53 protein-coding genes (2 of these 53 cut by a window edge) are annotated in these 57,671 nt (G+C 35.1%); 16 read left to right on the top strand and 37 right to left on the bottom strand.

Annotated features, from left to right (window positions below; translation table 11 throughout):
- Both gldC and gldB read right to left on the bottom strand, forming a co-directional pair.
- On the bottom strand, positions 1 to 151 hold the beginning of the coding sequence (gene gldC / locus LBU54_RS11925; protein ID WP_224529962.1) for a gliding motility protein GldC. The gene continues 188 nt to the left of window position 1, outside the view; 151 of the gene's 339 nt are visible here — the first part of the coding sequence; its start codon is at positions 149 to 151; its stop codon lies beyond the left edge, outside the window.
- Positions 151 to 1,125: a gliding motility lipoprotein GldB gene (gldB, locus tag LBU54_RS11930; RefSeq protein WP_224529963.1), complete on the bottom strand. Its 975-nt coding sequence runs from the start codon at positions 1,123 to 1,125 to the stop codon at positions 151 to 153. The genes gldC and gldB overlap by 1 nt, the downstream gene beginning before the upstream one ends.
- A 75-nt stretch (positions 1,126 to 1,200) precedes the next feature.
- On the opposite strand from gldB, the gene nadE reads away from it, so the two are divergent.
- Positions 1,201 to 1,989, top strand: a complete 789-nt coding sequence (gene nadE, locus LBU54_RS11935; RefSeq protein ID WP_224529964.1) for an NAD(+) synthase — start codon at positions 1,201 to 1,203, stop codon at positions 1,987 to 1,989.
- 140 nt (positions 1,990 to 2,129) lie between these two features.
- Complete coding sequence (locus LBU54_RS11940) at positions 2,130 to 2,762, top strand: response regulator (protein ID WP_224529965.1); 633 nt, start codon at positions 2,130 to 2,132, stop codon at positions 2,760 to 2,762.
- Here the strand turns inward: LBU54_RS11940 and dnaG are convergent.
- On the bottom strand, positions 2,752 to 4,731 hold the full coding sequence (gene dnaG, locus LBU54_RS11945) for a DNA primase (RefSeq protein WP_224529966.1): 1,980 nt from the start codon (positions 4,729 to 4,731) through the stop codon (positions 2,752 to 2,754). The two genes, LBU54_RS11940 and dnaG, sit on opposite strands and share 11 nt — an antisense overlap.
- A gap of 131 nt (positions 4,732 to 4,862) precedes the next feature.
- Between dnaG and LBU54_RS11950 the strand changes: the two genes are divergently transcribed.
- Positions 4,863 to 5,687 (top strand): cyclase family protein, encoded by an 825-nt coding sequence (locus tag LBU54_RS11950; protein WP_224529968.1) that lies wholly within the window; start codon positions 4,863 to 4,865, stop codon positions 5,685 to 5,687.
- Between the two features lie 53 nt (positions 5,688 to 5,740).
- Here the strand turns inward: LBU54_RS11950 and LBU54_RS11955 are convergent, their stop codons facing one another.
- From LBU54_RS11955 to LBU54_RS11970, 4 genes are all read right to left on the bottom strand, one after another.
- Positions 5,741 to 6,874, bottom strand: coding sequence for a hypothetical protein (locus LBU54_RS11955; protein ID WP_224529970.1), 1,134 nt, complete (start codon positions 6,872 to 6,874; stop codon positions 5,741 to 5,743).
- 49 nt (positions 6,875 to 6,923) lie between these two features.
- Complete coding sequence (locus LBU54_RS11960) at positions 6,924 to 7,703, bottom strand: hypothetical protein (protein ID WP_224529975.1); 780 nt, start codon at positions 7,701 to 7,703, stop codon at positions 6,924 to 6,926.
- Positions 7,690 to 8,253 carry an RNA polymerase sigma factor gene (locus tag LBU54_RS11965; protein ID WP_224529976.1) on the bottom strand — a complete coding sequence of 188 codons (564 nt, stop codon included), beginning with the start codon at positions 8,251 to 8,253 and terminating at the stop codon, positions 7,690 to 7,692. Before LBU54_RS11965 ends, LBU54_RS11960 begins: the two co-directional genes overlap by 14 nt.
- A 117-nt stretch (positions 8,254 to 8,370) precedes the next feature.
- Positions 8,371 to 9,348: a polyprenyl synthetase family protein gene (locus tag LBU54_RS11970; RefSeq protein WP_224529979.1), complete on the bottom strand. Its 978-nt coding sequence runs from the start codon at positions 9,346 to 9,348 to the stop codon at positions 8,371 to 8,373.
- Positions 9,349 to 9,522: 174 nt separating this feature from the next.
- On the opposite strand from LBU54_RS11970, the gene LBU54_RS11975 reads away from it, so the two are divergent.
- Positions 9,523 to 10,686, top strand: a complete 1,164-nt coding sequence (locus LBU54_RS11975) for a T9SS type A sorting domain-containing protein (protein WP_224529981.1) — start codon at positions 9,523 to 9,525, stop codon at positions 10,684 to 10,686.
- Between the two features lie 65 nt (positions 10,687 to 10,751).
- On the opposite strand, the gene rlmN is transcribed toward LBU54_RS11975, so the two are convergent.
- The 6 genes from rlmN to rsgA form a co-directional block, all read right to left on the bottom strand.
- A complete protein-coding gene (rlmN, locus tag LBU54_RS11980) occupies positions 10,752 to 11,792 on the bottom strand; it encodes a 23S rRNA (adenine(2503)-C(2))-methyltransferase RlmN (RefSeq protein WP_224530334.1) in 1,041 nt (346 codons plus the stop codon).
- Between the two features lie 83 nt (positions 11,793 to 11,875).
- The gene (queA, locus tag LBU54_RS11985; RefSeq protein ID WP_224529984.1) at positions 11,876 to 12,925 is read right to left on the bottom strand and encodes a tRNA preQ1(34) S-adenosylmethionine ribosyltransferase-isomerase QueA; all 1,050 of its coding nucleotides are present in this window, start codon (positions 12,923 to 12,925) and stop codon (positions 11,876 to 11,878) included.
- A 71-nt stretch (positions 12,926 to 12,996) separates the two neighbouring features.
- On the bottom strand, positions 12,997 to 14,226 hold the full coding sequence (locus LBU54_RS11990) for a 3-phosphoshikimate 1-carboxyvinyltransferase (RefSeq protein WP_224529986.1): 1,230 nt from the start codon (positions 14,224 to 14,226) through the stop codon (positions 12,997 to 12,999).
- A gap of 31 nt (positions 14,227 to 14,257) precedes the next feature.
- Positions 14,258 to 14,584, bottom strand: a complete 327-nt coding sequence (locus tag LBU54_RS11995) for a nucleotide pyrophosphohydrolase (protein ID WP_224529988.1) — start codon at positions 14,582 to 14,584, stop codon at positions 14,258 to 14,260.
- Positions 14,585 to 14,587: 3 nt separating this feature from the next.
- On the bottom strand, positions 14,588 to 15,040 hold the full coding sequence (gene dtd, locus LBU54_RS12000; RefSeq protein WP_224529991.1) for a D-aminoacyl-tRNA deacylase: 453 nt from the start codon (positions 15,038 to 15,040) through the stop codon (positions 14,588 to 14,590).
- Positions 15,037 to 15,987, bottom strand: coding sequence for a ribosome small subunit-dependent GTPase A (gene rsgA, locus LBU54_RS12005; RefSeq protein ID WP_224529999.1), 951 nt, complete (start codon positions 15,985 to 15,987; stop codon positions 15,037 to 15,039). Before rsgA ends, dtd begins: the two co-directional genes overlap by 4 nt.
- A 332-nt stretch (positions 15,988 to 16,319) precedes the next feature.
- Between rsgA and cls the strand changes: the two genes are divergently transcribed.
- Both cls and LBU54_RS12015 read left to right on the top strand, forming a co-directional pair.
- Entirely contained in the window at positions 16,320 to 17,765 is a 1,446-nt protein-coding gene (cls, locus tag LBU54_RS12010; RefSeq protein WP_224530001.1) for a cardiolipin synthase, read from the top strand.
- Positions 17,766 to 17,845: 80 nt separating this feature from the next.
- The gene (locus tag LBU54_RS12015) at positions 17,846 to 19,627 is read left to right on the top strand and encodes a mechanosensitive ion channel family protein (protein ID WP_224530003.1); all 1,782 of its coding nucleotides are present in this window, start codon (positions 17,846 to 17,848) and stop codon (positions 19,625 to 19,627) included.
- A 12-nt stretch (positions 19,628 to 19,639) separates the two neighbouring features.
- On the opposite strand, the gene LBU54_RS12020 is transcribed toward LBU54_RS12015, so the two are convergent.
- The 11 genes from LBU54_RS12020 to LBU54_RS12070 form a co-directional block, all read right to left on the bottom strand.
- Positions 19,640 to 20,668 (bottom strand): DUF481 domain-containing protein, encoded by a 1,029-nt coding sequence (locus tag LBU54_RS12020; RefSeq protein ID WP_224530005.1) that lies wholly within the window; start codon positions 20,666 to 20,668, stop codon positions 19,640 to 19,642.
- Positions 20,665 to 22,380, bottom strand: coding sequence for an amidohydrolase (locus tag LBU54_RS12025; RefSeq protein ID WP_224530007.1), 1,716 nt, complete (start codon positions 22,378 to 22,380; stop codon positions 20,665 to 20,667). The genes LBU54_RS12020 and LBU54_RS12025 overlap by 4 nt, the downstream gene beginning before the upstream one ends.
- A gap of 40 nt (positions 22,381 to 22,420) precedes the next feature.
- On the bottom strand, positions 22,421 to 23,296 hold the full coding sequence (locus LBU54_RS12030; protein WP_224530010.1) for a mechanosensitive ion channel family protein: 876 nt from the start codon (positions 23,294 to 23,296) through the stop codon (positions 22,421 to 22,423).
- A gap of 22 nt (positions 23,297 to 23,318) precedes the next feature.
- Positions 23,319 to 24,743, bottom strand: coding sequence for an alginate export family protein (locus tag LBU54_RS12035; protein WP_224530013.1), 1,425 nt, complete (start codon positions 24,741 to 24,743; stop codon positions 23,319 to 23,321).
- A gap of 35 nt (positions 24,744 to 24,778) precedes the next feature.
- Positions 24,779 to 25,546, bottom strand: a complete 768-nt coding sequence (locus tag LBU54_RS12040; protein WP_224530016.1) for an META domain-containing protein — start codon at positions 25,544 to 25,546, stop codon at positions 24,779 to 24,781.
- Between the two features lie 3 nt (positions 25,547 to 25,549).
- Entirely contained in the window at positions 25,550 to 26,665 is a 1,116-nt protein-coding gene (locus LBU54_RS12045) for a hypothetical protein (protein ID WP_224530018.1), read from the bottom strand.
- A gap of 77 nt (positions 26,666 to 26,742) precedes the next feature.
- Positions 26,743 to 27,231, bottom strand: a complete 489-nt coding sequence (locus LBU54_RS12050) for a phosphate-starvation-inducible PsiE family protein (protein WP_224530022.1) — start codon at positions 27,229 to 27,231, stop codon at positions 26,743 to 26,745.
- 18 nt (positions 27,232 to 27,249) lie between these two features.
- A complete protein-coding gene (locus tag LBU54_RS12055; protein ID WP_224530025.1) occupies positions 27,250 to 28,311 on the bottom strand; it encodes a PCMD domain-containing protein in 1,062 nt (353 codons plus the stop codon).
- A gap of 34 nt (positions 28,312 to 28,345) precedes the next feature.
- Complete coding sequence (locus LBU54_RS12060) at positions 28,346 to 29,062, bottom strand: outer membrane beta-barrel protein (RefSeq protein WP_224530028.1); 717 nt, start codon at positions 29,060 to 29,062, stop codon at positions 28,346 to 28,348.
- A 15-nt stretch (positions 29,063 to 29,077) separates the two neighbouring features.
- Positions 29,078 to 30,373 (bottom strand): serine hydrolase domain-containing protein, encoded by a 1,296-nt coding sequence (locus LBU54_RS12065; protein ID WP_224530031.1) that lies wholly within the window; start codon positions 30,371 to 30,373, stop codon positions 29,078 to 29,080.
- 3 nt (positions 30,374 to 30,376) lie between these two features.
- A complete protein-coding gene (locus tag LBU54_RS12070; protein WP_224530033.1) occupies positions 30,377 to 31,153 on the bottom strand; it encodes a hypothetical protein in 777 nt (258 codons plus the stop codon).
- 188 nt (positions 31,154 to 31,341) lie between these two features.
- Between LBU54_RS12070 and LBU54_RS12075 the strand changes: the two genes are divergently transcribed.
- The 3 genes from LBU54_RS12075 to LBU54_RS12085 all read left to right on the top strand — a co-directional run bounded on the left by LBU54_RS12075 (position 31,342) and on the right by LBU54_RS12085 (position 33,158).
- Entirely contained in the window at positions 31,342 to 31,980 is a 639-nt protein-coding gene (locus tag LBU54_RS12075; protein WP_224530036.1) for a TetR/AcrR family transcriptional regulator, read from the top strand.
- A gap of 147 nt (positions 31,981 to 32,127) precedes the next feature.
- On the top strand, positions 32,128 to 32,658 hold the full coding sequence (locus tag LBU54_RS12080) for a DUF4136 domain-containing protein (protein ID WP_224530039.1): 531 nt from the start codon (positions 32,128 to 32,130) through the stop codon (positions 32,656 to 32,658).
- Positions 32,659 to 32,699: 41 nt separating this feature from the next.
- Entirely contained in the window at positions 32,700 to 33,158 is a 459-nt protein-coding gene (locus tag LBU54_RS12085) for a hypothetical protein (RefSeq protein ID WP_224530041.1), read from the top strand.
- 36 nt (positions 33,159 to 33,194) lie between these two features.
- On the opposite strand, the gene LBU54_RS12090 is transcribed toward LBU54_RS12085, so the two are convergent.
- The 4 genes from LBU54_RS12090 to LBU54_RS12105 are packed head-to-tail and all read right to left on the bottom strand — an operon-like array spanning position 33,195 to position 37,128.
- On the bottom strand, positions 33,195 to 34,277 hold the full coding sequence (locus LBU54_RS12090; protein ID WP_224530044.1) for a bifunctional 3-deoxy-7-phosphoheptulonate synthase/chorismate mutase type II: 1,083 nt from the start codon (positions 34,275 to 34,277) through the stop codon (positions 33,195 to 33,197).
- A gap of 27 nt (positions 34,278 to 34,304) precedes the next feature.
- Complete coding sequence (locus LBU54_RS12095; RefSeq protein WP_224530045.1) at positions 34,305 to 35,156, bottom strand: prephenate dehydrogenase; 852 nt, start codon at positions 35,154 to 35,156, stop codon at positions 34,305 to 34,307.
- 5 nt (positions 35,157 to 35,161) lie between these two features.
- Positions 35,162 to 36,304, bottom strand: a complete 1,143-nt coding sequence (locus LBU54_RS12100) for a pyridoxal phosphate-dependent aminotransferase (protein ID WP_224530048.1) — start codon at positions 36,302 to 36,304, stop codon at positions 35,162 to 35,164.
- On the bottom strand, positions 36,301 to 37,128 hold the full coding sequence (locus LBU54_RS12105; protein WP_224530050.1) for a prephenate dehydratase: 828 nt from the start codon (positions 37,126 to 37,128) through the stop codon (positions 36,301 to 36,303). The genes LBU54_RS12100 and LBU54_RS12105 overlap by 4 nt, the downstream gene beginning before the upstream one ends.
- A gap of 273 nt (positions 37,129 to 37,401) precedes the next feature.
- On the opposite strand from LBU54_RS12105, the gene gldA reads away from it, so the two are divergent.
- The gene (gldA, locus tag LBU54_RS12110) at positions 37,402 to 38,295 is read left to right on the top strand and encodes a gliding motility-associated ABC transporter ATP-binding subunit GldA (protein WP_224530052.1); all 894 of its coding nucleotides are present in this window, start codon (positions 37,402 to 37,404) and stop codon (positions 38,293 to 38,295) included.
- On the opposite strand, the gene LBU54_RS12115 is transcribed toward gldA, so the two are convergent.
- Together LBU54_RS12115 and LBU54_RS12120 are read right to left on the bottom strand one after the other, a co-directional pair.
- Positions 38,288 to 39,031 (bottom strand): head GIN domain-containing protein, encoded by a 744-nt coding sequence (locus LBU54_RS12115; protein ID WP_224530054.1) that lies wholly within the window; start codon positions 39,029 to 39,031, stop codon positions 38,288 to 38,290. The two genes, gldA and LBU54_RS12115, sit on opposite strands and share 8 nt — an antisense overlap.
- Positions 39,028 to 40,128, bottom strand: a complete 1,101-nt coding sequence (locus LBU54_RS12120) for an acyloxyacyl hydrolase (RefSeq protein WP_394370860.1) — start codon at positions 40,126 to 40,128, stop codon at positions 39,028 to 39,030. Before LBU54_RS12120 ends, LBU54_RS12115 begins: the two co-directional genes overlap by 4 nt.
- Positions 40,129 to 40,330: 202 nt before the next feature.
- Between LBU54_RS12120 and metK the strand changes: the two genes are divergently transcribed.
- The gene (metK, locus tag LBU54_RS12125; RefSeq protein ID WP_224530060.1) at positions 40,331 to 41,584 is read left to right on the top strand and encodes a methionine adenosyltransferase; all 1,254 of its coding nucleotides are present in this window, start codon (positions 40,331 to 40,333) and stop codon (positions 41,582 to 41,584) included.
- Positions 41,585 to 41,675: 91 nt separating this feature from the next.
- Here the strand turns inward: metK and LBU54_RS12130 are convergent, their stop codons facing one another.
- From LBU54_RS12130 to LBU54_RS12150, 5 genes are all read right to left on the bottom strand, one after another.
- Positions 41,676 to 44,468, bottom strand: coding sequence for a TonB-dependent receptor (locus LBU54_RS12130; RefSeq protein WP_224530063.1), 2,793 nt, complete (start codon positions 44,466 to 44,468; stop codon positions 41,676 to 41,678).
- A gap of 77 nt (positions 44,469 to 44,545) precedes the next feature.
- Positions 44,546 to 45,433 (bottom strand): GLPGLI family protein, encoded by an 888-nt coding sequence (locus tag LBU54_RS12135; protein WP_224530066.1) that lies wholly within the window; start codon positions 45,431 to 45,433, stop codon positions 44,546 to 44,548.
- Positions 45,434 to 45,594: 161 nt separating this feature from the next.
- Positions 45,595 to 46,437 (bottom strand): GLPGLI family protein, encoded by an 843-nt coding sequence (locus LBU54_RS12140; protein WP_224530069.1) that lies wholly within the window; start codon positions 46,435 to 46,437, stop codon positions 45,595 to 45,597.
- A 144-nt stretch (positions 46,438 to 46,581) separates the two neighbouring features.
- Positions 46,582 to 47,436: a GLPGLI family protein gene (locus tag LBU54_RS12145; protein WP_224530072.1), complete on the bottom strand. Its 855-nt coding sequence runs from the start codon at positions 47,434 to 47,436 to the stop codon at positions 46,582 to 46,584.
- 19 nt (positions 47,437 to 47,455) lie between these two features.
- Positions 47,456 to 47,827, bottom strand: coding sequence for a hypothetical protein (locus tag LBU54_RS12150; protein ID WP_224530079.1), 372 nt, complete (start codon positions 47,825 to 47,827; stop codon positions 47,456 to 47,458).
- Positions 47,828 to 47,955: 128 nt separating this feature from the next.
- Here LBU54_RS12150 and LBU54_RS12155 point away from each other — a divergent pair, with 128 nt between their 5' ends.
- From LBU54_RS12155 to LBU54_RS12170, 4 genes are all read left to right on the top strand, one after another.
- Positions 47,956 to 49,494: a sensor histidine kinase gene (locus tag LBU54_RS12155; RefSeq protein ID WP_224530081.1), complete on the top strand. Its 1,539-nt coding sequence runs from the start codon at positions 47,956 to 47,958 to the stop codon at positions 49,492 to 49,494.
- On the top strand, positions 49,484 to 50,167 hold the full coding sequence (locus LBU54_RS12160; protein ID WP_224530083.1) for a response regulator transcription factor: 684 nt from the start codon (positions 49,484 to 49,486) through the stop codon (positions 50,165 to 50,167). Before LBU54_RS12155 ends, LBU54_RS12160 begins: the two co-directional genes overlap by 11 nt.
- Positions 50,168 to 50,233: 66 nt before the next feature.
- Positions 50,234 to 51,016, top strand: a complete 783-nt coding sequence (locus LBU54_RS12165) for a hypothetical protein (protein WP_224530085.1) — start codon at positions 50,234 to 50,236, stop codon at positions 51,014 to 51,016.
- Positions 51,017 to 51,019: 3 nt separating this feature from the next.
- Complete coding sequence (locus LBU54_RS12170) at positions 51,020 to 51,634, top strand: deoxynucleoside kinase (protein WP_224530086.1); 615 nt, start codon at positions 51,020 to 51,022, stop codon at positions 51,632 to 51,634.
- Here LBU54_RS12170 and LBU54_RS12175 read toward each other — a convergent pair.
- Positions 51,631 to 52,635: an App1 family protein gene (locus tag LBU54_RS12175; RefSeq protein WP_224530088.1), complete on the bottom strand. Its 1,005-nt coding sequence runs from the start codon at positions 52,633 to 52,635 to the stop codon at positions 51,631 to 51,633. The two genes, LBU54_RS12170 and LBU54_RS12175, sit on opposite strands and share 4 nt — an antisense overlap.
- A gap of 155 nt (positions 52,636 to 52,790) precedes the next feature.
- Between LBU54_RS12175 and LBU54_RS12180 the strand changes: the two genes are divergently transcribed.
- Entirely contained in the window at positions 52,791 to 55,310 is a 2,520-nt protein-coding gene (locus LBU54_RS12180; RefSeq protein WP_224530090.1) for a S9 family peptidase, read from the top strand.
- A gap of 48 nt (positions 55,311 to 55,358) precedes the next feature.
- Here the strand turns inward: LBU54_RS12180 and LBU54_RS12185 are convergent, their stop codons facing one another.
- Positions 55,359 to 57,671: the 3' portion of a sodium-translocating pyrophosphatase gene (locus LBU54_RS12185; protein WP_224530092.1), read on the bottom strand. 57 nt of this gene lie beyond the right edge of the window; the window shows 2,313 of its 2,370 coding nt (coding positions 58–2,370); its start codon lies off the right edge, out of view — the gene reads right to left on this strand; the stop codon is at positions 55,359 to 55,361.

A 57,671-nucleotide genomic window follows, 5' to 3' on the forward strand; every position in this document is an offset into this window, starting at 1 on the left:
GCGCTTTACTGTCCCAAACAGAAAGCATTATAGCCTTTGCCTCTTCATTACTTATACCACCATCTTCGGCAGACCAATTTAACTTTTCTGGTATGCGATTCTCATCTAGTTCAACATTGAGCTCTATTTTACTTGTTATGGTTTTTGACATTATTTCTTCGGTTTAAATTTTGATTCCCTAAATATTTCTTCAGGATCCTGTTGCATTATACTAAGTATAGGTTCGTTAGTTCGCTCTGCATAAGCTCTTACAATTTGCCAACCTATATATTGTCCCAATCGTCCTGGTGACTCTCGATCTAATTCAAGATAAAATTTTGAAAAAGGGGCATCCATTATAAATCTAGAAGGCAATTTGCTATCCGTACTATACAACAACTCTTTTTCAACAAAATAGCTCCAAATTTGGCTTTCGTTAGCTTCTGCCCAACTTATCTGCTCCTCAGTGTAACCAATTTTTTCCGCATCAGTTTTAAACGGAATCATTTTGTCTTTGAAGTGTAGCAATTTACCATGATAAATCATTTCATCTAAAAACGTTTTTCTTGCAGACTGGTAAACATAATTTTTTCCGTATCCTCTTGCAACGTCAACACTTATTTGAGATTTATTTAAATTTGAAGCTATGTACCTTGGAATATTCTGGTAAAACTCATGTTCCTCACCCAAAAAATTATCTAAAGCAATTAAAACTATAGAATCTGTTACAATGGTTTTATCCCTATAAGCTACATCATTTGTTAATGTAATTACACGAGGGGTACTAAATGTTTTATCATAATATTTTAAATGTTGAAATAGGTTTGTCAATTCTCCCTTAATATTCTTAAGATCTTGAAATGTTTTACTTACTTCCTCAGCAAGTTGCAATTGAAGTGTATCTTCTAGTCTTCTACTCCAAATTGAGTCAGGTATTTGGTTTGAAAATAAAAACGGAAATGCCTCCTTGAGTTTTGGCAAGTCTTTTGCTGAGGCATTACGCACAGCCTTATCAAAGCGTTCAATTGTAAAATCTATGTCAATTTTTGAAATCTCTTTTTCAAATGAACTATCCTTAGCACAGGACAGAATAAAAAGCATCAAAATTGAAGAAGAATAAATTCGTATTTCTCTTGTATAAAACATTTTTAATCTAACACGTTTCCGCTATTTTTGTTGTGCAAAGGTACATTACTTTTATATTATAAAACTCTAAAAATTATGCAGACAGATAAGGTTGTTAAACACATTGTAAATTGGCTTACAGATTATGCTAACGATGCAAACGTAAATGGTTTTGTAATCGGTGTTTCTGGAGGTATTGACTCTGCGCTCACTTCAACATTGTGCGCAATGACTGGCTTGGATGTTCTTTGTTTGGAAATGCCAATTCATCAATCAGAAAATCAAGTATCGAGAGCAATGAATCACATTAAATGGTTGCAGGATAAATTTCCTAATGTCAAGATGACGCAAGTAAATCTTACACCTGTATTTGACGGTCTGGTCGATGCACTTCCTGATGTTGAAAATGAAGAAAGTCGTTTCATGTCATTAGCAAATACAAGAGCTAGATTAAGAATGACCTCTCTGTATTATTTTGCCGCTCTTGATAAACTACTTGTTGCTGGCACAGGAAATAAAGTCGAAGATTTTGGGGTTGGGTTTTATACCAAGTATGGTGATGGTGGCGTAGATTTAAGTCCAATTGCAGATCTACTAAAATCTGACGTTTATCGTCTCGCAAAACATTTAGGAATAAATCAAGAAATCATTGATGCACCTCCAACAGACGGTCTTTGGGGTGATGACAGAACAGATGAAGATCAAATTGGCGCATCGTACCCAGAATTAGAATGGGCTATGGCTATGGACGATGCTGGTAAAACTGCAGGTGATTTTGAAGGTAGGCAAAAGGAAGTTTTTAAAATCTTTAAAAGGTTCAACACAATGAACAAACACAAGATGATTCCAATACCAATTTGTGAAATCCCTAGTGATTTAAGATAATTTTTGCGTTTTAACGATTAAATTCCTATAACTGCTATATTTTTCGTATCTTTTGTTTAACCAAACGGACTGCAGATTAGGCCTTAATTAGCTTATTGTATTGACATTATAATCCCTAACCAATCCTAAAATCAAGTGTCATGATAAACATATTGATAGTAGACAGTCATCCTATTGTAAGAGCAGGTCTAGACTTATATCTAAGTAGTAAACCCGATTTGAATGTCGTTGGGAAATTAAACAGCGGCATCGAGATTTTTGAATTTCTAAGACGCAACGACGTTGATGTAATCATTTCTGAAATTGACTTACCCGAACTTAATGGAATAACGGCATTAAGAGCCATTAAAAAAGAAAATAAGGATATAAACGTTCTTATTTTTAGCCATCAGCCAGAAGAAATATATGCTGTAAGCACTGTAAAGGCAGGTGCTTCAGGCTATTTAAGTAAATCTGCAAGTGTAGAAGAAATAGAAATGGCTATTCGAAAAGTGAAGGGAGGCGAAATTTCATTAAGTGAGAAAATGGATAAGCATTTACGCTATGAAGATACGCGTAAAAGTAGAACCCGTTTGTTTAAAAAACTCTCTACACGCGAGGTGGAGGTCTTAAAACTTCTTTCCATAGGTCGAAAAAATAAAGAGATTGCAGAAGAGTTGGATATTAATGAAAAAACTGTAAGTACCTACAAGGCGCGTTTGTTCAAAAAGCTAAACGTTAACAACATTGTAGATTTAGTACATCAGGCAAAACACCACAATCTTACTTCGTAACGTAACTACCAATTACTTTACCTAATTTTTTGGAAAGTAAAGACTTTAAGTCATTATAGTCTTTAACATCTTCCATTATGGTTTTTGTGTCAACATTATCTTTTAGTATATTATTTTTCAATTCTTCAACCTTATTCTCAATTAAAAAACATCTTAAACTTAAAACAGTTTGTGACACTAACTGGTCTAAAGTATCGGTCTTTTTTTTAGGTAATATTTGATAACGTTCCCAATCATCAATTCCATACTTCTCGTCCTCCATTAAAATTCCAGTAATAGTGGATGCAGCATCCTGATCAAGTTGATTAATAAAATCTCTTGTCGAAAATTCTTCCTCTTGATTCAATTTATCAATGATTGAATAATACAGTTCTCTAAATTTTTCATTGGAAAACATCATCTCATCTTCTTGAAGGTCTAAATAAATCTTTTCAAAAACACGAGCCTTTTGTATGGTTGGCTCCATGATTAAATCGCCCGAAACCTCATCTTCTTTCAACACCAAATCCTCGAACTGTTCAGTTCGGTCTCCATAAAGCATTAGTATCTCAATTATTTTGCGCTCCAATTCATACTGAACATCTACTTTAGGTTTTGCATATTCTTCATTCTTTACAACCTCAAAGGCTTTTTGTTCTTGCCTGTATTTTTTATTTGCGTCTTGATAATCCTTTTTATGTATTTGCGCCAAGGTGCTAAAAAGTACCTCCTCACTAATATCCATAATTTTAGAGCATTCCTGGATATAAACTTCGCGTTTAATCTGATCTGGAATTTTAGAAATACTATTTACAATATCCCTGATAGTTTCGGCTTTTTTAATAGGATCGTTCTTGGATTCCCTTGCTAATAAAGAGGCTTTAAATTGAATAAAATCCTTTGCATGCTCAGTAAGGTAATCTGAAAGATCCGTCAATGTATTAGACTTGGCAAAACTATCAGGATCTTCACCATCAGGAAACATACAAACCTTGACGTTCATACCCTGCTCCAAGATTAAGTCAATACCTCGTAAGGACGCTCTGATGCCGGCTTCATCACCATCAAATAATACTGTAATGTTATTTGTTAGTCTATTGATTAATCGTATTTGCTCTGGTGTTAAAGCGGTTCCTGATGACGATACTACGTTTTTAATTCCTGTTTGATAAAATTGTATTACATCAGTGTAACCTTCCACCAAATAACAGTTGTCTTGTTTTGCAATAGTTTGCTTTGCAAAGTAGAGCCCGTATAGTACTTTGCTCTTATGGTAAATATCGCTTTCTGGCGAGTTTAAATACTTGGCTGCTTTTTTGTCGTTACCCAGAATACGCCCACCGAAACCAAGGATACGACCGCTCATACTGTGAATAGGAAACATCACTCTTCCTTTAAACCTATCGAAGCGTTTATTTTCCTTAACAATAGTAAGCCCTGTTTTTTCTAAGAACTCAATATTGTAACCCTTTTTCAAGGCTTCATCTGTAAAAGCTTGCCACTCATCTAAAGCATAACCTAACTGAAACTTTTTAATAGTATCTTCAGTGAAGCCACGCTCCTTAAAATAACTTAATCCAATAGCCTTTCCTTGATCGGTTTTGTGTAGTACATTCTGAAAATAGGTATTGGCAAATTCACTAACTAAATAAAGACTTTCTCTTTCGTCCGCTCTTGCTTTTTCCTCGTCTGTTCGCTGGGTCTCCTCTACCTCAATATTATATTTCTTAGCAAGGTATTTTATAGCCTCAGGATATGTAAAATGCTCGTGTTCCATTAAAAAGGTTACTGCATTACCGCCTTTTCCAGTTGAAAAATCTTTCCAAATCTGTTTTACAGGAGAGACCATAAAACTTGGTGTACGCTCATCGCTAAACGGACTGAGGCCTTTAAAATTACTTCCAGCTTTTTTTAACTGTACAAAATCGCCAATTACCTCCTCGACACGAGCAGTTTCAAAAACTTGAGATATGGTATTCTGAGAAATCAAAGCTTCAACAATTAGTAAGTCTGTAAAGTTAAAAAACTATATGGTTATCCGATTTAATGTTAAAAAGTAATTTGCCTAATACAGGAAAAACAACGAACTTAGTTTATCTCAGGCATTAATATATCAAAATAATGAAAACAAGAATAGTTTTTATTCTGCTATTGTTGTCGTTTACATGCAACCAAGAAAAGGCTGGATCTAATGATTCGAAGGAATCATATAATTTGAAAAAAATATCTGACAGAAGAATAGTTGACCTTTCGCATTCTTATTCGCGTGAAACTGTCTATTGGGTTACCGCTAAAGAGTTTGAATTAGATACCGTATTTGAAGGCGAGACCGATAAAGGGTATTATTATTCTGCCTTTAATTTTAGTACCGCAGAACATGGTGGCACTCATTTAGATGCACCAATTCATTTCGCAAAAAAAGGCCAAACCGTTGATGAAATACCTCTCGAAAAACTGATAGGACATGCCATAAAAATAGATGTGTCATCAAATGCCTTAAATAATCCCGATTATTTAATAACTATTGATGATATAATAGCCTGGGAAAAACAGGAAAAAACTAAAATTTCGGATGGTAGTATTGTTTTATTACAAACAGGATTTTCAAAATTCTATCCAAATAGAGTCAAATATTTGGGAACTGACGAAAAAGGAGAAGCCGCAGTTAAAAAGCTTCATTTTCCAGGACTATCTCCAGAAGCAGCCAAATGGCTTGTTGAACAACGGAATATTAATGCCATAGGAATTGACACTCCTAGTATTGATTATGGCCAATCAGAATATTTCCAAAGTCATGTTATTTTATTATCAGAAAATATCCCGGCATTCGAAAATCTTACCAATTTAGACCAACTCCCTAATAGTGGGTTTGAAATAGTTGCTTTGCCAATGAAAATTAAAGGTGGCAGTGGAGCTCCTTTGCGAATAATTGCACTACTAAAGTAAAAAGCCTCAATCGAAAATTAGATTAAGGCTTATTAACGATTTTTTTGATTGATTTAGTCCATATCAAATCGAAGACCAACAGAAATCGATTTTTGATCTATTGCCTGATCTTTAAATAATGGATTAAGATCGTACTTAACATATAATGCGGCACCTCCCCAAGCTAAATAACCGCTTAGCCCATAAACGAATTCGCTTACTTCAAAGCCACTTCTTTGCTTGTCTTTAACGCGCTCACCATTATCTTTATATTTAAGCTTCTGCATACTTCCGATATTGAAACCAGCATAACCACCAAGACCAATTTTTAATTTATTTCGCGTTGAATATCTGAAATAATCATCACGTTCTATCTTTTTTGATGGTCCAAATTCTAAGTGTACGGGGAAAACTAAATTGGTGGTTCTAAATTTTGCCTTATCTAAATCTAAGGCAAACTCTTGAAGTTCAATTTGATCGTTATTGTTTACCAGGAACATGTTGTCTTTAATATCAAATTTGTTCCATTGAAAGGAGAATCCATACTTTAATCTCCAGAAATTCGTATTATCAAATAACCTCGTCTTCCAGGCATAACCCAATTCTACAAAACCAGAACCTCCAAGTTTATATGGTGAATCATCTAAACCTTGCCCATCAATAAGCGCATTATTAAAGCCTATGGCAAAAACAAAATCTTCAACAGTTCTTTTATCATAGCGTCTTGGTTTGTCGTATTCTCTTTTTCCAATATAGATGAAACTTTCGCTAGTATCTTCATCTCCTCCAATTCTAATAATTGTCTGATCGTCATCAGAACGTGGCATACCTACTTGATATGCTTTGTCGGTTCTTTCATAAAGTGCAATTTGCTTATCAATTATTGCCAATTTATCTGCAATGTTCGCCGCTCTTTTTTCGGCTGCTTCTTTCTTTAATTGCTCTGCTTTCTCTGCTGTTATCTCACCATTGTCTAATTGAACATTAATTCTCTCAATGTCTTCCTTTAAGTATTCACGTTCTTGTTTTTCAACATTTTCTTTCTGTTTTTTAAGTTTTTCAATTTGCTCATTTTTATAAATCTCTTGCGTTGATTTTAGTTGTAGCGAATCTATGTTAACGCTATCCATCTTTTTGGTTTGACCATAAGATAAGGTACATAAAAATGATACTAATAATGGGACTACGATTCTTGTAAATGTGTTCATAACTGTTCGTTTTTTGATGATTATTATTTAATTTAAAATTGATTCTCTTTTAATCATTTCTCTGGGCTACAGCAGTTTTAACGGTTTTGTAGCTGTCCTTAAGCATTTCATATACTTTACTTCTAAAGGACTGGCCCATTTCGTCCTGTACCTGCTCTAGCAAGGCGTTTGCGCCTACCATTTTACTGGTATCTTTCATGAGTTTACTTTTCGTAAGTTCTTTACTCGCAAGTTTTAGCAATGAATCTACTTCTCTATTAAGTTCCGCCTCATTTTTATTATCTATAGTTTCAAGTGCCTCAGCAATTGCTGTCTTATTAATTTCAGGTTGCTTTATGATCTCTTCTTTAAGCTTTATTGGATTGTTTTCTTCCAATTTCTCCACAAGTCCATTTGTATTGGATACCAATTGGGATTCTGGTTCAGCTTTAGTTACAGGTAATCTTTTGATATTGTTTACTGAAGGTCGTTTAGTCTGTGACGCTTTAACCTCTTGCATCTCTTCAATAATGTTGCTTTCGTTTGCTAACTGTGTATTATCGGACTCAATTACAACAGCATTTTTATTGGTTTTAACTTCATTTGGTTGTTCGTTAACTACTTGTGGAGCAACCGATGTACTTTCTTCTTTATTAAAAAACTGCACTGAAATTGCAATCATTACTACTAACATAGCGGCAATACTCAACCACCAGTAGATTGGTCTTTTAGTCTTTTTGTCTTCAGCATCCAATCTGTCAGACAGTTTGGCCCATCCCTCTGCAGATGGCGACAAAGTGCGCTTCTCTAGCTTTTCCTTTAGTTGTTCTTCAAATTTAATTGGTGCCATAACTGTTGTTATTTAATTCTTTAATTTTCTGTTGTAGTATTTGTCTTGCTTTGAACAATTGCGATTTTGATGTCCCTTCCGAAATGTTAAGCAACTCTGCTATTTCATAATGTTTATAACCTTCAATAGCATACATAACAAATACCATCTTATAGCCCTCTGGTAAACTATCAATCACCTGCTGTATTTCAGCAACCTCAATAGTTGTATTAATATTATTTGAGTAATCTTTTTCCAAGTAACCATCTTCTGCAACAAACTCTATATTCTTTTGATTGCGCAAAAACGAAATAGCTTCCCTGACCATAATTCGTCTTATCCAACCTTCAAAACTGCCATTATTTTTAAATGACTTAAGGTGCTTAAAAACCTTAAAAAAACCATTAAGCATAACCTCTTCTGCTTGGTGTACATCCTTTATGTAGTATCTGCAGACACTGAGCATTTTTGGTGCATGCAACTCATAAAGTATATGCTGTGCTTCTCGATTATTCTTTGAAGCCTTCTGTATGAGTTTTGTTTCGTTTTTATGAAGTTGTATAACTTTCATGTTGGTTTACGATTGCTCTTCTACTATTAAAGACGCAAATATCGTGTAAATGGTTGCCTGAAAATTAAAAAAAAGTTGAAATATATTTCTTATACCTTGATTATCAGCATTATAAAATCACTTTTTTCTATCAATAACATACTCAACCATAAGCTCAAGTGAAGCCTTGTATGGTGAATCAGGATAATCTTGAAGTAGTTGGATGGCCTCTTCCTGAAAACTTTTCATTTTTTTAATCGCATAGTCCAGTCCACCCTTTTCCTTAACGAAGGCAATAACTTCCTTAACCCTTTTTTTATCCTTGTTGTAGTTCTTTACCGAATTGATGAGCCAAGCTTTCTCCTTCCTTGAGCTATTGTTAAGAACATAAATTAAGGGCAAGGTCATTTTTTGTTCCTTTATATCAATACCTGTGGGTTTGCCAATTTTTTCTTCTCCGTAATCAAAAAGGTCATCTTTTATTTGAAAGGCCATGCCAATGAGTTCACCAAATTTTCGCATGGTATCAATTTGAGGTGTGTTTGGCTTTACGGATGCCGCTCCCAAACTGCAACATGCCGCAATTAGTGTGGCAGTTTTTTGTCTTATGATATCATAGTACACCGCTTCTGTAATATCCAGTTGACGTGCTTTTTCAATTTGAAGTAGTTCGCCCTCACTCATTTCCTTAACCGCAATGGATATTATTTTTAGAAGATCAAAATCATTGTTATCTATTGAGAGCAGCAACCCTTTTGATAACAGATAATCACCTATTAGAACGGCAATTTTATTTTTCCACAATGCATTTATTGAGAAAAACCCACGTCTTCGATTACTATCGTCTACAACATCATCGTGAACTAAAGTGGCTGTATGAATAAGCTCTATTACTGATGCACCTCTGTAAGTACGCTCACTAACCTCGCCATTATTAAGCATTTTAGCCACAAGAAAAACAAACATCGGTCGCATTTGTTTTCCTTTTCTATTAACTATGTAGTGCGTAATTCTATTTAAAAGAGCAACCTTACTAGCCATGGAAAGTTGAAATTTCTGCTCAAAAAGCTCCATTTCATAGGCAATAGGTTGTTTAATCTGTTCTGTAATTTTCATTTATACTTCTGAAAACTTGTGATTTTATGAATCAAGTGGGCAAACCATTACTGAAAAATGTAAAATTACGAATTACAATGCGCTTTAACGTTAAAATTATCAATATTAAGGATTTAACATTTCTAACAGTTAATTATTTGTAACTTAGAATCAATTAATTAATCCTTATTAAATATGAAAAAAATTACTTTACTCTTTACATTATTATTTTCAACTAGTATCATTTTCTCGCAAGTCGTATTGACTGAAGATTTTGAAGGCGGTCTAAGTTTACCAGCTGGTTGGGCCAATACGGACACACCAGGTAATGGAGAAATCTGGACTTTTGAAACTGGTGGCGAAGCACCATTTTTTGGAGCTGGCAATACAGTTTTTTATGATCCAGCTGGTATGGCCGGAAATTATGCAATATTCAATAGTGATGCATACGGCAACAATGGAACTGCGGAAGAATCAGCACTAGAAAGCCCTATTTTTGACTGTGGGTCTTTAACAAATGTTACATTACGATTTAATCATTTATTTTTAAGTGGCTTCGGCGGTGAAGGTTATGTTGAAGTTTTTGATGGTACTACCTGGCAAACCGTAATAGATTATATGGAACCTCCTATAGCATCTGGTACACCTGAATTTGGTTTGGTTGAATTAGATGTATCTGCTGAATTAGCAGGCGTGACAAATGCGCAGGTAAGGTTTAGATGGGTAGGAAACTGGTCTTATTACTGGGCCTTTGACAATGTTGAAGTATTCCAGTGTACTGTGAGTGCTCCTGCTCCTGTAGTTTCACCTATGCCAATGGACGCGGCAACAAATGTAGCCTTAGATCAGACTGACGCTACTAACTTCCCAAACAGAGTATTTTTCTCATGGGTAGATGGACCTGGTGATCCCGGAAATTCCTACACACTAAATTTAGGCGTGCAGAATCCACCAACAGATAATACTTTTACCGGATTCCCTAATGGCGATTTTATTTTCAATTTAGCCTACGATACTACATATTTTTGGTCAGTTGAAAGTATTAATTGTGCAGGTTCTTCTACATCTGCCGTTTGGAGTTTTACAACGGAACAAGATCCTGCCTTATCTATTGATGAAGTCGATTTAAATGTAGTTAGTGTTTCTCCTAATCCTACAAAAGACATTCTCAACATTAGAACTAATTTAGATTTGGATAGTGTACAAGTATATAATTTACTTGGTCAATCTGTGGCTCAATTCAGTGGTAATAGTTTGGCTAATAAGTCAATTAACTTATCAAATCTTGAAGATGGGTTATATATGGTTGAGGTCATTGCTGGAAATAAGCGCCAAACTTTTAAGGTGAATAAAAACTAAATAATTATTATTTAATCAAAAAAAAGCGACCGCACTTCGAGAACCTCAGTGACCGGTCGCTTTTTTTATGTTTTATTGGCCAATTGACCACATGCTGCGTCAATATCCTTACCTCTACTTCGCCTTACCGTTACCGTAATATTATTGGCCTCTAAAATATTTATATACATGTCTAAGGCTTTGTTGTCTGCTTGTTGAAACTCACCATCATCAATAGGATTATACTCAATTAAGTTTACCTTGCTTGGGGCAAACTTGCAAAACGCTACTAGTGCATCTACATCTTTTCTTTTATCATTTATTCCTTCCCAAACTACATATTCATATGTTATTCTATTCTTAGTTTTGGCATACCAATATTGAAGTGCCTCCCTTAAATCTTTCAATGGAAAAGTCGCGTTGAAAGGCATAATCGATGTACGCACTTCATCTAATGCAGAATGCAAGGATACGGCAAGCTTAAACTTAACCTCGTCATCTGCCAATTTCTTAATCATTTTTGGAACACCAGAGGTTGATACTACAATCCTTTTTGGAGACATGCCTAAACCTTCTGGCGATGTAATTTTATCTATGGCCTTTAAAACATTATTATAATTCATTAGCGGTTCTCCCATTCCCATAAAAACAATATTGCTCAAAGGCCTGTTAAAATACAATCTGCTTTCATTATCTATTGCTACGACCTGATCATAGATCTCATCGGGATTGAGATTACGCATGCGCTTTAAGCGCGCTGTGGCACAAAACCTGCAATCTAAACTACATCCTACTTGTGAAGAAACACAAGCTGTTGTGCGGTTTGGTGTTGGAATTAACACCGATTCAACAATTAAATCGTCATGTAGTCTAACCGCGTTTTTTATTGTGCCATCTGCACTGCGCTGCATTTGATCTACCTTTATGTGGTTAATAACAAAATGCGCCTTCAACATTTCCCTTGTATCTAGAGAGATGTTGGTCATGTCTTCAAAACTATGCGCAGACTTTTGCCACAACCATTCATATACTTGATTACCACGAAAGGCCTTGTCCCCTTGTTTTATAAAGAAATTTCTTAATTGCGCTTTAGTTAAAGCACGTATATCTTTTTTCTTGACCTCCATCATTGCAAAAGTACTTAATTGTATGGTAATGGTACTACATAAAAAAAGCCTCTTAACGAGGCTTATCTTTGGTTATTTCTATCTTAAATAATAAGCATTGCATCACCATATGAATAGAATCTGTATTTTTCTTTCACAGCTTCTTCGTATGCATGTTTTACGAAGTCGTGACCTGCAAACGCCGAAATCATCATTAATAAGGTTGATTTAGGTGTATGGAAGTTTGTAATCATACTATTGGCGATGCTGAACTCATATGGTGGAAAAATAAACTTATTGGTCCAACCTTCGTATGGATTCAATCTGCCACTGGATGATACAGAACTCTCAATTGTTCGCATTGAAGTTGTACCTACTGCACAAACACGTTTCTTTTTTTCAATGCCACGGTTTACAATGGCTGCTGCTCTTTCGTCAATGAAGATTTCTTCACTGTCCATTTTATGCTTAGACAAATCTTCTACTTCAACTGGGTTAAAAGTACCTAAGCCAACATGCAGGGTTACTTCAGCCATTTCTACACCTTTAATTTCTAGTCGCTTCAATAAATGCTTAGAAAAGTGCAGTCCAGCAGTTGGTGCCGCAACAGCACCTTCATTTTTTGCAAAAATGGTTTGGTAGCGCTCTTCATCTTCTGGCTCTACATCTCTTTTAATATACTTTGGAAGCGGTGTTTCCCCTAGTTCGCGTAATTTACTTCTAAAATCCCTGTAGGAACCATCATATAGAAAACGAAGTGTTCTTCCCCTTGAGGTTGTATTGTCAATAACCTCAGCCACTAAACTTTCGTCTTCACCAAAATAAAGCTTATTACCTATTCTAATTTTACGTGCTGGATCTACCAATACATCCCATAACCTTTGATCTTGATTTAACTCACGTAACAAGAATACTTCAATGCGAGCACCGGTTTTTTCCTTATTACCGTATAAACGCGCTGGAAAAACTTTCGTGTTGTTTAGGATCATAACATCACCTTCATCAAAATAATCAATCACATCCTTAAAGTGTTTATGCTCAATGGTTTGATTTTGCCTGTCTAAAACCATTAAGCGCGATTCGTCTCTGTGCTCTGCAGGATGTTCAGCTAATAATTCTTCTGGAAGGTTAAAGTTAAAGTGTGATAGTTTCATAAGCGAATTCGAATTTTTTTGAAGTTGCAAATATACAACCTCCACATAGGCGTTGTCAAGTAATTGAAGGTTTATTTTAATTCGAAGCCTATATGGCCTAAATCCTCCCAAAACCCTGGATACGACTTGCTAACTACATGAGCATCTTTAATTGTCAAGGTAGTTTTAAGTCCCAAAGGTGCAAATGCCATTGCCATACGATGGTCATTATAAGTTGCAACGTTAACATTTTCCCCTATTTCATTGGATGCCTTGAGATGTAATGAATTTTCTGTAATACTAACCTCAGCGCCAAATTTTTCAAGTTCAGTTTTAAGTGCAACAAGCCTATCTGTTTCTTTAATTTTTAAAGTATGTAATCCTGTTAAACTACAAGTCCTTCCACTTCCAAAAGCCGTGACCACAATAGTCTGCGCTATGTCTGGAGCATCACTTAAATCCAATTCTATTGGATTTTCGGAATCATATTGATTCGTTTTCTTTAGTATAATCGAATCATTATTATAGGTTGTTTGTACACCAAACATCTTGTAAATCTCGGCTAAGACAGCGTCACCTTGTAAGGAATTTTTCTTGTATGATGAAAGCTCTATTTCAGTATTTATATTACTCAACGCAACCACACTATAGAAATAGGATGCCGAAGACCAGTCGGACTCAACAACTAATTTTTTCCTCTTTGGTTTACCATAAAGTGGATTTACACTAATTGTATTTCCTATAAACTGAGTTTCAATTCCTATTTCATTTAATAAAGAAAGGGTCATTTTGATATAAGGAACCGATGTAATTTCACCGTCTAATTTTAGAGTAATACCATTTTTTAGTGTTGATGCTATTAACAATAACGCGGAAATATACTGACTGCTCACGTTTGCTTGAAGTGACACTTTATCTTTTGATAATGGTTTACCAACAATCTTAAGAGGTGGATAACCTTCCTTTTCCAAGTAGAAGATTTCCGCCCCTAATTCCCTCAACGCATCAACAAGAATTTTTATTGGTCGTTCTTTCATACGTTTTGATCCTGTAAGCACAATTTCTCTTTCTACTTGGGTCGAAAAATAAGCGGTTAAAAAACGCATTGCTGTACCTGCGTGATGAATATCAATGACGGTATCAGTAGATTTTAATGCCTTTTGCATCAACACAGAGTCATCAGAATTTGAAAGGTTGAAAACTTGAATTTCTGGATAAAGTGCCTGAAGTAAGAGTAAGCGGTTAGACTCGCTCTTAGAACCCGTTATTTCAATCTTTGATTTTGGATGAATTTTAGATGTTTTGAGTAGTTGTATATCCATAAAAAAATTCCCGCATTTTGCGGGAATAAAATTACTTTAATTTCTCATTATTATGATGCCTATTGTGGTCGCGTTTTGTTTTTTTATCCATTTTTCTGTCAAAAGCCTCTTGCAGGTCAATCCCTGTTTGATTGGCAAGGCAGAGCACAACAAAAACAACATCTGCTAATTCTTCTCCAAGGTCTTTGTCCTTATCACTTTCTTTCTCGCTCTGTTCGCCATAGCGCCTAGCAATAATTCGCGCTACCTCACCTACCTCTTCTGTTAGTTGAGCCATATTGGTTAGCTCATTAAAATAGCGCACACCGTGCTCTTTTATCCAATGGTCTACTACTTCTTGTGCGTTTTTGATCTCCATGATTTATTCTCTGTTTTTTGAATCTATAATTATGGTAACCGGCCCATCGTTTACCAAGTTCACTTTCATATCGGCACCAAACTCACCGGTTTGTATAGGCTTACCCAATGTGTATTGAAGTTCTTCAACAAACTTCTCATACAACGGTATAGCAACATCTGGTTTGGCAGCTTTGATATAACTAGGCCTATTACCTTTTTTGGTACTTGCATGCAATGTAAACTGGCTTACTGCGATAATCTCTCCACCTAAGTCTAATATCGATTTATTCATTACATTGTTCTCATCAGGGAAAATCCTAAGATTTACAATTTTATTGCACAACCAATTAATATCTTCATGATTATCCTCATTAACAACTCCCAAAAGCACTAAAAGACCATTGCCTATTGACGCCACTTCCTTATCACCAATTATTACCGAAGCTTCTGAAACTCTTTGAATCACAACCCTCATAAGTTATCCCAATTATCAGTTCTATAACTTTCTTCCTCACCTTCTAATATTTGCAGATAACTTCTGTATCTTGAATAGGAAATGTCATCGTTTTCCAATGCCTCCTTCACAGCACATTTAGGTTCTTTTAAATGCAAGCAATTATTGAATTTACAGTCTTGTTTTAAAGCAAAAAATTCCGGAAAATAATCGCCTACTTCCTCCTGTTCCATATCCACAACGCCAAAACCTTTTATACCTGGAGTATCAATAATCTTTGCATCAAAACTAAGATCAAACATTTCAGCAAATGTTGTGGTATGTTGACCTTGCATATGCTGTTCTGAAATTTCTTTGGTCTTTAAATCAAGAGAAGGTTCTATTGCATTTACCAAAGTAGATTTACCGACACCCGAATGCCCACTAAACATACTTACTTTATTCTCCATCAATGCTTTCACCTTATCCACATTTTCACCTGTTACTGCAGAAATTTCAATACACTCATAACCAATTTTTCGATACAGACTGGCCAAATATTTTACCTCAAGTAATTCATCCTCATTATAGGTGTCTATTTTATTGAAAAGCAGTATGGTTTTGATTGAGTAAGCTTCTGCTGTTACTAAAAACCGATCAATAAAACTTGTAAAGGTCTGGGGATTATTAATAGTAATTAAAAGAAAGACCTGGTCTATATTTGAAGCAATAATATGTGTTTGCTTAGATAGCTTAACGGATTTACGGACGATGTAGTTCTTGCGTTCCTCAATGCGATTAATTACACCTGTCTCCTCATTATTTTTGGTCTCCAACTCGAATTGTACAATATCACCAACGGCTATAGGATTGGTACTCTTAATGTCGTCAATTCTAAAACGACCTTTAATTCTACATTGGTAAAACTTACCATTCATGGTTTTAACTGAGTACCAGCTCCCTGTAGATTTATAAACCGTTCCGACCATTGTTAACATTAATCATAACAAAGAAACAATAATTAAGAATAAACCAATAATAATAATTCAATTTGAATTACTATTTCCTGCATCAGGACAAACCTTTTGTAATCTTGTTTCATTTTTGCAGATACAAAATAGTATAGAAATACCTTCCTTTACATATACAATATCAATCAAAGACGATAAGCTTGAACAATTTAAATGAACTTATGAAATTCAATTTTAAAATTCAGGAAAAATATTTGACCAAAAATTTCTAAATATTGAAATGATCTGATTTTTATCTCTATTCGAAAAAAAGTAGTATTTTTTGTTTTATTGCCTAAAATTATTACAAAATGGAATTTAGTAATGTTATCCTTATTATCTATGTTATTATACTGATAATCATTTGCTTAAGAATAATTCTTAATACCACAACACCAAGTAAGGGTTTAGCTTATTTACTATTAATATTTTCATTGCCTATTGTTGGAATTATATTTTATTTAAGCGTTGGATTAAACTACAGAAAGCGCAAACTGTATCAAAAAAAAATAGATATTGATAGTAAAGCATTGCCCCAATTAAAGGAAAAAAGCCTTTACTACACTGAGAGTTTATTACGTAGACATAAGGCTAAACTTGCCATTTTCTACCCTCTTGCTCAATTTCTTAGTAATAAGCATATCATATCAGACAATAATGATGTTAAACTTCTGTTCAATGGGGAAAAGACTTTTCCGGAAATATTAAAAAGTTTAAAGTTAGCAAAGCATCATATTCATTTTGAATACTATATCTATGAGAATGATATTATAGGAAATGAAATTGCTCAAATTCTCATTTCTAAAGCAAGGGAAGGTGTTGAAGTTCGGTTTATATACGATGACTTTGGGAGTAAAAATATCCGATCAAATATTGTAAAAAAGCTTCAAAAAAATGGTGTTGAGGCTTATGCATTCAACAAAATTAATTTTGTTCAACTAGCAAATAGGCTCAACTACAGAAACCATAGAAAGATAATCGTTATTGATGGCGTAATTGGCTATGTTGGTGGTATTAACATCTCTGACAAATATATAAATCCAACCAAAACAAATGTCTATTGGAGAGACACGCATTTAAAGATTCAAGGCAATGCGGTTTTTAATCTCCAATACACATTTTTAACAGACTGGAATTTTTGCTCTAAGCAAAATCTTGGGTTTTCGAGTGATTTTTTCCCAATAGATGAGATGAAACTCAAAAAAGGTGAAGAATTGGTTCAAATTGTATCAAGCGGACCTGATACGGACCATCCGAACATTATGTATTCATTAATACAATCAATTCTTTTGGCTAAAAAAGAAATCTTGATCACCACACCATATTTAATTCCTAACAATTCTTTCTTGAATGCGCTAAAAATAGCCGCATTAAGTAATGTAAGTATAAAAATTATAGTTCCTAAGGTTTCAGATTCAATTATTGTTGGAGTCACGACTACCTCATTTTTTGAGGAGCTACTCGAAGTTGGTATTAAGATATATCGCTATAATAAAGGATTTGTACACGCCAAAACTATGGTATGTGATGAATTGGTATCACACGTTGGTACTGCAAACTTAGACAATCGTAGTTTTGAATTGAATTTTGAGATTAATGCTATAGTATTTAATGAAAAAACAGCAAAATCACTGAAAATACAATTTGAAAAGGATTTGAAAGATTCAAAAGAAGTTTATCTTAACAATTGGAAAAAAAGACCTTTCTTCCGATTATTAATAGAGAAAATTCTTCATCTTTTTTCCTCATTAATGTAATTTAGACAAACCAAATTTGTAATGTACATAATACCCATCCAAAGTTAACTTTCTTTAAGGTGCTAAAAACTAAATTCAAAATGAAATGCAATATATCAGCTCTTATCACAGCGTTAGTAATTTTCGGTCTTCTGTCTTGTAATAGTTTATTTGGGCAAAATATTATAACAAATCAAAGTATTGATTCTACGGAAATTAAAGTTAATAAAACTGATCCTCTAGGTCGTTTAACTCCTCGAAGTTGTATTGATGGTTTTTTTAAATCCATAGCTAATAACAACTACTTAAAAGCTTCAAAATACATTAATTATCCCGTGAATATAGAAACGGATAATGATAGCATAATGATAGCGCTTGTTAAAAAGTTTGAAGTAGTTTTAAATAAGCATGGCAAAATCGATCCTGTAAGAATATTAAATAATTCAACCGAAGGTAATAATAATGATGGTTTGGGCCTCAATTTTGAGAATGTTGGCACCCTAGAATTAGACCAAAATACGGCACCCTTTTTACTCGAAAAAGTCAAATTAGATAACAATCTTAAAATATGGTTGATTTCTAGTGAAACTTCAGGTAATATTATTAACTACCTCAATAATAATATTAACTACTACAACAATTACACATCCACCAACAATAAGTATTCTAAATGGTTAGGTGCCCCTGCCCTTGACTGGTTAGCTATGATCATTCTGGCCTTAGCTTCCTATGTTTTAGCTTGGTTAATTACTGTTATAATCTCGTTTTTTGTAAGGTCATTTTGGAAAAATTTTAAGCAAAGTAAGTATAGTAGGTTTCTCAGAGCTTTACTAATTCCGCTTCGTTTAGTTTTTACAGTCTTAATTGTCTTGAATATTTCAAGAATTCTAGGACTGTCAATTGTGGTGAGGCAAGCATTTGGTGTTATAAACCTCATACTAATGTGGACTGCATTGTTCATTTTTATCTGGTTACTAATTGACGCCCTTTCTTCTTTTGCCGATGATCGTTTGCGAGAACGACAGATTTTTAGTGGTCTTTCTGCCATATCATTCCTTAAAAACAGTGCAAAATTTTCCTTGATCATTATTGCCATATTGATCATTTTTGAAACCTTAGGATTCAATATCACAGCTGGGATTGCGGCCTTAGGTGTTGGCGGTATTGCTTTAGCCCTTGGTGCTCAGAAAACTGTAGAAAATATCGTTGGTGGATTGTCTGTTGTCTTTGACCAGCCTGTAAGTGTTGGTGACTTCTGTAAATTTGGAAATACCTTAGGGACCGTCGAAAAAATAGGCATGCGCTCCACTAGAATTAGAACCACAGCAAGGACTGTGGTTACAATACCTAATGCTGATTTTTCATCACAAATAATTGAAAACTTTGCTAAACGTGATATGTTTCTATTTCAAACCACTATTGGATTGAGATATGAAACATCGACCAATCAAATGCGATACATCCTTATTGAATTAAGAAATTTATTGTATGCACATCCAAAAGTAGATCGAAATCCAGCCAGAGCAAGATTCATTGGTTATGGCAGTGATGCACTTAATGTAGAGTTGTATGCATATATTCTAGCTGCCGATTGGAATGAGTTTTTAGCGGTACAAGAAGACATTAATTTAAGAATTGCAGAAGTTGTAGAGTCTAGCGGTAGTGGTTTTGCATTTCCATCACAAACAGTTTACCTTTCTAAGGATCAAGGACTTTCAGAATCTAAAAAGAAAGCTGCCGAAGAGAAAGTTCAAAAATGGATTGATGATGACGAACTCCAAATGCCTGAGTTTGATGAAAATACAATAGTCAAAATTGAAAATACAATTCAATATCCTATTAGAAAATCAAATAATAATTCAGAAAACGAACAGAAGTTATAAAGAATAAAAGCATTACCACTCCCAACCAATTCCTGTTCTTAGGATATAATCGGTATCGCTTGCATTTAATGCTGGTCGGTTATCATAATTCAATGAAAATCCTATACGAATAAACAGATCCCAAGGTAGATCATATTTAATATCTATATTGGTGTCAGCTCGAAAACGCCCTTTTTCAGTCATCCCACTGTATCCCATAAAAACAAAGGCTAAATTAAAATCTTGAATATCATACAAATTCAATTCCGTTCCATAAAAAGCCTCCCAGGTATTGCGATTACTGCCAGTATTAGTAAAGCGTTCCAGATTATTATTAACTCCGGCTTTTAAGCCCCAATAGGCCCTATTGGTTGCATATAGGTAGTTTCCAACACCTAGTTGGGTGTTAGCCCGTAAATCAATCTTTTGCTCTGTATTAGAAAGTGTATAGATACTGGCAATACCGTACCATTTTTTAATTAATAATCGACTGTATTTGAGCAAACCATCGGTTCGCTTTACAGGTTCGGTATTAGTTTGCGACGCCCGAAGGATATTGTAGGATGCTTCAACAGTAGATTTACTGGTTTTATAACCCATGGAACTTCGCAGTGAAAATTGACGGACATCCTGAGCTTTAGTCAAATTAAATCCAAGCTCTGCCGCTGCACTAAAACGATTGGAAAAGCCTTCCTTAAATTGCTTTAAATAGACAATATCCTTTTTAGGACAAACAATGTAAGTGGTGTCTGCGTCAAAGACTCGTACCTCGTCATCTGACACCGATTCAATTTGACCTTCATAAATCTCTGTTCTTATACTAACTAGAAAAACAGAGCTAGTCTGAATTCTTTTGATTTGTAACCATTTAATCTTAAAATTCTCATCCCCATCTAAAGCATCAATTTCAAGCATCCCTCTTTCCATTTTCTTAATCTCACCAATAATTTTGGTCCCCGAGCTAAAAACTAGCGTATCAGATTGAGCCATACCTTTCAACGTGCAAACCAAAGGTAATAGCACCGAAAGAATTGAATATAAGTGCTTTAATAATGTATTCATTTACCAAATATTACTTTACCGTCCTTTATGGTTTTCAAAACTTTAACACCTTTTAAATCTTCGGGATTTACCTTTAGCGGATTCTTTTCTAAGATTACAAAATCTGCAACTTTACCAGGTTCCAGAGACCCTTTCAAATTCTCATCAAAATGCTCATATGCGGCATGGATAGTAATTGCCTTAAGCGCCTGATAAGGTGTTGCTCTTTCGGCATCACCAACAATCACACCATTGCGGGATTCGCGGTTTACTGCAGACCAGACGGTCATCATTGGATTTAATGGTGTTACGGTTGCATCGGAGTGATTAGTGTACTTAATGCCCAATTTATCAGCTGAGGCTATAGGACTAAGAAAGCCTGCTCGTTCTTTGCCCAAATTCTCTATGTGAACATCTCCCCAAAAATAAGCATGATTGGTAAAAAAAGATGGTAATATATTATAATCTACATATTTCTGAAGCTGATCGGGTCTTACGAACTGAGAATGAATAATCACCGTTCTGCGATCTTTGTCTAAAGATTGTTCTAACACTTTACAAGCATTTTCATGTGCTGCTATAGCCATATCAATAGAAGCATCGCCGTTGCAGTGAATAAATAATTGATTGTTGTTTTTATACCCAGTAATAAATAATTTGTTCATGGCTTCCTGAGTTAGGCTTGGTAAACCCGTGCAGTTTTCTTCACAACCATCGACTGGCGTTAAATATGGCTTTGTGAAAAATGCTGTTTTTCCTTGTGGCGAACCATCACCTATTAGCTTAGTACCTTGTACTTTGAAACGATTACCATACGTGTTGAATGTAATAGTGCTATCCTTTAAATTTTGTTCTAATTCTGAATAACCGGCTAAGGCAATAAGGTCTATTATCATATTGCCGGCATCGGCTTGTTTCTGATAAAATTTAATCTTTCGTCTGTTGATCAGTCCATCCTGTGCAGTAGTAATGCCATTTTCAGCATAATAATTTTGGGTAGCAATGAAAAAGCCTTCGGCTTTGGTTTCAAGAATTTGAAGCATATTACCTACAAAAGGATACATAGCCGTTTCTTGAACTAACCCATTTGGCTCATTTGAATCTGGATATCTTCCAATATTCCCGCCTGGTGGATTAACACTTTCAGAAGTCACATTCATCATCTTGAGCGCCATACCGTTTGCAACACCCATATGACCACTGGTGTGGTCCAAATAAACAGGATTGTTTGGCAGAACCTCATCTATTTCTTTATTGGTTGGATGTCGCCCTTCTTCTAATAAATTCTCGTCATAACCCCATGCAAAAATCCATTCGCCGTCAGGAATCTTCTTTTCGATCTTATAACGTTTTAACATCTCTAGTATCTGAGGGATATTAGTAACCTCGCCAACTGGTGGCGGACTAATATTAAGCTGACCCATTGTATTAGAGACTTTTTCAAAGTGACTATGCGGATCAATAAATCCAGGAAGCATGGTATTTCCATTTAGATTGATTTTTTTTGCTCCAACATAATTATCTTCGGCATCTTTCATACTGCCAACGAAAACTATTTTACCATCCTGCTCCACCACAACTTCTGCATATTCAGGCGTAACTGAGGCCATAGTTATAATATCGCCATTGTAATAGAGGTTTGCATTCGTCTCCGTTTGTTCTGTTTTTTTTGAATCTGCACATCCTATATTTAGAAATGCTATGATCCCTAAGAGAAAAATATTCTTATTCATAGTTTTACATTTTATCTAATTGAAACTTGTATATATTAAATTATTTTGGAAACGCTGTAATTTCCATAGCGGCCGATGCCACTTCTAACTTTCCATTAGAATCCCTAATTGTTGAAAGCACACGCTCATAGATCCAATCTTTAGTGCCACCTCTCTTGTTATAATGGACCACATATCTTAAAGTCAATGTAATCCAGTTTTCGTCAAATCTCATAAAGACAAAAGGATCAACGCGTGCATGTTCAACCAAATATTTTGTTGTCATATTATGCCAATGTTCTTCAGCAACTTGCACGAAATCGCCTTGAGCTTCTATTAATATCTCAAGGAATTTCTCTTTTGCATATATGAAATCACAATGTGTTTTAATAGGTATTTGGATTTCATCCCAAAGAAATGGGAAATCTCCAGAATAATTATGTACTGGTGCTTTAAATATAAAGCTATTTGCTACTTTAGTAATTCTACCATTATAGCGGTCACCATTAATCCAATCGCCAGTTTCCATTAATGATGTTCTTAGAAGTCCTACATCAATTACATCACCTTTAATCCCACCTAACATGACACGATCTCCAACTTTAAAAAAGCTTGAAGAGTGTAAGACAAGATACCCAGCAAAACTTGCAATGACTTCTTGAAAGGCAAACGCCACTCCTGCCCCTGCAACACCAAGTAATACATTTAGGGCAGACAATTGACTACTGAAAACAACAAGAGTAACCACAAGAGCAGAAACATAACCAATGACGTTCACAAATTTTCGAGCACGATATTTAGAACTTGTGTCTTCTATATGACGCGGAATAATTCGCTTAATCAATTTAGAAATAATGATAATTGCTATAATTGATATAACAACCGTTATGATATTAATGCCTAAAGGTGTTTTAAAGAATTTGATGATCTCTTCCATGATATATTCCTCTCAAATTGAATTAATAGTTAAAAACAATGTTAACAAAAGCACCCGTCCAGGTATCTGTGGTATCCGTTAGCGCAGTAATTCCATCTCCTGCCAACCCAACACTAAATCCTGCATTAAAAAATATGTTCTTATTGATTACTCGGTTGTACTCTATAAAGAAATCATCTCCCAAACCTCGTTCAGTTACACCTGATACAACGGTAGAACCACCATCTGAAAAGTCTACCCTAGCCGCTTGACCGAACTGAATTGGACTTCTAAGTTGATGAACTGCAATATTTGTATAACGCAAAGTAATAATATCTCGTGGTGAGGGTACCATTCTAAAACTAAATGTAAAAGCCTTAACGTTTGAATTAATAAATACCATTGATGATTTTGAGCCCGTGGACCAGGCACTAGGAGAACCTTCATAGTATAGAGGATCAAATCGTTCAAGACCTTCCGTATTTGGATCATCTCCTGAGAAGATCTGATAAGCCAGCATCAATGTAGGTCGCCACTTAACATTAGTAAGATCATAGCCTATTTGGGCGCGACCTCCCCAAGCATTTAGATCAATCCTACTATTCCATTGGTAGGCAAAATCAATGGCTGTAAAGAAGTTTTCTAGTTCATTTTTAAAAGGGTAAGACTTACCATAAAAGTTAATGGCGTTTAAATCCTCCCTAGCACCAAATGTAATTTCTGGAGGTCCATCCCCATTGGGAGCAGCCTTTGGATATGGTGCATTAGAACTAACAACATTCACATAACTTAGTCCTATATATTTATTTGCAGATTTGTATAAATTAACGTCAAAACCAACAATCTCATTTTCGGTATCATTAGACGGCAGTTCATTAGGATCAATATAAAATCCTGTAACATTAAGATCTTTTACTTTTAATTTTCCAACAGCTCCCATTTCCCAAGCCTTACGTGGGCCAAATTTTAAGGCTCCTCGTTCAAATCCACTAACGCCTCCATTGGCGATGAGCATCCCAGTGCCAAGTTTTAATTCCTGAGCCCCAACTGAAAAGTCTAAACTACTGGTTTCGTTTAGAGCGAATTTATAACCAATATGTGCTTGTTCAATTGTGGTACGACCAGTATTGCCTTCGTCAAAAGCGTCGGTACCTAAAGTTGATGACCAAACCAAAGATATCTTTCCATATAAATTGGAAGTTTTAGAGTCTCCTGGAATAAACGAAAAGCCAAGACCTGGCTTTGCATAATTTTCAAACCATTGGGTGTCCGAGTCGTAATCCAGTTCTGGAACGTCTGCTAAATTCCAAAACAGATTATTCTCTGCAACCAAATTACTTCCAAATTGCAAGTAGCCCTGTACTTTGAATTTTTCAGAATCATGTAAGGTCAGAAAGTTTGTTTCCTGAGCACATAGTAGAGTACTACATATTAGGAAATTTAAAAATAGTAATGGTTTTAATTTCATAAGGTTGGTATATTATAGTTGGTAATATTTTTAGGTTAGTCGACTTTCATAAAAGCCAATACTTCCTCTTCATCTTTGTTAAAAAATACTAAGATGTTGTCATCTGTAAATTTATAGTTATCAATATTCTTTAAAGCGTTTATATAACGTTGAGGGAACTCCATTTCAGGACACATTTTGCGAGTGCTGCCTACATTTCCGAGTGTAATTTTTTCTTCTGAAAGTTTTGAAATCGTTCCAAAATACTCATTACAACCATCGTTACCGTAAAATTTCATGTCTGTTGTGTTAAATTCTATCCTCGGTACTGTAACCATTCTATTAATAGGGTTTCCTTCAACCCTTACAGCACTCCATATATCATGTATTCTCATATTTTTCTTGGTACCTGAATATTTTTTAAATTCTAAAATCACTTTTTCTGCACTATTTTTAAATGTTAGGCTAGAATCATTTACTTCATATATTTTTACTTGATTCATAAGATTCACATATTGGTCCTCATAATTTCCTTCTACACACATTTTTAGTGTTGTGGCAATATTTTCAAGAACTATGTCTTTTTCTCCTAATTCAGAAATACTACCTGTGTAACTATTGCAACCTGTGTTTCCACTTAACTGCATTTTAGCAAGATCAATCTGCAACATGGGTATTTGCATACTATCACTAAGAAGTTCACCATTGATTTTTTCCAATTGCCAATCGGACTGCAATAACGTATTCATAACTGTCTTAGATTCTTTTGAGTTACATGAGGTGATAAGAATTAAAATACTGAAAACAATCCCGTTTTTTTTCATGGTTTAGTCTGATTTAAATTTACGTTTACCTGTCAAATATCCTAGATAGAAGGGTAATCCCAATACTACCATAAAGAGTAAAATAAAGTACAAGATTAAATTGCGTAGTGTTTTGCCTATACTATCAAAAGCATTTTCGATACCACTTTCAACCAAGGCATCTGCTTTAGTCAACAATGCAATCCGTTCACGTTGAATAATCGAATCAAGCGCGACGCGTTCACGCGCCAACATCATATCAATATCTTGGACATCGGAAGACAAACTTTTCATAGCCGAACCAATCTCATAATTCAAATTTCTGAATAACGGACTAATATTACTTCTGAATTCCTTGATTGCCTCTTCAATGGTCTCTGGGGAATTTTCTGCAACAACAATTAATCGATTGAATTGAGCTTCGATTTCTGCGAGTTTTGCCTCAAAGGCAATTGAATCTAATCCTTTATCTTTTAGAATCATTTCAGCTTTCCAATTAAATCGTTTTCCCGATGCATCAGAGTAATAGCCAAATCTATTGGTTGCATCGGCTACAACCTCAGACAAAGTTCCTACAGTTTGAACTGCAGTACTATCCGGAATATTCTTAAATTTTAGATAGGATTCACGTACTGATTGATGCTTAAACTCTTTTTGCATGAACAAAGGTGTATTCTCAGCATGTTCTTTTACAAAGTTTTTTATTTGACTATATTCCTCCTTTGGAAGTACATTTAAGGCAATATTATCAATCTCTTTAATATTTTTATCAATGGCCTCTAAGGCGAGTCCTTTATGCGTTCCAAAAATGCCATCTAATTCAGGTAATTCCAAAGACTGTTTTGCTTCAAGGAAATAGGCCCATGTATCCATCAGAGCAACCTTAGGTTCGGTTTGAAAACTTACTTTTCCCAATTCTTCAGAGGTTTGAATTTTCCAGTGTAACGTATTTATTTGAATATTCTTTTTGTCCGGGTACAGACTGGAGATACTGTCTGCAGCTAATTCAACGCGATCCATAGCTGTTCTCGCAAAATTTTGTGTAAGTAACCTGGTGTTAAGCTCTCTAACTCCCAAAGGCTTTTGTTCACTTTCAATTTTAACCAGAGAACATGACGTAACCAACAACATGATCGTCATAACTCTTAGTATTTTGAAAGCACGTTTTTTTTGTATTTGATGTTTGAATTGAAAGCTCAGCATAGTAATGAAATGGTTTAATGACCAGAATCGTCATTCTGATTTTGTTTCTTTAAATTGGTTAGCTTTTTGATGATAGATGGTTTATTAAAATAATTTAGAGCACCAAGTACAAGCACTAATATCGAAATACCTATTAGTTCATTCCCATGTATATGTTCTAAATCCAAGGTAAAGAGATGTCTAACAATGGCAATCATTGCAATCTCATAAATTATCACCAGATATTTAGAATGTGCTTCAGACTTAACAAAAACAAAGAAGGACTGGATCAATTCAATGATAATGGTTAACATTAGAATACCTGCGATAAATCTTTGGACATGATTAACAAATAAACCGGAGGTATCTACCCGATCTGTCGAAAAATCAAACACCACCAGACTATTCGTTAGTGTTCGCCAGATTAACACGATAAGTTCAACCGTTGAAAAGATTAGAATAATAAATAGAGCGACTATAATTACCCAATAAAATCCCTTAATCAGTTTTTCAATTATACTCATAGATACATCACTAATTAATTAGTATATAAGTTCCAAGTTATTGATCCATAATTCGCTTCCTATTGCTCCAGTGAAGAAGTCTCCAAGAGCACTTGAAGAAAATACAACCGTGATATGCGTAGGTGTATCTGAGGGATTTCCCCAGAATTCCCCTTCACGAATGTTTGCATATTCGAACTCAGGATCTGCTGAAGTGAGTTCTCCATATTTCACTGGGATCTCAATGGTAGTCCAATCTTGAACGGTATTAGCACTACGGAACCAACCAGTACCTATACGCTCCACAGTATCTCCTTCTCTTTTTTCTAACAAAACGTAGATATCACATTGATCGCCCCCTGATAAAGAATTCCCGTCAGCATCTTCATAGGAGTCCCCTGGTAGATATCTATATTCTACCCTAAAGGCATCTGGGCGACCATTAAATGGTGTGCCAAAATCTATGTTTGATCTAGGGTCTGTAGGATTTGGAAAGCCCTCTGTAAATCTGCCTGTAAATAATGTGGCCGCTGCCATTCGTACCAGTAAAGGAGCGGCTACACTGGTAAGTTTTACTGCAAAATCACCATTACCAAGATCTTCTGGATTTGTATTTGCATCTCCTGCTATGGCTAATGCACGATTAGCGGTTCCCCAAACCGTATTATCTGCACTTTCTCCTGGTTGTTGATAACTTCCGACTGCATACCATAGGTCAAAATCACTATTTGGTAATTGTGGATTGGGTAAAGCAGGAATAGCTGTCACAGTCCATATCGCGGTTGAATTATTCTCTGCTGTAACCGTATAATTTACAGGTTGAGTAAAATCCTGTGGACTATCCTTAGATGGTGATATCTCAGCGAGATTGGAGATCTCAATCAAAGATGGTACTACCCCAGTAAGACCTGCTTCTTCACTCATTGGAATAATGATCGTTTTATCTGCAATATTTATAGTGGTCAAACCTGCCTGACCAGGCAATTGAAAGGCCTTAATATCATTGAAAGGTGACTTATCAAACGCATCGTCACTTATACAATTAGTAAAAGTGGATACTAAAAAGATCAGTAATAGAAAGGAAGATATATATTGTTTCATTTTTATATTCTAAAAGTTATCATTGGTATTTCGTCTAGAAATAATAGGCTACTCCCAAATTCAATTCTAGTAAATTCAACTTAAGATCTATTTTGGTTTCAGAAATACGCTGTCGGTTGGCTTCATCATTATTAGTTACTAATTCCTCAACTCGAGTTGAAAACCCCGCAACATTTACACGTGTTTCAAATGCCCAATTCTTTGTAAAGAACAAGGCTACTCCAGGGCTAACACCTACATCAAATTCAAAGAAATCGCTTTCAATCTTATCGACATTATCACTACGGTAGATTCTCTGCAGAGACTCACCAAATGTGAATCCAAGTTCAGTCTGAACCAAAATTTGCAATTTGCCTTTACCTAAAGGAATATAATTCCTCATATTTGGCGTTATTGACAAACCGCGTTGCAATCTTTTCGAATTCAATTCGGCATCATTCTCATCTGTGTAAAGAATATCTTCTTTCGATTCACCATAGCCTAATGACAAACCAAGAGTAAAGTTATCTTTAATGGCATATCCACCATTACCAACTATCCTGAAGGTATATCGCTCCTGATCTATTACCTGCCGCAATAATTGGTCTTCATTCTCTGCATTTCTGCTATTCAGTGAAAACGTTAAAGATGTGTAATATCTGCCTTTAGTAATCCCATATTCGGTTTCAGACAAATCTTGATCTTGTCCATGGGTATTAAAAAACAGGCTTAAACCAATTAAAAATATGAAGTTATGTCGAAGTTTAATCATAGAAATTAATTTGAATCATTTAGATAATAAGTATTTAGCAACTGCATGATAGGCTGGTAGCGATGTAGGATCTATCTTAGAATTCTTCGCTTCCGGATGAGAAGAAAATCGCACCAAAACCATCTCGGCTTTTGGATCAATATAAATAGTTTGCCCATGCACGCCTCTTGCGGCAAAAGCTCCATGTTCATTATGAGTGTGCCACCACATATTGCGATAACTCCATCCTTTTAAAGAGGAATAAGCAGATTTACTGAAGGCCTCTTTGTCACCACCATTCATAATATCTTCAATAAGTTCCTGAGGTAAAATCTGTTTTCTATTAAACTTACCCTTTTTTCGTATCATTTCACCAAACATTGCCATATCTCTCATATTGGCACTAAAACCACCACCTGCAAAGGCGATTCCAGCCCCATCAATCTGAAAGTAACCATCATAATGGGTCCCAAGCGGCTGCCAGATACGTTCTGACAATAACTCAGGAATACTTTTACCAGTGACTCTCGAGACAATCCATCCCATTACATCCGTATTGACAGTCTTGTACCCAAATATTTCACCATGCTCACCTTCCTTTTGTACAGTTTTTAAATACTCATAATAATTGGAAGGACCATTCTCTATTTTAGAAAATGGATTTCCTGCAGCCGAAAATGCCCATATCTCGGCCTTTGGATTTGAATAGTCTTCACTATACTTCAGTCCGGTGGTCATATCCAAAATCTCCCTTATCGTTGCATCACCAAATGCAGAACCTTTAAGTTCTGGAATATAGTAAGCTCCTCTCTTATTTTCATCTAGCAAACCCTCTTCAACTAAAAGGCCACCTAAAGTACCTGTAAATGTCTTACTTACAGACATAGCCGCGTGAAGACCATCGGGTTTTAATTCACCAAAATACTTTTCATAGACTATTTTGCCCTTGTGCAGAATAAGCATCCCATCGGTATAGTTCTTAGAAAGTGATTCTCTCCATAACATCGGTTTAGGATCATTTGTTGGCATAAATGCAATGTTATCTATAGCATTATCGAGCCTTACTTTAAATTTATAGCGTTTACCATTAGAAGCCTTAACTACAGTAGTTGGCATAAACTGTCGCATATGACAAACACTATAGCGTAATGCTGGAAACCGAAAGAAACTTCCATCAATAGCAGAAACTATTTTATCATCTGATGGAGGAAAACCCTGCATCCAACCCATTTTTACTGGGTCTGATTCATTAAAATCCAAGTAGTTTTGCCCAAATATATTGGCTTGGATACTTGCCATTAAAACTAGAAAAGAAAAGCGTAATTTTCGCATGTGTCAAAAGTTTTTCGTGATACCAAATGAAATTAAAAGCCCTCTGTTGTCTAAAGTCTCCCTTTTTATTGGAAATTCCGCAACAGAAGTGATGTTAAAGCCTCCTCCAAGTGATTTACCTATTATAGGCGAAAAAACTAGGTCGAAGTTGTTATTTTCGAAATCGTTGATAATTCTGGGTTCGAATACAAAGAACCAGCCAGAGCTCATAAATTTTGCCAAAAAAGTCCTGATTGTAAAAACACTTAAGGCTGGGAAATCAATATTTCTTGATAAATGAAAAAGATATTGAGGCTGTATTGCAAAAAACAAACTGGAATTAATCGTGTAAGAATAGGTTAAAGATGGATTAACTGAAAAATATTGACTTCCAAAACCTAAAGGTCCTGTTGGCAAAGTAAACTCAGCGGCGCCTGCAAGTGCATGTTTCCCTTTTACATAAAAGGCATTTAAAATAGAAAAACGTAAATCACCAGCTTTGGTTTCGAAAGTTCCGCTGGGCAACCCATTATTGAGGGTTATAATTTCTGGCTTTAAAGCAAAACTCCATCGATTAACACCAATTGTAAAATTCAATCGGTTATTTATTTGGGCTCTGTTATCTGATTTGTCATAATACCATATGGAATAGACCAGTTTAGTTACCACTCGAGTAGGATCGACACCCGACTGCGTTCTCAATGTCTCAAGTTTCGTAGAGTCTTGAGCCTGTTGCCCCAAGCAGACAAAACAAAACATCCAAAGTAAAATAGCAAGAGAAAGAGTGCTTCTGCGAAACATGGCTGATGGTGTTAGAGTTATTTTGTTTCGATTTAGGAAATCACTATTTCATGTACCATTAGCACAGAAACAGTTGTTTACAATATAAAAAAAATAAAATTTTTTTTTATATTTTTTTGATAAAGTTATTTTTTGGATAATAAGAGCTTACAAATAAATATCTTATATTGTTATTAATAATCATAGATATGACCAAATTTAGTAAGGGTGAAAAGACCAAAAAAACTATTGTTAAAAGAGTCAATAAACTTTTTAACAAAAAAGAAATGCTCTTAACTTGGGATGAAATGGCCGCTGAACTTAATTTAAGTAGAAGTATAATCACCAATTATTTTCCAAGGAAGGAACTTTTGATTCTGGCAATATATTATGAGTTTGAACATACGCTTAAGCTATTTCTTAAGAATCATAACCAAAATTCTGAAGCCACTAGTTTACAGCATCTCAAAGTATATTATTCTGGTGTTATGGATTTGTTGTTTGAGTATCGTTTTTCGATTTCTTACGTTTTGGTTAATCCTATGAATGATGAAGCTTTGAGAAGTCATTTGGATAGCACTTATGAAAACAATAAGATTAGACTTCTTGATAGAATAAAAAATCTTGTGAAATTTGGCATTATAAACAAAGCGCTATTAAAAGATGACAACTTCTCCTCGTTCACTTTTCAGCACACAAACTTGCTAACTACTTGGGTTATTAGCTATCGTTTATATGATAAAAACTTAGGGTATAAAAAAATGAAACCTATTTACCTCAAAGGTGTTTTAGACTGCTACTTGCCTTACTTAACGTCAAAAGGCAAATTTGATTATGATAATCTTTAATTGAACTTTTATCAAATTTATTCTTGATCGCATTAATTACAACTTTATTTAATTTGAAAAACACAACCAAGCTTTGCAGTATTGTTTGAAGTTAAATGAACACAAATTTTTTTTAAATTATAGGCCATTTATTAAACATATAAAATCATGAAAACTTATTTACCAGCAATTTACTTTTTTATAGGTATGTTATTTTTTTCTTGTTCATCAACTAAAGTTATTTCTGACTTTGATGATACCGCAAATTTTAAAAGCTACAAAACCTTTGCTTTCTCAAAAGAAGCTAAACAAATTCCAGTTGACGACTTGGTTAAAACCAGAATCCTAAACAGTATTATCTCAAATCTTAAAAATAAAGGTTTAAGTGAATCCGATACACCAGATATTATAGTTGATCTCGCTGTAAAAACAAAAAACAAAAAAGACTATGCGAATACAAACGTCAATATTAGCAGTGTTTGGGGCAAGCGTTGGCGATTTAGAACCGGCATAGGCAAATCTTACAGTAAAGAAATTAACTACAAAGAGGGCACCTTGATTATTAATCTTATAGATAAGGCGAAGAATCATCTCGTCTGGAAAGGGTCTGGAACAGATATTGTAAAGACCAAGAACTTAAATAAGGACGCTATCAATGAAGGAATAGGTAAAATCCTAGAAAGCTATCCATCTTTTTAATCTGCCTCAACTAAATATTTAGCATCAAAGCCAAGAATATCATGAAAAAATTAGCACTATTTATTAGTATTTTGTTTTGTTCTTTTCTAACTGCCAGTGCACAATTGGAATACAAAGTTATAACTAGCGTTGAATCTATAGTACCAAGTGGATTAGGGCGGTCTAGACTAATATCATCTAATGTTGAACGCGATTACGGCGAGTTTACATCCGAGCGCTCAAGTGATGAAAAAGAAAATAGCAGAAATAAATCAAAACGAAGCGATATTAGAATAAAAGACTTTGAAGAGACAAAGTTGCTTAATTTTTTTAATCTAGGCGGTATCCGTTTTCAAAATATTGTTGCTAATGATGCGGTAATAAGCTCTAAACTTACCTCAATGGCAGAGGACGGCTGGGAACTTGTCTTTGTATCTAGTGCTGTTGAAAGTGATGCTGGAAAGGATGACGGACAAGGGATTTTTATTACGCGTTATATTTTTAAAAGAAACTTAAACTAAAAAGGCTCGCGTTTGCGAGCCTTTTTAAATCCGATTCTAGTGATTTATTATCTCTTCTTGGTGATTAATGGACTCCTGGTGAATTGCCTTAAACATGCGGAGAATAAATTCTTCACTTAAATTCTTTTCCTCTCCTTCTAAAATCATTTTACCAAGGATTTCGTTCCAACGTTTAGATTGTAAAACAGCAACGTTGTAATCTTTCTTTAATTGGCCAATATCGTCTGCTACTTTCATACGTTTTCCCAAAATCTCAATTAATTGATGATCAATTACATCAATTTTTGTTCTGAGGGTGTTTATTTTATTGTTAAACGCAGCATCATCTCCTGTTTCTTTTCTTATTCTTAAATCCTCAGTGTACTTAATTAGTGCTTCTGGTGTAATTTGCTGTGCCGCATCACTCCATGCATTATCAGGATCGTGATGGGTTTCTATCATCAGGCCGTCGTAATTAAGGTCTAATGCAGTTTGACTCAGATCAAAAATTATATCACGCTTTCCTGCAATATGGGAAGGGTCTAAAATTAGAGGTAAATCCGGAAAACGGTTTTGTAAATCTATTGCAATCTGCCATTCTGGATTATTTCTGTAACGTGTTTTTTCATAGGTTGAAAACCCTCGGTGTATCACGCCTAAATTCTTCACATCTGCTGTGTAAAATCGCTCTACAGCCCCTAACCAAAGTGATAAATCTGGATTGACAGGATTTTTAATTAAAACAGGTTTATCAGTACCTCTTAAAGCTTCAGCAATCTCCTGCACAATAAAAGGACTTACCGTTGTTCTTGCTCCTATCCAAAGCACATCTACATCGTGATTTAAAGCCAGCTCTACATGGTTTGGGTTGGCCACTTCAGTGGTAATCATCATTCCAGTCTCTTGCTTTGCCTTTTGCAACCATTTTAAACCTAAAGCTCCTACACCTTCAAAATTGCCAGGACGTGTTCTAGGTTTCCAAATACCTGCTCTAAAAATAGTAGCATCACTATCTTTTAGTTGATGGGCTATATTTAAAACCTGTTCCTCTGTTTCTGCACTGCATGGTCCTGCAATTACAAGCGGATGCTCTAAGTTAAAGGCATCTAACCAGTTTCTCAATTCCTTTTTATTTTCCATTTTGCTATTTTTCTCTTTTTCTAATTTTTATTTTATTCCGTTTAAAATATGTTTAATGTGGTTGGCATCTTCCATTTCTTTAAAAACTGCCTCAAAATCTTCATTTTCCATTAGTTTTTTAAAGTGCTTTAGGTTAGAAATGTATTCATCCAAAGTCTCAATAACATTTGTTTTGTTTTGTTGAAAAATTGGTGTCCACATAGCTGGAGAGCTTTTGGCAAGCCTCACTGTACTTTCAAAACCACTGCCTGCCATATCGAAAATATCCCTTTCGTTTTTCTCTTTTTCAATAACTGTTTTTCCTAACATAAATGAACTGATATGAGATAAATGCGAAACATAGGCAATGTGCTTGTCATGTGCCTTGGGATTCATATATCTTATTCGCATTCCCAAATCTGAAAACAATTTTAATGCGCGTTCCTGTAGCTTAAAGGCTGTGTCTTCAACTTCACAAATTATATTAGTTTTGTTTTTATAAAGCCCCTTAATTGCGGCTTTTGGTCCAGAGAATTCAGTTCCTGCTATTGGATGTGCAGCCAAATAATTCCTTCGCCTAGGATGATTTTTAACCTGAAGGCAAATGTCTTCCTTTGTAGAGCCAGCATCAAAAACTATGGTTTCTTCAGAAATGTTATCAAGTACTTCTGGTAATACGTTTAATGTTGCATCTACAGGTATAGCAATAACAACTAAATCTGCAGATTTTAAATCTTGTAATGATGCTTCTGCATCAATTATACCGACTTCTTTAGCTTCTTGTAAGTGACTTTTATTTGTATCTATACCAAAAATCTTACAATTAGGGTAAATTCCTTTGATGTCTAAAGCAAAGCTCCCTCCAATTAAACCAACTCCTATTACAAATACACTATTCATAGCATCTATACTCTAGCAATAGCCTCCTCAATTAATTCTTCTGAAGCACATAAGGAAAACCTTATGTAACCCTCCCCATTACTTCCAAAAACCGTACCTGGTGTAATAAATATGGAATGTTCTTTTAGTACCAAATCTGTAAATTCTTCAGACTTTAAATGCGGCGGCAATTTAGCCCAAACGAACATACCAGATGTATCTTTGTCATAAGTACAGTTTAAATCTGTTGCTAATTTCCAAATAAGCTCTCTTCTTTGTTGGTAAACACTGTTTAAACTTACAAACCATAAATCAGAACATTTTAAAGCTTCGATTGCTCCTTTTTGTACGCCATAAAACATGCCAGAATCCATATTACTCTTTACTTGTAAAACGGCCTTAACAAAATCGTAATTCCCAACCAGCATACCAACACGCCAACCTGCCATATTGAATGTTTTGCTGAGCGAATTTAACTCTATACACACATCTTTAGCATTTCGATATCGCATTATACTTATTGGTTTGTCATTTAAAATAAAACTGTATGGATTATCATTTACAATTAAAATATTATGGCGTTTGCCAAATGCAATTACTTCGTCATAAAATTTATTTGTTGCCTTTGCACCTGTTGGCATGTGCGGATAACTAATCCACATTATCTTAACCTTACTTAGATCCAGACGTTCTAAGGCTATAAAATCTGGCAACCAATTTGTGTCCTCTGTTAAATCATAATAAACGGGGCTTGCCTCTATGAGCTTAGTTACTGCAGCATAAGTAGGGTAACCAGGATTTGGAACCAACACCTCATCTCCTGGGTTTAGAAATGCCATGGAGATATGCATTATCCCTTCTTTACTTCCTAAAAGAGGTAGTATTTCTGTTTGTGAACTTAGGTTTACTTTATACCTCTTCTTATAAAAGTTCGCAATCTCATCTCTTAATTCCGGTAAACCTTGATAGCTTTGGTATTTGTGTGCTCCTTCATCTGCAAGACTATCCTGCAGTACTGATGTCGCTTTAATTGGTGGTTCTAGATCAGGACTACCAATTCCTAAATTGATAATAGGTTTTCCCTGAGACTTTAAAAACGCAACTTCTCTTAATTTTTTGGAGAAATAGTATTCTTCTACATTTTTTAATCGATTTGCAACTTCAATCATAATCTCGCATTTTTATATTCTCCTAATATTTTAAAGTCTTCGGCCATAAGGGTTATAATAGATTTTGCCTTGGCGTAATCATCATACGTATCAAAAGTCACATCGACAAAAAAAGCATACTTCCAAGGTGTATCAATTTTTGGCAAGGATTGTATTTTGGTTAAATTAAGCTTGCAATCACTCATAACATTGAGGAGGGTTGCCAAGCTCCCTCGCTTGTGATCTAAAATAAACTTTAAGGATGCCTTATTAAGTAATTGAGGATTTATAAACGGACTCTCTCGTTTTACAATTACAAAGCGCGTTTCGTTGTGTTTAATTGTTTGAATACTTTCTGCTAGGATATTAAGACCAAACATCAATGCCGCATTTTTACTTGCGATTGCTGCAACACCATGCGTATTTTCCTCAGAAATTAGCCGCGCAACATCTGCCGTATCCTTGGCTTCTACAAGTTTGATATGTGGATAATTTTTTAGGAATTCCTTGCACTGCAATAATGCCATGGGATGAGAATGAACCTCCTTAATATCGTTAATAGAATGACCATTTAATGCCATAAGATTATGTTGAATATCTAGAAAGTACTCACCTACAATCTTTAAATTGTTCTTATCCAACAAGGCATAGTTTGGCAAAATAGATCCTGCAATAGAGTTTTCCAGTGCCATAACGATATCATCCGTTTTACCATTTAATAAATTATCTACAGCACTGTCAAAAGACATGCATTCAATTACATTATCACTTCCATTAAAGTAGTGCCGCACCACTTCATGATGGAAAGAACCTCTTATTCCTTGTATTGCTATTGGCTTGCTCATAATAAAAAAGTCCCGATTAAATCGAGACTTTTATAATTATATTTTTCAATTAAACATACTAAGCCTCGCTCCTTTTGCTAAAAAAGAAATAAAACCAGCTGTAATATGTTTGCGTATTATTCATTGTCATTATTCTGTCGCTAAAGTAAATAATATTTTTACAATTAAAAATTGAAAGCATTTTTTTTGAATAATAATTGAAATTTTTAAACATTTATAAATAACTATAGGTCTAAATTTTAGATTACTTACTTTTGAATAAACACTGATAAAATGTCTATTGAGGTCACAAATATTACAAAGCGCTATAAAAATCAAAAAGCTTTACATAACGTTTCATTTAAGGTAAATGATGCTGAAATTGTTGGATTTCTAGGTCCTAATGGCGCGGGTAAGTCTACAATGATGAAAATCTTAACAACCTATATAAATGCAAATGAGGGTAAAGCAAAAGTAAATGGGTATGATGTTATTAATAATAAAAAAAATGTACAGCAAAGTGTTGGCTATTTACCAGAGCACAATCCTCTTTATATCGAATTATATGTAAAGGAATACCTTAATTTTAATGCTGATGTCTACGGTGTACCCAAATCTAGGATTAATGAGGTTATTGAACTTACTGGATTAACGCCTGAAGCACACAAAAAAATAAGTCAATTATCCAAGGGCTACAGGCAGCGCGTAGGATTGGCAAATGCATTGCTACATAATCCTGATGTCTTAATTCTCGATGAACCAACGACAGGTCTAGATCCAAACCAGCTTGTTGAAATTAGAAACTTGATTAAATCCATAGGGAAAGAGAAAACGGTATTTCTATCTACTCATATCATGCAAGAGGTGGAAGCCATGTGCGATCGTGTGATTATAATTAACAAAGGTGAAGTTGTTGCAGACAAATACCTGAAAGATTTAAGAGATGGCCAGGAGCAAATTGTTGTCGTAGAATTTGATTACCGCGTTGAAGATGCGTTTCTGCTAAAACTACCAAAAGTTAAATCTGTAAAAAACACTACTGGGTTTGTTTATGAAATTACATTTACCACAAAGGAAGACATGAGATCGTATGTCTTTGATTTTGCCCATGATAACGCACTTAAAATTTTACAGCTCAATCAAAAGAATGCAAGCTTAGAGAGTTTGTTTAGGGATTTGACTAATTAAACAGCAGAGTACCAGTATAAAGAATACTAACATCTACCATAGGTGGCTCATTTAATGAAATTACATCTCCTGTCCCTCGTATTACACCAGTCAGAGACTGCTGTGGATTTATAATCATATCGTTGCTACCACGATGATTTATATCAACGTCTTGAGCAATGAGATTCTGGCCTTCAAACCTACCTGAGCCTGAAAAAAATCCTATGAACAATTCATCGACTTCCCCTTCTATGTAGAAGAAGGAGATATTGTTTGATATTATGGATAGTTGTTGTGCATCAATTTGCATTCTGAAATCGCCAACAGTAAACTCACTACCACCATTAAAATCCTCAGACTGTAAGGTTAGATCTGTAAAATTAAGAATACCATCAGACGACACATCATACTGTGAGGATGTTCTAATTTCCGACAAATCCGGAGCCTCCACATAAACCTTTGTGATACCAAAATCTCTCACAAAATTGCAGGTATTGTTATCTGTTAAAATTAAACGATTACCTATTACTTCAACTTCAACATCATTTAGTAAGTTTTCTCCTGTTTCAACCGTTACTTTATAATCCTGTGCTTGCTTAATTATCAATTCAATATCTCTATTGACCAAAATCTCGTCAAAATCTGTCACCTCAACCTCAACTTGTATAATGTCTCCTGAGGTCTGGAAACAATCGTTTGCACTTTCGCTATCACAGGCAAATAATAACACTATGGCTATGTAAATAATTCTTTTCATAATCTAACACCTATACCAAATTCTACTGCTTCAGCTTTTGCACCATGTGATTTTAAGGTAATTGCTCCAAATAGTTTATCACCAAAATAGCGTTTTAATCCAATACGTATGTAGGTTCTACCCTCAAAATCAAATGGGTAGTAAATGTAATACCCCAATTGTGTTTCAACGGACATTTTATTGATGAACAACTCGTGCCCTGCAAATAGCCCAACACGTCTATAATCTTCATCTCCAGTTACATTTTCCTCTGGAAATGAAACAGACTGATAATAAATCAACTCTTTTAAAAAGTTGGCAAAAAAAGCATCCACACCAATCTGAACTGCACTTACATGACTTAATCGTTTATCTGCATATGCGGATAGTACATAAAATGGAAATTGGCCACTATTAATCACATCACTCTCATTTATGCCAGTTCTAAAGGCAAGATTATAGCGGATCGGTTCTGTATATGTTTTCCCTTGTTCGTTTTCATTATAAATCAACTCCCTTTCACTTTGAGACAAATCATAGGTTAGACCAACGTTTAAAGCTATGGTATTAATACTTGTATTTGGTGCTTTAACATTAGCATTAGAATAATGAATTAAGGACAATCCACCTTGCACACCAATACGCCTAAAAACGTTGTCTTTCTTATAATTTATCATAAGATAAGTTGAACTCAAAAACCGAGATCCAAAAGCGATATTCTTTGGGTTTTTGGTCTTGTCATAGGGATTAGTGTTATAAGCAATCCCTTGTGCCACGCGAAGCGATAGGTGTCTTTTAAAAAAGTAGAAATTATAATGAGCATACAATCCAAAATTATCACCAAGTCGCTCGTCTACTAAGTCTTGAAAAATGAACGAGGCTCCGTAATCGGGAAAATTATAACGTTGTTCCCAAGCCTCATCCCCAAAAGTCTTTTTGTTCCAGCTGAAAATAAATCCCTGAGGTCTGCCACTAATTAAGTGCAAAATATCTGTATTGTGAAGTGCAATATTACCAGTGAAATAATTGAGGTCCAAATAAGTCTCTGAAGCCTTTTGACTTTGAGAAAAAACCATACAACTCAACAGAAAAAAAAGGAAACTAAGCCTTTGCCTCATAGATAACTAATAAGTCGTAAAAATAAATGTTTTTATTTAAGAGTATCTTAAGCAATTAAGGTTTTCTGTTATCATTTTAATATGTATTTTTGCCTCGAAAATTAGAGGAATGATTTGACTGATTGCAACCTCTGGAAAAAATGCTAAAGACAGTGTTAACTTTCCCAACAATTACGTCAAATCCATAGATAAAATTAATTATATGGCGTATTTATTTACCTCAGAAAGTGTGTCTGAAGGACATCCTGATAAAGTAGCAGACCAAATTAGCGATGCTTTAATCGACAATTTTTTAGCCTTTGATCCAGAATCTAAAGTTGCTTGCGAAACTTTGGTAACAACAGGTCAGGTTGTACTCGCAGGAGAAGTAAAGTCTAACACTTATTTAGACGTACAGAAAATTGCTAGAGACACCATAAATAAGATTGGATATACTAAGGGCGAATATATGTTCGATGGAAATTCGTGTGGTGTCTTATCGGCCATTCATGAACAATCAGAGGACATTAATCGAGGTGTTGATAGAGCTACCAAAGAAGAGCAAGGTGCTGGAGATCAAGGAATGATGTTTGGTTACGCTACGAATGAAACCTATAATTACATGCCATTGGCACTTCACCTTTCCCACTTAATATTAAAGGAGCTAGCAACATTGCGCCACGAAAGTAATGAAATTCCTTATTTGAGACCGGATTCTAAAAGTCAGGTTACCATAGAATATAGCGATGACAATGTCCCACAAAGAATAGAAGCTATAGTTATATCTACGCAACATGACAACTTTGACGATGAAGAAAAGATGCTTAAAAAAATTAAGGAAGACATCATTGGCATATTAATACCAAGAGTATTAGCAAAAGTTCCAGATGACATAAGAGCCTTATTTACTGATAAGATTAAATATCACATTAATCCAACAGGAAAGTTTGTAATTGGTGGCCCGCATGGCGATACTGGTTTAACAGGAAGAAAGATTATAGTTGATACGTATGGTGGCAAAGGCGCTCATGGTGGTGGAGCATTTTCTGGTAAAGACCCAAGCAAAGTAGATCGAAGTGCAGCTTATGCAACGAGACATATAGCCAAAAATCTAGTTGCAGCCGGTTTATGTGATGAAGTCTTAGTACAAGTATCTTATGCCATTGGTGTGGTAGAACCAATGGGTATTTTTATTGATACCTATGGTACCTGTCCTTTTAATATAACCGATGGTGAAATTGCCCAAAAAGTTTCTCAGATTTTTGATATGCGACCTGCAGCAATTGAAAAACGACTAAAACTGCGACAACCTATGTATAGTGAAACCGCGTCATACGGACATATGGGACGTGAAAACAAAACCGTTCAAAAAACCTTTGAACAACCGAATGGTGAAAAACGCACTATGGATGTAGAATTATTTACTTGGGAAAAACTAGATTATGTCGACAAGATAAAAGAGGCATTTGATTTATAAGTCTAAACAATAAATTCAAACCCTCATTATGTAATTCATTTTGAGGGTTTTCTTTTGCAAGTATCCATAAAATGGAAGGCTTTTTTTAATTTTACAAGGTATAAGTCAACCTTAAAGTTATAAACCGTGGTTGTATAAATGTTTCTGAGCTAAATACCGAGATATTAGAAGCATTATTACTAATGTTAGAATCAATATCCAGGATATTTGACGCACGTAACGAATACTCCCATTTGGCATCTCTATCTTTTCTGTATCGCAAGGACGCATCCCAAGTCTTAAAAGACTCAATTTGCTGGCCATTATCTTGTTCTGAGTATCTAAAATCTGTAATAAACGTCACCGAATTCCAGATGTAAGCATCAAAACGAATAGAAGGCGTTCTTGTAATAAAGCGTGTTGAGTTAGTGCCTTGATCGTTATCTCTTACCGTTAGCGAATACCTTAATCTAACATTTGGTGCTTCCCTAAAATTGGTACGAATTTCAGGCGAATAGGTTTGAATATAATTCTCATTCAAAGATTGACTCCCTTGTATAAACTGGTTTAGTTTGCTGTAATTAAAGTTTGCAAATAAACTTGCTCTTATCTTTCCAAAAGTTCTTTGTACTCGACCACTAGCGGTAAACGTTTCATCTGCAAATTGCGAATTAAAAAAGGAGTTGGTTCTAATGACGCTTTCAAAATTCGTTAAAGAGCGTATTTGATCAATATTTTTATTATAACTGATCCTAGCGAAAACGTTCGTATAATTGAATAAATTAAAACTTCTGTAGAACAAGCTCAAATTATGCGATAGTGCATTTTGTAATTCTGAGTTACCATACTGAATACTATTGAAGTTGTTTAACACCAAACCCTCAGCGATGTTAGTCACGTCCGTAAACGTGTTAAGCATTCTATAGTTAAACGTTAAAGATTCACTTTTCTTAAATTGAATCAGTGCCTCAAAATCTGGTAATACATCAAAGAAATTATCCTTAAAGTTGTTTCCTAATTGTGTATTTTGGTTGCTGTAAGCGTGGAACGACACACCTGGTGTGAAGGTGAACTTACCCGTTTTAAATCTGTAGTGCACACCAAGGTAGACATCACTAAAGGTATAGTCTACATTGTTATTCGATGCCGAAAGCAAATTACCATCTAAACCTGTAATATTAGGAGTAGGGTCTAAACGCGTTCCATCATCTAAGAATTGAAAAATATTAGAATCAAACTTTTGGTTGCTAAAGATGGTACCCAAGGTTAAATTAATATTGCTTTTTGCGTTTAAGATGTTATAGTAATCTAATTTGGCATCTAACTTATTGCTCTTTACACGTCTTGATTGATTAATATCATAACCAAATTGGTCTAAGTCCAGTCCTAAACCTGAAGCTGTAGTATCAAATGCATCTCTATCGTTAGGATCAGGTTCATTGTTATTTGTAGGGTCATTTACCAATAATGCGTTATAAAATGGATCCTCATCGCTCAATAAGTGCTGTACTTCTAACGCAAAGATATTATCCTCATTAAGGGTAAAATAATAGTTTAAATTCTGGTTAATACTGTAAGGTTTAACCGCATTAATCTGATCTGTATTCCCAACTATGGACGAAACCAAATTTTGACGTTCTTCATCATCTGAAACTCTGGCCAGTACATCGTAATCCAATTGATTATTAAAATTAGGTTTGTAAACTGCACTTAGTTTTGCAACAATCTGATTGGTAGCCTCTCTACCTTGCTGCACAGTAGCTTCATCTGGTGGCAATTGAGCCGATTCGTCTATAGGCGTGGTAGGGTCGTCCTCAATTTCTATATAGTCAATAAAATTTTCTTCCCGTGTTCTTAATCGACTACTATTCAAGATTACGAAACCACTTAAATCCAAAGCCTTGTTGGGTGAATAGCTAAAGTTTGCCGTTGCCAATTTTGTAGTTACCTCTTGAGCATCTGCTATATTGGTAAGTCCACCCAAACCGTTATTGCCCAGATTAATATTAGTACCACTCGTTCTACTGGGCAATCTAAAACCACCGCCAAAACCACGAATATCCCTATTGGTCAGGGCCACCTCTCCAATATTGTTTAAATCGCTAATAAAATTGATACTGTATTTTGGACTGTAATAAAAGAGTTTAGGTTGCACGAGATATAACTCATCATTTGGGGATGGTGCCTGACCAGCGCCTGCAGTAACATCACCGAACCAAAAATTCTCTTTGCCTTCTTTCAGTTTAATATTTATTGCAACATTATTCTGATTATTCTGCACACCACTGAGTTGACCTACCTCAGCATAGTTTCGCAAAACTTGAATCTTATCTACGGCATTAGAAGGAATATTCTTGGTAGCTAGCTTGGTATCGCCATCAAAAAAATCTTTTCCATTAACCATTAACTTTTGAACGGTATTGCCTTCTACCTCAATTTGTCCATTTTCATTAATTTCTACTCCAGGAAGTTTTTCGAGTACATCTTCAAGTTTACGTTCCGAACCATTTTTAAAAGAGTCTGCATTGTAAATAAGCGTATCGCCCTTAATTGTGACCGGCATTTCGTATGTTAATTCTACCGCATCTAGGGCGTTATCTGGCATTAAGGTAAAATCTCTAGTGATATCGGTTTCTTTGGTTGTAATAACTTCATTTATCGATTTTAAGCCAATGTAACTCACTTGAATTTTGTAGGTGCCATTTTTTCCTAAAGAGAGTATATACTTGCCTTTATCGTTTGTAACAGCATAGGATTCAAGTGCATTAGATTCTTGATTAATTGCGATAACATTGGCCAATTCTAAAGGACTGCCAATGCTATCTTTTACTATTCCTTGCATTTTTATTTGTGCATAGGAACTACTTACCACTACGATTAATAGAAGTAATATTAATTTTTTCATGTCCGGTTGTTTAAGTCTGGTTAGTTGTAAAAATTCTTAAGTAGGACTTAATGTTAATGTGCTTATATAATTAGTTCTCAATTGCGACCTCTGCCTCCTCTACGACCACCATACATATCTCGCATCTCCTGCATTTTCTGCGTAATTATCTCGGTATATTCTGATTGGGTGACTTCGTCTCCTTTATAGGGTTTTTTTATCTCTTCCTTCTCCTCAGGATTCATTATGATTTTTGTACAGAGAATAGTGGTTCTATCCGCATTTACCTCTAATATGAGTCCTGGCAGTCCCCAATAATCGTCTGGACCTTGATTTACAGGAATTTGAGGTGTGTACCATGCAACTACTTCAACAGTTTTTGGTACTTCTATCTCACTCATTGGATCGTCCGAATCTGCTTTTGCACTGTCATCACTCTTCGCAGAATCTTTCTTTTTTGGTGGAGGTGGTTGTCTTCTACGCATACTTCTCCAGTCAAACTGATCTACTACTTTTGTCGCTGTTGCTTTAAAACATGTGTACTGACCAATCTGTTTGGTTTCAGTACCCATTTTCCATTCGAGTGCTTTCAACTCATCCTTAATTAAAAACTGCTTACCAAAAAATTCCTGATCTTGAAGCAATTCCTTTTCCTTTACATTTTTGTACTTGGGGCCTCCAGTAAAACTACTACCAAAACCTCCCCATCCTCTTCCTGTACCAGGTGTTTCTAATCGTTCATCCTCTTTATAAATGGATTCTGTTTTATTGAAGGTTAAAACGTACTCTTTTTCTAGAAAGCTTTTCATGCGTTCTTGCATACGCTTTTTTTGATCTGGAGACATTTGTTCTCCTCCCCATTGGTCTAAATCCATAGTGGTTTTAGACATGTAGTATGCTTTTCCTTGAAAGTCTTGAGCTATGGCTGTAAAGCTAAAGCAAAATGTTAGTAGTACTAAGTTTAGTTTAAGTGCTAGTGTTTTCATTGTAGAGTGCTAATTGATTGTGCAACAAATGTAACGCAATGGTAACCTGTCAATGTTTGGTTTATCAAAATATTAACACGGCCATATCATTACCGACAGCACTTGGACTTAACTTTGCAAGTTTAGTTTAATGGTCTTAAGTTAAATTGCTGTTAAATAAATTAACTTCGTCTTCTGCCTCTATTATCCCTGAATTCCTTCATTTTAGCAGTTATGGTTTGTTGGTAGTCTGTTTTAGTAATCTCCTTACCCTTGTTTGGCGCAACAATTTCAATTTTTTCTTCCGGATTCAATACAATCTTAGAACATAACATAGTAGTATTATCCGCACTTACTTCTAGAATTAACCCTGGCAATCCCCAATATTCTAATGGTCCATGACGCACAGGGATTTGAACAGTATACCATGCTTCAATTTCTGTCATTTTAACTTCTGGTTCTACTGCTACTCCTGTAGAATCTGTCTGTGCTTGTTCTTGATTTCTTAATCTATCCCAAGAAAAATTGTACCAAGTTAAATCATTTGTAGGCACGGAAGCGGTTGCTTTAAAACACATGTAATTACCAATCTGTTTAGTCTCAGATCCCATAACCCATTCTATTGGTTGCAGGTTATCCTTAACCAAAAACTTCTTACCATAGAATTCTTGTGTTTGGATTTGAGTATTGGTCTTTACGTTTTTATACTGATCTCCCGGAGCAAAGTTTTTACCCCATGAATCTGTAGCTCCTGACATTGCATCAAGCTTATCTTCCTCTTCAAAAAATGACTCTTCTTTATTAAAGGTTAACACATAGGTCTTCTCTAATCTATTTTTCATTCGCGCAGCAATTTGTTTTTTTTGCGCTTCACTTAACCGTGCACCCCATCTTCCAAGTTCCATTTTAGATTTTGAAAAGTAATAGGCTTTTCCTTGAAACTCCTGCTTTACCTCTGGTTTTGGGTTTTCTGCAAACACGAATAGTAATACAAAAACACTGATTTTTAAAAGGATTGATTTCATAATGAGATGGATATTTAAGTAATTTTGTCTAACAAATTTATAAATACATTAAACATTACTTGTCTGTTTATCAAAAAATTAACAGTATGCCCAATCTCTGTTTTAAATAATTCAGAATCCTTTAGAAAAAAGACAATCCATAATTTATCCTCCAATTCTAATGCTAATGTTCTCACCATTCCTATCACCTTTTGCCGGTCTATACCGCTCCATCATTTCCTTAGCCTTTTTATCCATTATATCTTCATAAGTCTCTTGGTTGACTTCTTTGCCCTTTGTTGGCTCTGCAATTTCAATTTTGTCCTCTGGATTTAATACAATCTTACTACATATAATTGTGAGGTTACCATCATGAACTTCCAAAATTAAACCTGGCAGGCCTTGATAATTATCTGGTCCGTTATTTACCGGTATTTGTGGAGTATACCATGCCGTAACTGTTCGTTCTTCCATTTCAGGCGCTTTATCTAACGTTTCATCATCTTCATCACCAAAAGACACTCTAGGCTTTTCTACCATTTTTGTATATGTTGCTTTAAAACATTGATATTCGCCAATATATTTATTTTCGGATTCTAGTTTCCACTCTAACTTTTCGATATCATCCTTTACCAAGAAAATTTTTCCATAAGTATCAACCTGTTCAGCATAGCGATTTTCTTTTGTGTTCTTGTAAAGCACATCAGATCCTCCACCACCTCCAATTGAAACAATTTGGATACCATCACCCATTCCAACATTTGGCTTATCTAATTCTTCTTCTTGTTTATAAATGGAAGCTTCCTTGTTAAAAGTGAGAAGAAACGTTTTTTGAAATTGCTTTTTCATCATTTCCATCATTCTCTCATGCATTTCTGTATTCACTTGGGTACTGTCTAATTTAATATCGATTTTGCGTTGTGTTTTGTAAGTAGCAACACCCTGAAATTCTTGAGCACTAACAGCAGTAGTAAAAACTACTGCTAGTGCTACAACGATTACTCTAATAATTGTTGTCATTTTTTGATTGATTTAAGTTTTACGCTTTATTCTTGTAAAATTTTATAGCTGCCTTTCTTATAGCTTCTGCCTGTTTAATAAACGTTTCTTTATCACTCGTTGAGCCTTCAATCTTATAGGACATACTTGATTTTTTTCCATTGGACATTTTATCGCCATTGCATACCAGCTTGAACGTAACAGATTCATCCTCACCGGTCATACCAAAAACTTCTTCAAGATCGTTAATTGAAAATGTCTCCTGTAATTCCTCTAAGGAATCTACAGTAACAGTAACCTCCACACAGTTTACTTTTACTTCTTTTCTAATTTCAATCTCCTCGACAGATTTTGACTGTGCCGTTGCTAATAAACCTACTAACATTACGAAAGGTAAAATAAATTTTCTCATGATTTTAATTGTTTTTTTATGTTTATGATGTTACAAATATCACGACACATTTTTAGTTATTGCGTTAACGAGTGTTAACGTGTGTTAACCGATTGGTTTTAATGTATGATAACACATACATTTGATATATGAATGATAAACGATACCGATATATTTTATATGTAATAGTTATAGTAATTATAGGAACTATTACTATACAAGTGTATTGGAATTACAAAAATTACCTCAATAACAAACAACAACTCATTAGTGACGTACAAGCGAGTTTAGATAAAGCCGTAGACGACTATTATACCAATTTGGCAGAACGTACCACCTTAGGAATTTTTCTTGAAGGTGACCAGCAGAAGGATCCTTTTGCCGATGGAGGCGATATAGACAAGTTGATAAAAAGTATTGATACCATACGAAATGAATTTAAAAACCTAGATCATTTGAACATAAATACATCTGAGGGTATCACGGTATTACGTGGTCGCCAAGCAGACTCCATGGCTCAAGTTCATGATGATCTCAATCCCACCATCTCTAAGGCTGATTTTAAAAAACGTATTGACAGTTTAAACGAAAATGATACTAATTTTGATATCGAAAATATTGAGTTACTTACGTCTAAAATCGTGATCTCAATCGGTAAAGATTCTCTTGACATAAAGGAAGTAGATAGTCTTTTGAATGAAGAATTCAATAGAAAACAAATAGGGATAAAAAGTAAACTTTCCTTTTATCAATCTGATGTCAAGCGGCAGGTCGCAATGATAAAGGATTCCATTTTTAACAAAGATAAATCCAAACAAAACTTTAATCTAAACGCAATATCCAGATCTAGCTTCTTACCAAAAGGAAGTGTACTAGAATTAAAGTATAGCAACGAAACCCTAACCATATTAAAGCGAAGTTTTACTGGTATTTTAATATCTATGATTCTAGTGCTCGCAGTAATTAGTTGCTTGTTTTACCTGTTAAAAATAATTAAGCATCAAAAGCAACTCGCAGAGGTTAAAAATGACCTTATAAGCAACATAACACATGAATTTAAAACACCAATAGCAACAATTGGTGTAGCACTTGAAAGCATAAGAGATTTTAACGGTATCGATGATAAAGAGAAGACCAAAAGGTATGTAGATATGTCTTCGAATCAATTAAACAAACTCAACGTAATGGTTGAGAAACTTCTTGAAACTGCGACTTTAGACAGCGATAGTTTGGAATTAAATAAGGAAGAAACAAATATTGCAGAGCTACTTAAAATGCTTATAGATAGATATAGAATTCAATTCCCTGACAAAACTTTTAACACCAACATAATGGTAAAAGCGTTAATGGTGAATGTAGATGCATTTCATTTTGAAAATGCGATAAATAATATTCTTGACAATGCCGTTAAGTATGGTGGTGCTATTATAGGCGCAACACTTACTAAAACCGATAAAGGTGTTGAGATACGTATTTCAGACAATGGAAATGGACTCTTCAAGGCGAATAAGGATCAAATTTTTGAAAAATTCTATCGTGTACCAAAAGGTAACACGCACGATGTAAAAGGATTTGGTATTGGTTTGTATTATACAAAATCAATCATTGAAAAGCACAATGGCTCCATTCAATTAGACCTTTCAAATAAGCTTACTACCTTTAAAATTTGGTTACCAAATGGCAAGTAAAATAAAACTCATTTTAGCAGAAGACGAAGTGGCATTAGGTCAAATCATTAAGGAAAGTTTAGAGACACGAGACTTTGAAGTTATACTTTGTGATAATGGTGAGAAAGCTTTTGAAAAATACAAATCTGAAAACCCTGAAATCTTGGTACTTGACGTTATGATGCCAAAAAAAGATGGCTTTACATTAGCAAAGGAAATTAGAGCTATAGACGATACCATCCCAATTATTTTCCTTACGGCCAAATCCCAAACTGCAGACGTCGTAGAAGGCTTTTCAATTGGCGGTAATGACTATCTTAAAAAGCCATTTAGCATGGAAGAGTTAATTGTAAGAATTCATAACCTTCTAAAACGAACCAAACTCCAAAAGACTGCTGATATTTTAACTGTTGGAAACTATTCCTTTAATTTTCCAAAGCAATTATTACACTTCAAAGAAGAGGAACCAACGCAGCTCACGCATCGTGAGGCACATTTACTGTTCCACCTTATTAAGAATCAAAACAAGGTACTGGACAGGTCACTGATATTAAATAAACTTTGGGGTACTGACGATTTCTTTTCGGCTCGTAGTATGGATGTTTTCATAACAAAACTGAGAAAAAAGCTTAACAGGGACGAAAACATACAAATAATAAATGTTAGGGGATTTGGGTATAAACTCACCGTCTAAAGCATAAATTCATATCATTTTCGTTTTACAAAAGTGTGGTTCAATTTTTGTATTTTTCAAATCGGAATGAATAAAATACTTTATTTTCTTTTCTTGTTTTGTGGCTTGTGTTTTTCTCAAAATACAATTAAGGCCAATTTCATAGATTCTATGGTAATAGATGTCCAAAAGATTTTTGGAGTAGATACCTTTGGAACCATGTACTACAGCACAGACGACAACACATTTAATAAGCGCACCAAGGATACTACAATCACCTATACCAATTATCAACTTGCTGAAATCACATCAGCAAATGCTTTTAATCCATTAAAGATTAATCTGTTTTATAGTGATTTTAATACAGTCATCATTTTAGACAATAGATTGGCCGAAGTGTATAAAGTGGATTTCAATACTGTAGTACCATATAAAAATGTTACCTACATTTCTACAGGTTTTGATAATACCATTTGGATCTACAACCAGGATTTACAACAACTTGAACTTTATGATTACAAAACGAATAAGATTAGGTTAAAAACCGTGCCTTTGCAGTCTGAAGCCCTAGATTTAAAGAGCGATTATAATTATTGCTATCTCTTAACCGAAAACTATCTGTACATCTATAATTATTTTGGTAGCCTCGTTAATAAATTCGAAAATATCGGCTATGATAGTTTAGCATTTAGCAAGGCCCATCTTATACTAAAAGAAAAAAATCAACTTCATATTTTAACTAAAAACAACACTGAAATTAAACGCATTCAGCATCCAAATTTGTTAATAAGTCAGTTTTTGGTAACCAATGAAACCTTGTATATTTACAACGACGGAATTCTACGTCAATATCGACTTAAACTAGAATAGATTATGCATGTTGCTGTTGCTGGAAACATAGGAGCTGGTAAGACTACGCTCACCAAATTACTTTCTAAACACTACAAATGGGAAGCCCAACTAGAGGATGTTGTGGACAATCCATATCTGGATGATTTTTATAATCAAATGGAGCGTTGGAGTTTTAATTTGCAGGTGTATTTTCTAAACAGTAGATTTAGACAAGTAAATCAGATTCACAGTAGCGGTAAAGACATTATTCAAGACCGAACCATTTATGAAGACGCTCATATTTTTGCTCCTAATCTTCATGCAATGGGATTAATGACCAATCGTGATTTTGAAAACTATTCGTCCTTATTTAATTTGATGGAATCCTTTGTTAAAGGACCCGATTTACTGATTTACTTAAGAAGCTCAATTCCAAATCTTGTTGCACAAATTCATAAACGTGGTCGTGACTACGAAAACTCAATTAGTATAGATTATCTCAGTAGATTAAATGAGCGCTACGAAGCCTGGATTCACGGCTATGACAAAGGCAACCTATTGATTATAAATGTCGATGATTTGGATTTCGTAGACAATCCAGAAGATCTAGGTGGAATAATAAATAAAATCGATGCACAGATTCATGGTTTATTCTAATGAATAAAACCATAAGTTCTAGCGTGCGTTAGCGCCTCATCTCCGTCTTCAACAATCAAAACAGGCACTTCGTTATAATCTTTAAATAGATTACTTACTCGTTTCATGCGTTTCGTATGTTCAACTGCTCTTAAGTAAATGGCTGCAATTCTATTTGGAAACTCCTTAACCACATCTAAATAGATGTAGGCATCCTTTTCACCACAGTCTCCAATCAAAATAAAATCTAGTTTAGGGTAAGTTTTTAAAATATTAAAAATCTCATGATATTTATGAGCTAACTCCATTTTCGGTGTTCTGTCAAATGGTGTTCTAAAATCTCTTAGTAAAATAGGTCCTTTTGGAAAATTATTTCGCTTCAGGAAAAATGCAAGATAGCGATAGAGGTTCCATGGACTATTGCTAACATAAAAAATAGGATTGGCATCGGTATTGGATTTACCTCTATGTAGTAAATGGTAAAACTCGGAAGCTCCCTCTAGGGCTTTCCTTTTATGCGGCGTCTTAAATAAGGTATTTACCACCACTCGCCATTTTAATCTAGACGTAACACCTGTATGGAGTATGGTATCATCAATATCGCTTATTACACCAAAACTTGTATTGTCACTTGGTATAAGCATTTGACCATTGAATCTATTATCTAGCTGTATTTGTCTTTTCTTGCTTTTAGTTTCATAAGACACGCTATACTCTAACCAACCTTCTGAATCGATATACTGGTCTAAACAATCTGAAGTTTGATCAATAAGATAATAACCTTCGGCATCTGTTGTACAGTTTAAAACTTTATCATTTGGAAGATATACTAATAAAGGCGTTTTTCTAATCTCGTCTGTCTCGAATCGTTTCCATGAATTAAGTAGCAAACTGAACCAATCCTTTTTATCCAAATCAATATCCTCGTCCTCTAAAGCGCGACCCTTTAAATACAGATGTTCCTTCGTTCCATAAGTGTCAAAAGGAATAATTTGCAAAGGATCTTTCTTAAACCAACTCAATTAAATGCAATTTTAAAAACTTGAATATACTAAATCTATCATTCATCAATTAATCGCCATTCGAAAAACTAAGGGAAATGTTAAAGTGGGAAAAACTTCAGCAATTAACAAGTATTTTAGTGGGATTACCATTGTATACAAAAAACCAACTAAATATGAAGAGAATACTTATACTCATACTGTTATCCGTTTCTTTTGGATTTATTAATTCCCAGAATGTAATTGAAAATAATACTCCAACACCAAATTATCGGGCGGCTTCAAAATATTCACCAACCAATATTGCTAAAATGGTACACTCTACATCAGTACGCCCTAATTGGCTAAAAAATGGAAATCGTTTTTGGTATCAGTACAAAACAACCGAAGGCTCCAAATACTATATCGTAGATGCTGATAACAGAACTAAAAAAGAATTATTTGACAATGAAAAAATGGCAAGATGGCTTACCGAGATTACTAAGGATCCTTACGATGCGAAGCATCTACCCAAGTTTGATTTTAAGTTTGTAAAAAATGAAACCGCTATTCAATTCTATGTTACTGCTACAGAACAAGTAGAGGATAACCAAGATGAAGAAGAAGGCGAACAAAAAACAGATACTACATCTACCAAAAAGAAAAAAAACAAGCCAAAGATGGTCAATAAGGTCTACCACCTTGAGTATCGCCTTGGTGGTAATTCTTTAACTGTTTTGAGTAACGAGAAAAAAGGAAAAGAGGAATGGAAACAATGGGCTAATATAGCACCTGATAGTTCAATCGTTCTTTTTTCTAAAAATTTTAATCTTTATTGGATGGATAAAGCGAACTTTCTCAAAGCTGTTAAAAATGCAAAAGACTCCACCATTGTAGAAAATCAATGGACAACAGATGGTGAAGAAAACTATAGTTATGGCGGAAGAACTCGTGGAGAAAACAACGAAACTAAACTTAAAAATAAAGATAAGCGTAAATTCGTAGGAGGAATTTGGTCTCATGATTCCAAAAAATTCGTTTTCCAAAGACGAGATGCCAGACATATTAAGGATTTATGGGTTATAAATACAACCTCTAGTAAGAGACCAACACTTGAAACTTACAAATACCATATGCCAGGTGAGGACGAATTCTATAAAACAGAAATCCATGTATTTGATACTGAAACAAAAACCAATATTCAAGTTAAATTAGATACGGTAAAACAACAAAGTATCCAAATCTATAGAGCACCAAGAAAGAAATCCATTTACAGAGATGACTTTCAGCCTTCACTTTTACTATCTAAAAAAGGTAAAATCTACTTCAATACTATAAGTCGAGACCGAAAGAAACTAGACATTTGTGTAGCCGATTTAAATACAGGTGAGGTTAAAGTCTTAATAGAAGAACGATTCAATACTTACATTGAAACGCGACCATTAGTACTCTTTAATAACGAGACTGAAATGCTACACTGGGCGGAACGATCTGGCTGGGCGCATTATTATTTATATGATGCAGAGGGCAATCTCAAGAATCAAGTAACAAATGGGTCCTATCATGTAGAGCGGGCAATTGGTGTAGATGAAAAAACTCGAACACTTTATTTTACTGCCCATGGCATTCCGAAAGATCAAGATCCATATTATGAGCATATGTATAGAATTAACCTTAACGGAACTGGATTAGGGGCTTTGAATTCGGGCGACTTTAATACCAATATCGACATGGCTGATTCCAATAAGTACTTTGTTAGTAATTATTCAAGGGTTAATACTGTTCCCAAATCAGAATTGAGAGATAGCAACGGAAAAGTTGTTATGCAACTAGAAGAAGCCGATCTTTCACAATTAATAGCCTCTGGTTATAAGTTCCCAGAACCTTTTAAAATGAAAGCTGATGATGGCATTACCGACATTTATGGTGTGATGTACAAACCGTTTGATTTTGACGAAACAAAAAAATATCCATTATTAGAATATGTCTATCCCGGACCTCAAACTGAAGCTGTAAATAAATCCTTTTCAGTGCGAATGGATCGACTTGACCGAATGGCACAACTTGGTTTTATAGTTGTAACAATGGGCAATAGAGGTGGTCATCCAGACAGATCTAAATGGTACCATAACTATGGTTATGGAAATCTCAGAGATTATGGCCTAGCTGATAAAAAATATGTAGCTGAGCAACTTGCCGACAAGCACGACTTTATCGATATTGAAAAAGTAGGTATCTATGGGCATTCTGGAGGTGGTTTTATGTCTACCGCAGCTATGCTTGTCTATCCAGATTTCTTTAAAGCTGCTGTTTCATCTGCAGGAAATCATGACAATACCATTTACAACAGTTGGTGGAGTGAAACACATCATGGTGTACAAGAGGAAATGGATGAAAAAGGGAATACCAAATATAAATATATGATTGACACCAATCAGGAACTTGCCGATAATCTAAAAGGACATTTAATGTTGATCACGGGAGATGTAGATAACAATGTCCACCCAGGAGGCACAATAAGAATGGCGAATGCCCTGATAAAAGCTCATAAGCGCTTCGAATTTATGTTAATGCCTGGACAACGTCACGGTTTTGGTAATATGACTGAATATTCGTTTTGGTTAAGAGCAGATCACTTCAGTAAATATCTACTAGGACACGAGATGACTGATATTGACATTACCGAAATGAACAGGGATATTCCAAAAAAGAAATAAACAAAAAAAGCCACGCTTAAAAGCGTGGCTTTTATTATAAGCTTTTATTTAACTTTTTGAAACATCAATTTTCTCAATAATAGTTTCAACTTCAGCATCTTTCTCTGCAGATTTTAAATTCTCTTCAAAAGCTTTAAGTTGTGCTTCAACCTCAGCTTCCGTTCCTTTAAAAGTTTTGCTTTCTGTCACCTCTTCACCATTCACTACCATAGTGTATTCAACAGTAGCCTCAGCTTCATTACTATCAGAGACTATGATCTCTTTTTTAACTTCCTCTGTCTCATAAGATGCCAGCCCAGTAGCAGAAATAGCAATACTCGGTGCAATAACCAAAGCAACTACAGACATTAATTTCAATAATATATTTAATGAAGGTCCTGAAGTGTCCTTGAAAGGATCACCAACAGTATCACCAACAACAGCCGCTTTATGAGCATCTGTTCCTTTACGTCCCTGCTCTTCGATCATCTTTTTAGCATTATCCCAAGCACCACCTGCGTTAGATTGGAAGATAGCCATTAAAACTCCGCATGTTGTAACACCTGCCAACAGTCCGCCTAACATTTCGGCTCCACCTATAAATCCTACTGCCACAGGAACTGCAATTGCTAACAAACCTGGTAATACCATTTCCTTAATCGAAGCAGTAGTAGAAATTTCAACACATTTTTCATATTCAGCAACACCATCTGCTTCATCAAACGTTGCTCTTTGAGCTTCTGTTGCTTTTGACATATCAGAATCTACAGCTCTCATAACCTCTAATGCCGCTTTTAACTTAGGTATATCTCTAAACTGACGTCTTACTTCTTCAATCATTGCCATTGCAGCACGTCCTACAGCATTCATTGACAGTGCTGAAAAGACAAATGGCAACATACCACCTACTAAGAGTCCAGCCATAACTGTTGGCTTTGAAACATCTATTGCTGTAACATTTGCTGTTTTCATAAAGGCTGCAAACAAAGCCAATGCTGTTAATGCAGCAGAAGCAATTGCGAATCCTTTACCTATCGCTGCAGTTGTATTACCCACTGCATCTAATTTGTCTGTACGCTCACGTACCTCGCTAGGTAGCTCTGCCATTTCTGCAATTCCTCCCGCATTATCCGAAATTGGTCCATAAGCATCAACTGCTAATTGAATTCCTGTATTTGCAAGCATACCTACAGCTGCAATTGCAATACCGTAAAGCCCTGCATAATGGTGAGATACTAATATCGCTGCGGCAATGAGAAGTATTGGAATCATTGTAGACATCATTCCAACACCTAAACCTGCGATTATATTTGTCGCACTACCCGTTTCAGATTGTCTAACAATAGATTTAACTGGCTTTGTGCCAGTACCTGTATAATATTCTGTTACCTTACCAACAGCCAACCCAGCAATTAAACCAGCAATTACTGCAATAAAAACACCGAAAGCACCGCTTGGTAAGCCTTCAACCGTTTCAGGTATTAAAGCATTGATTAAAAAGTATGATGCAACAAGCATTAAACCTGCAGATCCAAATTCACCAATATTCAATGCCGTTTGTGGATTTCCGCCATCCTTTACTCTTACAAAGAAGGTACCGATGATTGACATAACAATACCAACTGCCGCCAATACCAATGGTAAATAAACAGCTCCTAAACCGTTAAAATCTGGAGTGACTATATAAGCACCTAATACCATTGTACCGATTATAGAACCTACATAAGATTCGAATAAATCAGCTCCCATACCTGCTACATCCCCTACATTATCACCTACGTTATCAGCAATGGTTGCTGGGTTTAAGGGGTGATCTTCCGGAATACCAGCTTCCACCTTACCTACAAGGTCAGCTCCAACGTCAGCCGCTTTAGTGTAGATACCTCCACCAACACGAGCAAATAATGCAATAGAAGATGCACCTAATGAAAATCCAGAAAGTACATTTAATACTTCATTGATTCCCCAGCCCATTTCACTGTAGATCATAAATAATCCACTTAGACCTAAAACACCAAGACCAACAACTCCAAGACCCATTACAGCACCTCCTGCAAAAGCTACCTCTAAGGCTTTACCTAATGAAGTTCTAGCCGCACTTGTCGTTCTAACATTTGCTTTGGTTGCAACCTTCATTCCTATAAATCCTGCAAGTCCAGAACAAATTGCTCCAATAATGAATGATATTGCTACAACCCCGTTTGATCCTTCTTCATTACTACCTTTAAAGAAAAGTAATATTGCCACAGCAGCCACAAAAATCGCTAGAATTTTGTATTCCGCTTTCAAAAAAGACATTGCACCATCTGCAATGTTCTTTGCAATTCGTTTCATTTTATCCGTTCCTTGGTCTTGTTTACTTACCCATGCACTCTTAATGAA

The organism is Winogradskyella alexanderae, from assembly GCF_020166335.1.
GTDB classification, from domain to species: domain Bacteria; phylum Bacteroidota; class Bacteroidia; order Flavobacteriales; family Flavobacteriaceae; genus Winogradskyella; species Winogradskyella alexanderae.

What these genes read in the sequence shown, in the direction of transcription:
- gldB (WP_224529963.1), bottom strand. Translation starts at nt 1,125, where the DNA reads ATGTTTTATACAAGAGAAATACGAATTTATTCTTCTTCAATTTTGATG.
- nadE (WP_224529964.1), top strand. Translation starts at nt 1,201, where the DNA reads ATGCAGACAGATAAGGTTGTTAAACACATTGTAAATTGGCTTACAGAT.
- LBU54_RS11940 (WP_224529965.1), top strand. Translation starts at nt 2,130, where the DNA reads ATGATAAACATATTGATAGTAGACAGTCATCCTATTGTAAGAGCAGGT.
- LBU54_RS11950 (WP_224529968.1), top strand. Translation starts at nt 4,863, where the DNA reads ATGAAAACAAGAATAGTTTTTATTCTGCTATTGTTGTCGTTTACATGC.
- LBU54_RS11955 (WP_224529970.1), bottom strand. Translation starts at nt 6,874, where the DNA reads ATGAACACATTTACAAGAATCGTAGTCCCATTATTAGTATCATTTTTA.
- LBU54_RS11960 (WP_224529975.1), bottom strand. Translation starts at nt 7,703, where the DNA reads ATGGCACCAATTAAATTTGAAGAACAACTAAAGGAAAAGCTAGAGAAG.
- LBU54_RS11965 (WP_224529976.1), bottom strand. Translation starts at nt 8,253, where the DNA reads ATGAAAGTTATACAACTTCATAAAAACGAAACAAAACTCATACAGAAG.
- LBU54_RS11970 (WP_224529979.1), bottom strand. Translation starts at nt 9,348, where the DNA reads ATGAAAATTACAGAACAGATTAAACAACCTATTGCCTATGAAATGGAG.
- LBU54_RS11975 (WP_224529981.1), top strand. Translation starts at nt 9,523, where the DNA reads ATGAAAAAAATTACTTTACTCTTTACATTATTATTTTCAACTAGTATC.
- rlmN (WP_224530334.1), bottom strand. Translation starts at nt 11,792, where the DNA reads ATGGAGGTCAAGAAAAAAGATATACGTGCTTTAACTAAAGCGCAATTA.
- queA (WP_224529984.1), bottom strand. Translation starts at nt 12,925, where the DNA reads ATGAAACTATCACACTTTAACTTTAACCTTCCAGAAGAATTATTAGCT.
- LBU54_RS11990 (WP_224529986.1), bottom strand. Translation starts at nt 14,226, where the DNA reads ATGGATATACAACTACTCAAAACATCTAAAATTCATCCAAAATCAAAG.
- LBU54_RS11995 (WP_224529988.1), bottom strand. Translation starts at nt 14,584, where the DNA reads ATGGAGATCAAAAACGCACAAGAAGTAGTAGACCATTGGATAAAAGAG.
- dtd (WP_224529991.1), bottom strand. Translation starts at nt 15,040, where the DNA reads ATGAGGGTTGTGATTCAAAGAGTTTCAGAAGCTTCGGTAATAATTGGT.
- rsgA (WP_224529999.1), bottom strand. Translation starts at nt 15,987, where the DNA reads ATGGTCGGAACGGTTTATAAATCTACAGGGAGCTGGTACTCAGTTAAA.
- cls (WP_224530001.1), top strand. Translation starts at nt 16,320, where the DNA reads ATGGAATTTAGTAATGTTATCCTTATTATCTATGTTATTATACTGATA.
- LBU54_RS12015 (WP_224530003.1), top strand. Translation starts at nt 17,846, where the DNA reads ATGAAATGCAATATATCAGCTCTTATCACAGCGTTAGTAATTTTCGGT.
- LBU54_RS12020 (WP_224530005.1), bottom strand. Translation starts at nt 20,668, where the DNA reads ATGAATACATTATTAAAGCACTTATATTCAATTCTTTCGGTGCTATTA.
- LBU54_RS12025 (WP_224530007.1), bottom strand. Translation starts at nt 22,380, where the DNA reads ATGAATAAGAATATTTTTCTCTTAGGGATCATAGCATTTCTAAATATA.
- LBU54_RS12030 (WP_224530010.1), bottom strand. Translation starts at nt 23,296, where the DNA reads ATGGAAGAGATCATCAAATTCTTTAAAACACCTTTAGGCATTAATATC.
- LBU54_RS12035 (WP_224530013.1), bottom strand. Translation starts at nt 24,743, where the DNA reads ATGAAATTAAAACCATTACTATTTTTAAATTTCCTAATATGTAGTACT.
- LBU54_RS12040 (WP_224530016.1), bottom strand. Translation starts at nt 25,546, where the DNA reads ATGAAAAAAAACGGGATTGTTTTCAGTATTTTAATTCTTATCACCTCA.
- LBU54_RS12045 (WP_224530018.1), bottom strand. Translation starts at nt 26,665, where the DNA reads ATGACGATCATGTTGTTGGTTACGTCATGTTCTCTGGTTAAAATTGAA.
- LBU54_RS12050 (WP_224530022.1), bottom strand. Translation starts at nt 27,231, where the DNA reads ATGAGTATAATTGAAAAACTGATTAAGGGATTTTATTGGGTAATTATA.
- LBU54_RS12055 (WP_224530025.1), bottom strand. Translation starts at nt 28,311, where the DNA reads ATGAAACAATATATATCTTCCTTTCTATTACTGATCTTTTTAGTATCC.
- LBU54_RS12060 (WP_224530028.1), bottom strand. Translation starts at nt 29,062, where the DNA reads ATGATTAAACTTCGACATAACTTCATATTTTTAATTGGTTTAAGCCTG.
- LBU54_RS12065 (WP_224530031.1), bottom strand. Translation starts at nt 30,373, where the DNA reads ATGCGAAAATTACGCTTTTCTTTTCTAGTTTTAATGGCAAGTATCCAA.
- LBU54_RS12070 (WP_224530033.1), bottom strand. Translation starts at nt 31,153, where the DNA reads ATGTTTCGCAGAAGCACTCTTTCTCTTGCTATTTTACTTTGGATGTTT.
- LBU54_RS12075 (WP_224530036.1), top strand. Translation starts at nt 31,342, where the DNA reads ATGACCAAATTTAGTAAGGGTGAAAAGACCAAAAAAACTATTGTTAAA.
- LBU54_RS12080 (WP_224530039.1), top strand. Translation starts at nt 32,128, where the DNA reads ATGAAAACTTATTTACCAGCAATTTACTTTTTTATAGGTATGTTATTT.
- LBU54_RS12085 (WP_224530041.1), top strand. Translation starts at nt 32,700, where the DNA reads ATGAAAAAATTAGCACTATTTATTAGTATTTTGTTTTGTTCTTTTCTA.
- LBU54_RS12090 (WP_224530044.1), bottom strand. Translation starts at nt 34,277, where the DNA reads ATGGAAAATAAAAAGGAATTGAGAAACTGGTTAGATGCCTTTAACTTA.
- LBU54_RS12095 (WP_224530045.1), bottom strand. Translation starts at nt 35,156, where the DNA reads ATGAATAGTGTATTTGTAATAGGAGTTGGTTTAATTGGAGGGAGCTTT.
- LBU54_RS12100 (WP_224530048.1), bottom strand. Translation starts at nt 36,304, where the DNA reads ATGATTGAAGTTGCAAATCGATTAAAAAATGTAGAAGAATACTATTTC.
- LBU54_RS12105 (WP_224530050.1), bottom strand. Translation starts at nt 37,128, where the DNA reads ATGAGCAAGCCAATAGCAATACAAGGAATAAGAGGTTCTTTCCATCAT.
- gldA (WP_224530052.1), top strand. Translation starts at nt 37,402, where the DNA reads ATGTCTATTGAGGTCACAAATATTACAAAGCGCTATAAAAATCAAAAA.
- LBU54_RS12115 (WP_224530054.1), bottom strand. Translation starts at nt 39,031, where the DNA reads ATGAAAAGAATTATTTACATAGCCATAGTGTTATTATTTGCCTGTGAT.
- LBU54_RS12120 (WP_394370860.1), bottom strand. Translation starts at nt 40,128, where the DNA reads ATGAGGCAAAGGCTTAGTTTCCTTTTTTTTCTGTTGAGTTGTATGGTT.
- metK (WP_224530060.1), top strand. Translation starts at nt 40,331, where the DNA reads ATGGCGTATTTATTTACCTCAGAAAGTGTGTCTGAAGGACATCCTGAT.
- LBU54_RS12130 (WP_224530063.1), bottom strand. Translation starts at nt 44,468, where the DNA reads ATGAAAAAATTAATATTACTTCTATTAATCGTAGTGGTAAGTAGTTCC.
- LBU54_RS12135 (WP_224530066.1), bottom strand. Translation starts at nt 45,433, where the DNA reads ATGAAAACACTAGCACTTAAACTAAACTTAGTACTACTAACATTTTGC.
- LBU54_RS12140 (WP_224530069.1), bottom strand. Translation starts at nt 46,437, where the DNA reads ATGAAATCAATCCTTTTAAAAATCAGTGTTTTTGTATTACTATTCGTG.
- LBU54_RS12145 (WP_224530072.1), bottom strand. Translation starts at nt 47,436, where the DNA reads ATGACAACAATTATTAGAGTAATCGTTGTAGCACTAGCAGTAGTTTTT.
- LBU54_RS12150 (WP_224530079.1), bottom strand. Translation starts at nt 47,827, where the DNA reads ATGAGAAAATTTATTTTACCTTTCGTAATGTTAGTAGGTTTATTAGCA.
- LBU54_RS12155 (WP_224530081.1), top strand. Translation starts at nt 47,956, where the DNA reads ATGAATGATAAACGATACCGATATATTTTATATGTAATAGTTATAGTA.
- LBU54_RS12160 (WP_224530083.1), top strand. Translation starts at nt 49,484, where the DNA reads ATGGCAAGTAAAATAAAACTCATTTTAGCAGAAGACGAAGTGGCATTA.
- LBU54_RS12165 (WP_224530085.1), top strand. Translation starts at nt 50,234, where the DNA reads ATGAATAAAATACTTTATTTTCTTTTCTTGTTTTGTGGCTTGTGTTTT.
- LBU54_RS12170 (WP_224530086.1), top strand. Translation starts at nt 51,020, where the DNA reads ATGCATGTTGCTGTTGCTGGAAACATAGGAGCTGGTAAGACTACGCTC.
- LBU54_RS12180 (WP_224530090.1), top strand. Translation starts at nt 52,791, where the DNA reads ATGAAGAGAATACTTATACTCATACTGTTATCCGTTTCTTTTGGATTT.